The organism is Brevundimonas bullata, assembly GCF_014207965.1.
GTDB classification, from domain to species: Bacteria; Pseudomonadota; Alphaproteobacteria; order Caulobacterales; family Caulobacteraceae; genus Brevundimonas; species Brevundimonas bullata_A.
In genome coordinates, this window is sequence record NZ_JACHLM010000005.1 from 284,217 (window position 1) to 325,545 (window position 41,329).

General features: G+C 66.1%; 39 protein-coding genes and 1 pseudogene (1 of these 40 running past the window's edge). 29 read left to right on the forward strand and 11 right to left on the reverse strand.

Annotated features, from left to right (window positions below; translation table 11 throughout):
- The 5 genes from HNP51_RS14875 to HNP51_RS14895 form a co-directional block, all read right to left on the reverse strand.
- Positions 1-268 carry the 5' end (the start) of a ComEC/Rec2 family competence protein gene (locus HNP51_RS14875; protein ID WP_184271687.1) on the reverse strand. It extends 710 nt beyond the left edge of the window, so 268 of the gene's 978 nt are visible here — the first part of the coding sequence; it begins with the start codon at positions 266-268; its stop codon lies beyond the left edge, outside the window.
- A complete protein-coding gene (locus HNP51_RS14880; protein ID WP_184271685.1) occupies positions 265-963 on the reverse strand; it encodes a hypothetical protein in 699 nt (232 codons plus the stop codon). Before HNP51_RS14880 ends, HNP51_RS14875 begins: the two co-directional genes overlap by 4 nt.
- Positions 960-3,053: an ATP-binding protein gene (locus HNP51_RS14885; protein WP_184271682.1), complete on the reverse strand. Its 2,094-nt coding sequence runs from the start codon at positions 3,051-3,053 to the stop codon at positions 960-962. Before HNP51_RS14885 ends, HNP51_RS14880 begins: the two co-directional genes overlap by 4 nt.
- Positions 3,046-4,317, reverse strand: a complete 1,272-nt coding sequence (locus HNP51_RS14890) for an N-6 DNA methylase (protein WP_184271679.1) — start codon at positions 4,315-4,317, stop codon at positions 3,046-3,048. The genes HNP51_RS14885 and HNP51_RS14890 overlap by 8 nt, the downstream gene beginning before the upstream one ends.
- A gap of 332 nt (positions 4,318-4,649) precedes the next feature.
- A complete protein-coding gene (locus tag HNP51_RS14895) occupies positions 4,650-5,471 on the reverse strand; it encodes a hypothetical protein (RefSeq protein WP_184271676.1) in 822 nt (273 codons plus the stop codon).
- Between the two features lie 753 nt (positions 5,472-6,224).
- On the opposite strand from HNP51_RS14895, the gene HNP51_RS14900 reads away from it, so the two are divergent.
- The 8 genes from HNP51_RS14900 to HNP51_RS14935 all read left to right on the forward strand — a co-directional run bounded on the left by HNP51_RS14900 (position 6,225) and on the right by HNP51_RS14935 (position 18,597).
- Entirely contained in the window at positions 6,225-6,599 is a 375-nt protein-coding gene (locus HNP51_RS14900) for a hypothetical protein (protein WP_184271673.1), read from the forward strand.
- 62 nt (positions 6,600-6,661) lie between these two features.
- Positions 6,662-7,228 (forward strand): SOS response-associated peptidase family protein, encoded by a 567-nt coding sequence (locus HNP51_RS14905; protein WP_184271670.1) that lies wholly within the window; start codon positions 6,662-6,664, stop codon positions 7,226-7,228.
- A gap of 286 nt (positions 7,229-7,514) precedes the next feature.
- Complete coding sequence (locus HNP51_RS14910) at positions 7,515-8,450, forward strand: nucleotidyltransferase and HEPN domain-containing protein (protein WP_184271667.1); 936 nt, start codon at positions 7,515-7,517, stop codon at positions 8,448-8,450.
- Positions 8,451-8,636: 186 nt separating this feature from the next.
- Positions 8,637-11,225: a DEAD/DEAH box helicase gene (locus HNP51_RS14915; protein ID WP_184271663.1), complete on the forward strand. Its 2,589-nt coding sequence runs from the start codon at positions 8,637-8,639 to the stop codon at positions 11,223-11,225.
- A gap of 365 nt (positions 11,226-11,590) precedes the next feature.
- Entirely contained in the window at positions 11,591-12,094 is a 504-nt protein-coding gene (locus HNP51_RS14920) for an RNA polymerase sigma factor (protein WP_184271660.1), read from the forward strand.
- A 14-nt stretch (positions 12,095-12,108) separates the two neighbouring features.
- Positions 12,109-13,077, forward strand: a complete 969-nt coding sequence (locus HNP51_RS14925; RefSeq protein ID WP_184271657.1) for a FecR domain-containing protein — start codon at positions 12,109-12,111, stop codon at positions 13,075-13,077.
- A gap of 79 nt (positions 13,078-13,156) precedes the next feature.
- The gene (locus HNP51_RS14930) at positions 13,157-16,090 is read left to right on the forward strand and encodes a TonB-dependent receptor (RefSeq protein ID WP_184271654.1); all 2,934 of its coding nucleotides are present in this window, start codon (positions 13,157-13,159) and stop codon (positions 16,088-16,090) included.
- Positions 16,091-16,098: 8 nt separating this feature from the next.
- Positions 16,099-18,597, forward strand: a complete 2,499-nt coding sequence (locus HNP51_RS14935) for a prolyl oligopeptidase family serine peptidase (protein ID WP_184271651.1) — start codon at positions 16,099-16,101, stop codon at positions 18,595-18,597.
- On the opposite strand, the gene HNP51_RS14940 is transcribed toward HNP51_RS14935, so the two are convergent.
- The 4 genes from HNP51_RS14940 to HNP51_RS14950 all read right to left on the reverse strand — a co-directional run bounded on the left by HNP51_RS14940 (position 18,530) and on the right by HNP51_RS14950 (position 21,749).
- The gene (locus HNP51_RS14940; protein WP_184271648.1) at positions 18,530-20,287 is read right to left on the reverse strand and encodes an asparagine synthase C-terminal domain-containing protein; all 1,758 of its coding nucleotides are present in this window, start codon (positions 20,285-20,287) and stop codon (positions 18,530-18,532) included. The two genes, HNP51_RS14935 and HNP51_RS14940, sit on opposite strands and share 68 nt — an antisense overlap.
- Before the next feature lie 3 nt (positions 20,288-20,290).
- The gene (locus HNP51_RS14945; protein WP_184271645.1) at positions 20,291-20,941 is read right to left on the reverse strand and encodes a lasso peptide biosynthesis B2 protein; all 651 of its coding nucleotides are present in this window, start codon (positions 20,939-20,941) and stop codon (positions 20,291-20,293) included.
- Positions 20,942-21,071: 130 nt separating this feature from the next.
- Entirely contained in the window at positions 21,072-21,194 is a 123-nt protein-coding gene (locus HNP51_RS18665; RefSeq protein ID WP_260398513.1) for a hypothetical protein, read from the reverse strand.
- 93 nt (positions 21,195-21,287) lie between these two features.
- Positions 21,288-21,749: a helix-turn-helix domain-containing protein gene (locus tag HNP51_RS14950; protein ID WP_184271642.1), complete on the reverse strand. Its 462-nt coding sequence runs from the start codon at positions 21,747-21,749 to the stop codon at positions 21,288-21,290.
- Positions 21,750-22,000: 251 nt separating this feature from the next.
- Here HNP51_RS14950 and HNP51_RS14955 point away from each other — a divergent pair, with 251 nt between their 5' ends.
- The 18 genes and pseudogenes from HNP51_RS14955 (at position 22,001) to HNP51_RS15035 (ending at position 36,687) form a co-directional block, all read left to right on the forward strand.
- The gene (locus tag HNP51_RS14955) at positions 22,001-22,636 is read left to right on the forward strand and encodes a GntR family transcriptional regulator (RefSeq protein ID WP_198478709.1); all 636 of its coding nucleotides are present in this window, start codon (positions 22,001-22,003) and stop codon (positions 22,634-22,636) included.
- The gene (locus HNP51_RS14960; protein ID WP_184271639.1) at positions 22,626-24,509 is read left to right on the forward strand and encodes a type IV secretory system conjugative DNA transfer family protein; all 1,884 of its coding nucleotides are present in this window, start codon (positions 22,626-22,628) and stop codon (positions 24,507-24,509) included. Before HNP51_RS14955 ends, HNP51_RS14960 begins: the two co-directional genes overlap by 11 nt.
- Positions 24,502-24,942: a hypothetical protein gene (locus HNP51_RS14965; RefSeq protein ID WP_221415929.1), complete on the forward strand. Its 441-nt coding sequence runs from the start codon at positions 24,502-24,504 to the stop codon at positions 24,940-24,942. Before HNP51_RS14960 ends, HNP51_RS14965 begins: the two co-directional genes overlap by 8 nt.
- A complete protein-coding gene (gene trbB / locus HNP51_RS14970) occupies positions 24,932-25,891 on the forward strand; it encodes a P-type conjugative transfer ATPase TrbB (RefSeq protein ID WP_184271636.1) in 960 nt (319 codons plus the stop codon). Before HNP51_RS14965 ends, trbB begins: the two co-directional genes overlap by 11 nt.
- Positions 25,892-26,295: 404 nt before the next feature.
- Positions 26,296-26,616, forward strand: a complete 321-nt coding sequence (locus HNP51_RS14975) for a TrbC/VirB2 family protein (RefSeq protein WP_040345376.1) — start codon at positions 26,296-26,298, stop codon at positions 26,614-26,616.
- Positions 26,616-26,888 (forward strand): VirB3 family type IV secretion system protein, encoded by a 273-nt coding sequence (locus HNP51_RS14980; RefSeq protein WP_184271633.1) that lies wholly within the window; start codon positions 26,616-26,618, stop codon positions 26,886-26,888. The genes HNP51_RS14975 and HNP51_RS14980 overlap by 1 nt, the downstream gene beginning before the upstream one ends.
- A 1-nt stretch (position 26,889) precedes the next feature.
- On the forward strand, positions 26,890-29,313 hold the full coding sequence (gene trbE / locus HNP51_RS14985) for a conjugal transfer protein TrbE (RefSeq protein ID WP_184271630.1): 2,424 nt from the start codon (positions 26,890-26,892) through the stop codon (positions 29,311-29,313).
- Complete coding sequence (locus HNP51_RS14990; RefSeq protein WP_184271627.1) at positions 29,264-30,004, forward strand: conjugal transfer protein TrbJ; 741 nt, start codon at positions 29,264-29,266, stop codon at positions 30,002-30,004. The genes trbE and HNP51_RS14990 overlap by 50 nt, the downstream gene beginning before the upstream one ends.
- A 4-nt stretch (positions 30,005-30,008) precedes the next feature.
- Complete coding sequence (gene trbL / locus HNP51_RS14995; protein ID WP_260398512.1) at positions 30,009-31,397, forward strand: P-type conjugative transfer protein TrbL; 1,389 nt, start codon at positions 30,009-30,011, stop codon at positions 31,395-31,397.
- 2 nt (positions 31,398-31,399) lie between these two features.
- Positions 31,400-32,083 (forward strand): conjugal transfer protein TrbF, encoded by a 684-nt coding sequence (trbF, locus tag HNP51_RS15000; protein ID WP_184271624.1) that lies wholly within the window; start codon positions 31,400-31,402, stop codon positions 32,081-32,083.
- On the forward strand, positions 32,062-32,934 hold the full coding sequence (locus tag HNP51_RS15005) for a TrbG/VirB9 family P-type conjugative transfer protein (protein ID WP_260398511.1): 873 nt from the start codon (positions 32,062-32,064) through the stop codon (positions 32,932-32,934). Before trbF ends, HNP51_RS15005 begins: the two co-directional genes overlap by 22 nt.
- A complete protein-coding gene (locus tag HNP51_RS18900; protein ID WP_184271622.1) occupies positions 32,931-34,082 on the forward strand; it encodes a TrbI/VirB10 family protein in 1,152 nt (383 codons plus the stop codon). The genes HNP51_RS15005 and HNP51_RS18900 overlap by 4 nt, the downstream gene beginning before the upstream one ends.
- Entirely contained in the window at positions 34,079-34,588 is a 510-nt protein-coding gene (locus tag HNP51_RS15015) for a S26 family signal peptidase (RefSeq protein WP_260398510.1), read from the forward strand. Before HNP51_RS18900 ends, HNP51_RS15015 begins: the two co-directional genes overlap by 4 nt.
- A complete protein-coding gene (locus HNP51_RS15020) occupies positions 34,582-35,181 on the forward strand; it encodes a lytic transglycosylase domain-containing protein (protein WP_184271619.1) in 600 nt (199 codons plus the stop codon). Before HNP51_RS15015 ends, HNP51_RS15020 begins: the two co-directional genes overlap by 7 nt.
- Complete coding sequence (locus HNP51_RS15025) at positions 35,178-35,459, forward strand: hypothetical protein (protein ID WP_260398509.1); 282 nt, start codon at positions 35,178-35,180, stop codon at positions 35,457-35,459. The genes HNP51_RS15020 and HNP51_RS15025 overlap by 4 nt, the downstream gene beginning before the upstream one ends.
- Before the next feature lie 72 nt (positions 35,460-35,531).
- Positions 35,532-35,669 (forward strand): annotated as a pseudogene (locus HNP51_RS18675) (AlpA family transcriptional regulator); the annotation flags it as partial.
- A gap of 32 nt (positions 35,670-35,701) precedes the next feature.
- On the forward strand, positions 35,702-35,857 hold the full coding sequence (locus HNP51_RS18680) for a hypothetical protein (protein ID WP_260398544.1): 156 nt from the start codon (positions 35,702-35,704) through the stop codon (positions 35,855-35,857).
- A gap of 548 nt (positions 35,858-36,405) precedes the next feature.
- Positions 36,406-36,687, forward strand: coding sequence for a toxin-antitoxin system, antitoxin component (locus HNP51_RS15035; RefSeq protein ID WP_184271613.1), 282 nt, complete (start codon positions 36,406-36,408; stop codon positions 36,685-36,687).
- Positions 36,688-36,844: 157 nt separating this feature from the next.
- Here HNP51_RS15035 and HNP51_RS15040 read toward each other — a convergent pair whose 3' ends face one another.
- Positions 36,845-37,195, reverse strand: a complete 351-nt coding sequence (locus HNP51_RS15040) for a DUF2200 domain-containing protein (RefSeq protein ID WP_184271610.1) — start codon at positions 37,193-37,195, stop codon at positions 36,845-36,847.
- Positions 37,196-37,539: 344 nt separating this feature from the next.
- Between HNP51_RS15040 and HNP51_RS15045 the strand changes: the two genes are divergently transcribed.
- The 3 genes from HNP51_RS15045 to HNP51_RS15055 all read left to right on the forward strand — a co-directional run bounded on the left by HNP51_RS15045 (position 37,540) and on the right by HNP51_RS15055 (position 40,627).
- A complete protein-coding gene (locus tag HNP51_RS15045; RefSeq protein WP_184271607.1) occupies positions 37,540-38,748 on the forward strand; it encodes an NAD(P)/FAD-dependent oxidoreductase in 1,209 nt (402 codons plus the stop codon).
- Between the two features lie 44 nt (positions 38,749-38,792).
- Positions 38,793-39,653, forward strand: coding sequence for an NAD(P)H-binding protein (locus HNP51_RS15050; protein WP_184271604.1), 861 nt, complete (start codon positions 38,793-38,795; stop codon positions 39,651-39,653).
- Positions 39,654-39,793: 140 nt separating this feature from the next.
- Entirely contained in the window at positions 39,794-40,627 is an 834-nt protein-coding gene (locus tag HNP51_RS15055) for an IclR family transcriptional regulator (RefSeq protein WP_184271601.1), read from the forward strand.
- 12 nt (positions 40,628-40,639) lie between these two features.
- Here the strand turns inward: HNP51_RS15055 and HNP51_RS15060 are convergent, their stop codons facing one another.
- Positions 40,640-41,053: a VOC family protein gene (locus HNP51_RS15060; RefSeq protein WP_184271598.1), complete on the reverse strand. Its 414-nt coding sequence runs from the start codon at positions 41,051-41,053 to the stop codon at positions 40,640-40,642.
- Between the last annotated feature and the right edge of the window lie 276 nt (positions 41,054-41,329).

A 41,329-nucleotide genomic window follows, 5' to 3' on the forward strand; every position in this document is an offset into this window, starting at 1 on the left:
GCCATAGACGGGAACGTCGGTTTGCATCGACGTTTAGATAAAGAGTGTTCACTCGGACGGTCTTGCTGGTGAGAAGACCGACGATCCCAGCCAAATGATCTTTGTCGGCATGAGAAATGAAGGCAACGTCGACGGTTTCGATCGCCATGTCCCTGAGCGTGTCCAGCAGCAAGCTTCGGGTCGGCGCGTCGACAACGGCGACCTGCCCAGCGCTCCGCAAGATAGCGCTGTTCCCGTGGCCTACATCGAGAACCGTCATCTCCGTCATGCGAGGTCGTGGATGCTCTGAGGATCTACCAACTCGTTGACGTTGGTGAAGAAAAGATCGTCTTCCGACTTGGCACCGATGTTGACGTCGCCGAGCAGATAGCTGCCTGGCGTCAGCTTCGGCAAAATCGAAGGCTGGATACAGGACCTTGGAAGAGTGACCGCGTGGTCCGGCGACCAGTGGGTGACAACGGCGTCGATGTTCTGGGTGGCGGCGTCGATCCAGTCGACGCGAATCAACGTCCGATGCGGACGGCGTTCGTCCACGGGATCTTCGGCGATTTCCCGGAAACAAACGTTGGCGTACGTGCCCAGATAGTCCGGGTCGAACGCGTCGCGGCCCATGATGATCGGAACTACGTGCCGATGAGCCCGAAGCTCTAAACGATCCGTTGATTGATACATGGTCAGCAGCATCGCGGCGGTCTTGGCCTCGACGAGTCTCCGAACCACTTCGAGGCCATGGAAAGACGCCATGTTCTGAGGTTGAAGCTTGTGGTCGCAGATTACAAAATCGGGTGCTTGAGCAGTCACTTCGCCCAGCAGGCGGTCGATGTCCTGGCCGAAATGTCCGATCACCGCGCTCGGCTCGAAATCGCAATCCCGTAGCTGATCCATAAGGTCGTCACGGCCGTCCGCGTCGTCATCAATGACAGTGACACGGCTGCGCGCGGCGAGTTGGGTCAAGGCGTTCATTTGAACAGCTCCCGCATTGGCGGCAGCGCGACCACGAACTCCGCGCCGCCAAAGTCCGTCAAAGCGGTCGCCCGAACCGAACCGCCCAGATCGTGGACCGAATCCCGAACGATGGTCAGCCCAAAGCCGGTGCCCTCTGGCGTCGTGGTCACGCCCGGCAACCAGATGTCGGCGAGCTCTAGACCGTCGATCCCGCCGGCGTTGTCCGTAACGCTCACGGAGACGGTTGATCCATCGTAAGTCGTGGCGATCCGGATTCTCCGGTCGGCTTGCGCGAATTCGTTGCGCTGGAAGGCGTTGATCGAGTTCATAATCAGGTTGAGACAGATGCCGTCTATCAGCGCCTCGCTTCCGTTGATGTCCGTATACTGGTCAGTGAGGTCCAGATCGAGTTTGACCTTGAAATAGATAGCGATAGGCGCGAGCAGATCGACGAGTTCGGCCAGGCACTGGTTGATGTTTGTCTTTCCGGACCGGCGCTTCTTTTTGGCGAGGAGATTCAGGGGGATTGAGACGAAGGAATTGAGCCGGGCCTTCGCTGCGATGATCCTATCGATCCGGCGACCCGCATCGGCCTGCTGATCGTCCGGGATCATTTTCTGGAGGGCTTGCAGCCCGTTATCGATCAGCTTCAGAGGGCGACCGATCTCGTGGGCGAACACAGCTGACGTCATTCCTGCAGTGGCGAGCGAACGATAGAGCTGAAGCTCCTCCCTCAACGCCTTGGTCTCGTGCCCCTTCTCCTTGACGTAGAGGTCGATGGCGTCGTCCACCTTCTTCCGTTCTGTCGTCGGCACCGCCTTAGTGAGAACCGCCTGCAGCCGGGCAGTGGCGCGCTCGGTCTTTTGCTGGACGATCTCCAGTTCCGCTTGCCGACGCTTGTCGCGTTCCCTGACCTGGGTGCGGGAAGCCCAGTCCAAGGCATCCCCGCAGCAGCGTCTCATGTCGAGGAACGCGTTGTTCTCTATGTAGCCGATGCGATCGGTCTTCTGAACAAGTCGGCGGAGGGGATTCGCGACCCGCACCCGGCCGATCGAGGTGTTCGTCGATGGGCGCATTTCGGGGCTGCGCGACCTGCGCAAATTCAAGTCCAACCAGTCGTCGCCAAGACCGCCATACGGCGGCACCCGAATGGCGTCCTCGTAGACATGGACCCCGCCCACGTGTTTCAGCCAATCTTGGACCTCTCGCATCGTCGAAGTGCGGGTCGAGAACGATTTGCCGTCCAGGATGAAAACCCAGAGGTCGAACACGAACGGCGGGGCGTCGTAGAGGTCGCTTGGCGTCGCCTGGTGGAGGGTGTCGCCCTTCCAGTCCAATACGCTAAAATGAGCTTGGCCATCCGCGTCGAGTTGCGCGCGAATGCGATACTCGGCGTCGGCGAAGTAGGACTGCCCGAGCTTGGCCTGGAGATCGGCGTACTCGTCAGCGACCAGTTCTGCTTTGAATCCGGGGTCGGGCGAGACGGCGTCAGAGGTGCTATCGGTACGGATGCCGGCCTCCGGTTTTCCCTCCTCCGAAAATGGATCTGAGAGAAGCAGAAGGCTCCGCACTAGCTTGTTGACAGGACCGCGGCCGATCGGCCCCCGTATCCTTTCGATCGAGATGTCCGTTCCCGGCGGACGGTCGGTTGGGGACTCAGTGATGTCGATTGCGACGTCTTCGATCAGCGTCGCCGCGTCGAACTGATCCCAGTTTAGCACGAGCTCGAACTCGCGGCCCGGATCAGACCGGGGACGGGTCCGCATGGTCACTTGGCGTCCGAGCCGTAGGGCGGCCAGTCTCCCCAACCCTTTGTCGCCGACGGGCACCCGATTGTACTGCGGCGTCAGATTTTTCTGCGTCTTCGACGACCGACCAAGGACGAGCCAACCGTTCCGAACGGCCGACTCTGACATCCCCGTCCCATTGTCCGAAACGAGAATCGATCCACCGTCTGCGGTCGCATCGTGGAGTGTGATCCGGCACTCCGTCGCATCGGCGTCGTATGCATTTTTGACCAGCTCGATCAAACCCTGGTCAATATCAGGTACCAACTCCTCGCCGAGCCGCGCCAGGATATCGGGCGAGAACTTCAGCCGGTCAGACATTGGATGCCCGCCAAGGAAGAGACGCGACTGAAACTGTGGTGAGGTGGCGGCAGCGGATCGCGTGATTGAGATGATCGGTCGTCGCCGATGACTTAAGGACCCGAAGAAGCGCTCGGCAATCGGCTAGGGTCCCGGATTTCGGGCGTGCTACGATCAAATGGTTCTCGACGGCGACATCTTGGTTTCCGACGATGATCGACCCCACCGCCCGCGATCTATCGCTGGGGCTGGAGGTCCGCCGAATAACGACGAATGGCGGTTTGAAGACGGTGCCATCGAAACGTCTTCGGCCAACCGCCTCAAAGCGTTCCGCCCAGGCGGGCGTGGTCTTCGCACACAGGAAAGGGCGAGTAACGCCAACCTCATCATGCCGATGTGGCACAACCGTTCCGACCCGGACAATGAACCTGTCTCCGACCGTATCGGCACACGGCGCTTGCATGTTTCGCCACAGCGCCGTTTTGACGCCGGGTTGAAGGAGTGTCCAGAACACGTCGACGTCGGTCCAAGCGTCGAAGCGGCCCATAGGCTCGAAAGGGCCGGTCAGACCGGCATCCGAGACGAAGTCTCGGAACCGCCCGTACCGGCTGCCGCAGCGAAGCACTTCTGGCAGAATGGCTGCGATTGGCGCAGCGGGCTTTCGATGCGCGATAAGCGTCGCGAGGAAGATCGCAGCAGCATTGATCTGCCCCTTCGCCCATGGCTGCTCCGTTTCCGACTGAACTTGGCCAAAGGGGGGATTGAACAGGAAGGCATCGGCCGCGGCCAGGCGATCCGTGTCCTTCAAGGCGTCGCCGACTGCGATCAACGGAAACAGGCCGTCGAGGTCGTTGGTGGCCTCGGAGAAGCGGCCACGCGCCCGTGCCAGAAACAGGAGCCGGACCTTCGTCATCCGGACGAGATCTGATCGTGTGTCCATACCAGCCAAGCGGCAGCCCCAGAAGTCCAGGGTCTCCACTAGCGTCCTTCGAATGGGAAGGCCGCTCGCGTAGGCCAGAAGCAGGTCTCCCAGGCCGCAGGTCGGGTCCATGACAACAGCATCGGACGACACCTTGAGACGAATCGCGGCGGCTAGCTTGTCGGCGATTTCCGGCCCCGAGAAGAACGTCCCCGCCCGGCGACGTTCGTCGAGATCGATCGATTGCCGAAAGGCCTTGTAGGGTGCGCCATTTAGGAGCGGATGTTGGTCGAGCGTCTCCACCCCCTCGTGAACCTCGAGGAGGCCCGCAGACACCGCAGCGTCGATGTATGTCTCAAACGCCATGGGTGCTTACGGGAATCCACTTCATCGGAGCGCTGTCGATGGCCGGAAGCTCTCGGTAATTGTCTTCGCCGAATCCTCGCTCGCGCAAGTTCGCTATACCAGCCGCAACAGGCCACCTACAAGATGATGATGAAGCGCTACGATGGTGCGCGTACAGCGAGCGAAGCCTGCGTCGGGACACTTGAGGCGACCATCCGGTCGGATCCGATTTAGCATACCGGACGACTTGGGAACCATGCAAATGGTCGCTCTCCGCCATGTCCCAAGGATCTGCATCTGGCGCACCAGCGACATCGACGGATCGCCGATCCTGGCGCTTTGCAGCCAAATGGTCAGCGTCGCTGGATCGAGCGGGGAACGTCGTATCGCTCGCCGTCGAATGAAAGGCGGATCGTGCGGGGGGCGAGGGCTTGGTCGGTCGTGCCGCACTCACCGCTCTTGGCTTCCTTGGAAGTGCTGTGGGTGATGCGTTCCAGGATCGAAATATCTTGCCCGCGCCGGCCCGGGATCATTTGAAGGATTCGCTCGATCATGATGGTTTCGCCGGCGCAGGACAGATCCCATTCCCCTTGGCTGCGTCGGACGATCAGATCGTCCAGGACCGGCGAGAGGGCTCCGCCCCGGGGCTCGTAAAGGGACAGTGTGGTTTCCATGAACGGGTTGGGGCGTGAACTGCCGGCCCATTCGCGCCTCACGCCGAACGCGAGTCGATCTGGCGTGAGCCGATAGGCTGCGGTGTCGAACGAGATGCCCGATATTCTGACAGCGTCATCGTCCATTGCGTGGGGGATGCGGAGCCGGTGCCGGGTCTTACTGGTGGCCTCATCGACAACGAGCACATCGAGATCGCCCAAAGTGGAGTCTACTCTCACCTGGGCGATGAGCGGCACAGCCAGCAGCACCAATCCTGGTTGGCCGCGCCAGCGCCGACAAACGATGGCGTGAGGGTCGGTGGATGACGGGGAGGGAAGCGTAAGCGTTCGGTTTCCTGCTCGAACGCTCCGCTCGCCCTGCGCGACGGCGCCGGGGTAGGCCTGGCGTACGATCGCGTCGACGTTCCCGCACTCCTGATCCTGAGCCTGAGCCTTGGCCAGCGCTGGCGCGGTCAGCGCCAGCGCAAATACAGCCAAACTCCAACTGCGAGCCGCGCGCATGGTCTTTCCCTTCGCAGCCTTTGATCGCCACCGACTTATGGTCTGATATTGACACATATCCAGCGTCTGTTTCGTCGCGATAGACTCTGGTCGATGAGATGTCTTTCCGAAAGCCGGCTGACAACGTGGTCGCGGCGGCGGCGGCGGCGGCTTGCAGCTTGCGGGTCAGCCGCCTAGCGCGGGGTGACACGGAGCCCCGCCAGCGCTCGTCGTCCTTCAACGTATGAGGATGCCGTTCAGGGGTAGGTCCACCAGATGAGCGACGCGTGCCGCCGGCGCGCTGTCACTCTCGACCGCAATGGCGATCGCGCTCACCACGCAGACAACGTCGTCGAAGCTCGCATCCATTCACTGACTGGCTTCATGTTACCTCTGCGAGCGGTGCGCGCTGCCACCCCTCATTATGGTGCCTATCAAGCCGGCGGTTCAGGTCTTTTTCAAAGGTTAGAACAAAAAGAGAACAAGCCTCTTGAGGTCGATGGGCCGGCGCCTTAGAGCAGCGGCGGGTCGGTCGGCTGGTCTGGAGCTGAACCATGGAAGCGATTGTGAGGCGGCCAACATTGGCTGAGCCAACGTGCGAGGACCGCGCGCTCGGTCAGCTGATGGCCATATGGCATCATGGGGAGTCCGCGCGGGCGGATCCTGTTCTGCTGAACATGCAGGCGCGGATCGCAGCTGAATTGGCTAGAATATCGCCGGAAGCCGCCGCCCACGGACGGGCCCTGTTCGAACGTCTGACGGGAGCGTGACCCGATGGTGTCGCTGCCTCAGTATCTGAAGTCGCCAGAGGAGTGGACCGCCGAGCGCGTGACGGCGCGCGATGTCGTGCCCTATCGCGACGTTACGCTCTTCATCTGGTGCGACGGCTGCCGGAGGGGGCGGGAACTCAACGTCTGGACCATTGGGGCGCGCTTGGCCGATGATCCACTGCGGGAAGTGAGGTTCCGGTGTAGGGCCTGCGGCGTCTATCCATCCGGGATGGAGGTCAGCCGCCGCACAAGTTCGGCTCCTGACAAACTGCTGATGATTCCCCTCAAGCCTCGCTTCTGGGACGACGGCCATCGCGAGGATCAGGCCGCCGCGCTTCGGCGCGCCGAGTCCAGACGAAAGGCCAAGGGCGGGGCATGATTGAGCGACCGGAACCCGAGGCCCATCGGTGGCCTTGAGCGAAGGATCAGGAGGAACCGGCCATGTGCAATAGCTATCGCCTACACGTGCCGGCCAACCAACTGGCGGCGCCGTTTCGCGATGCGGGGCGGCCGGTCATTTTTCCGGAGGGCCAGCCCAATCTGGAGCAGACCGACTATCGCATCGGCGACCGGGCGCCCATCGTCACCCTGGGCGCCGACGGGCTGCAGTTGGCGATGACGACCTGGGCGTGGAAGGGGCCGGGCGGCAAGCCGGTGTTCAACTTCCGATCAGACGGACGGTCCTTCGCGAACTCGACCCGGTGCCTCATCCCCTCCGACGGCTTCTATGAATTCACCGAGCCCAAGATCCACGGCAAGAAGACGAAGTGGCTCTTCACCATGGCGGGTGCGCCATGGTTCTGGATCGCGGGGGTGGTTCGAGATGGCGCCTTCGCCATGCTGACGACTGAACCTGATCCGGATATTGCGCCCTATCACGACCGGCAGATCGTCCTGCTGTCGCCAAACGCGGGCCTGCATTGGCTTGATCTGTCTGCTGCCGAAGACCTGATCTTGCAGCCCAGCGCGCCTGGCGCCTTGGACGTGCAACGGGTGTGGCCGGAATAGGGAGAAGCGCGGTTCGCCCCTTCATGCGTGACTTGCCTCGGGTGACGGGACCGGCGACAGTCGCTGCGTCCCCGGCTGGCCGCCGCTATGTACAGGCGAAAGCTAAAGGCGTCGGCGCGCGAGCTCTCGTGTTCTCAACTGTCCGGCGGACACCCTCCCTCATTGTGGCGCTTGGCGGGGCGGCGAGGTAGGCTTTTGCAGAAGTGATTTGGGGCGTGGATGCGAACGGAAGCGGCAGGGATGATGATCGAACCGACGATGCTGCGGTTGCAGGGCGGGCGCCGCCATGCGGGCTGATCTCGACCATCTGCCAGCCAAGCAGCAGCGGGAGCTGGAACGCGTCCGCACGACCCTGCTGACCGAGTTTGACGCCGCGATCCACAGCGGGGGCGGGGGCACCCAGTCCTGGCGGCGTGACGGTCGGGTGTTGAAGATCATCCTATTCGGATCCTACGCCCGCACCGACTGGGTCGATGAACCCGACAACGGCTATCTGTCCGATTTCGATCTGCTGGTGATCGTCAGCCATGAGAAACTGACCGACATCGCCGACTACTGGTATGTCGCCGAGGACAAGATCCTGCGCGATCCCGCCGTGGGGCGGACGGTCAACATCATCGTCCACACCATGGCCGAGGTGAACCAGGCCCTGACCCGGGGCGAGTATTTCTGGACCGACATCCTGCGCGACGGCGTGGTCCTGTATCAATTGCCGGGGAATCCGTTCGCCCAGCCGCAGCCCATGACGGCGAAGGACGCGCACGAGACCGCGCAGCGGTATTATGATGAGAAGCTGGGCGATATCGACGTGTGGATTAAGGAGGCCCGCCAGCATTTGGCGGATGCTGCCACTAGTCGGCATGCTCGAAAGCACGCGGCGTTTCGCCTTCATCAAGCGACTGAGTCCGCTTACATTTGCTTTCTGCTAGTCAGCACCTTCTATTTTCCGCGATCGCACAACATCAAGTTCCTCCGGTCGTTGGCGGAGGACACCGACAAGCGCCTGACCGCCGCCTGGCCGAGGGAGCAGCGCGCCGACCGTCGTCGCTTCGAACTGTTGAAACGCGCCTATGTAGAGGCGCGTTATTCCGACCAATACGATGTCGACGCGGAAGACTTGGCGCTGCAGCTTGAATCCGTATTCCGGCTCCGAAACCTAGTCGCCGCCATCAGCGAAGAGCGGATCGCAGAACTCGCCCAGAAATCAGCGGCAGGACGCTGACTTATGTCTCGCGTTGAGACCTGAAGTCAGCATGGGGGGCTGCTACTTTTCGTCCGAAAGCAGATTTGAGCTGAAGGCTACCTGACCATTTCCGTCTCTGCTTGGCTCAGCTTAGCGTTGATAAGTGGGCACGGGCCGCTATGGTCAAGCTTCTTGATTTCATGATCTTACGCATCGAGGACTTACGTGGCCTTTAAGAAGCCGACCGCCCCAGTCAGCGTCCCGGAAAGCCCGGAAAGACTGTTTAGGGACCTGCCGCGCCGCAAGCACGCAAGTGTCCTTGATCACCAGGGGCAAATTCTGCGGAGCTATACGCAAACCGCCCTTAACAAGCCCGATGTCGCTCTCCAGCTACCTACAGGCAGCGGAAAAACACTCGTTGGCTTATTGCTGGCTGAGTGGAGGCGGCGCAAATTTGGTGAGCGTATCGTCTATTTGTGTCCGACTCGACAGTTAGTGAACCAAGTGGTGGACGAGGCGAACTTAAAATACGGCCTGAGCGTCGAGGCCTTTGTCGGAGCCAAGTCGGAATTCACGGTGGCTGCTAAGGCAGCTTACCACAATGCCGAACGGGTGGCGGTAACCACCTATAGCGCCCTTTTTAATACCAACCCTTTCTTCGACACGCCTGAAGTTATCATCGTCGATGATGCTCATGCGGCGGAAAACTACATCGCAAGTCAATGGACCTTGCAGATCAGCCGAAGCGACGGGAATCAGAAGGAGCTATTTCGTGCCGTCGCTGGCGCGCTCAAGAGCGCCATCGACGATCTGAGTTATGAACGCCTAACGTCAAATGCTCAGTCGATCAATGATATGACATGGGTAGACAAGGTTCCTACGGCTGCTTTGGGAGCTATCGCGGCCGAACTCCGAGGTGTGATTGAAGCCAACATTGGTGACGGCAAGGCCTCCTATCGGTGGCGCATGCTGCGGAACCATCTGGCTGCGTGCCAAATTTATCTGTCTGCATCGGAGATACTGATCCGGCCGCTGATTCCGCCGACTTGGGCGCATGCGCCCTTTGCCGGTGCTAAGCAGCGAATCTTCATGTCGGCTACTCTGGGCGGAGGCGGCGACCTCGAACGCCTCACAGGCCGGTCTAGTATCACTCGCCTTCCAGTTCCGGAGGGGTGGGATCGGCAGGGAATTGGGCGTCGGTTCTTCATTTTCCCCGAAAAATCGTTGGACGAGGCGGACGTGTTGTCGTTGCGGCGCACCCTGATGCGTGAAGCGGGACGCAGTTTGGTTCTAACGCCTAGCGATCGCGCCGCCGAGGCGGTGAAGGCAGACTGCGAGGGCACGTTGAAGTTTCCGGTCTTCTCGGGAAGTGATCTCGAAGATCGGAAGAGCGAGTTCACTGGAGCCGCCAAGGCCGTGGCGGTAGTGGCCAATCGATATGACGGTATCGATCTGCCGGACGACGATTGCCGTTTGCTTTTCGTTGAAGGGCTGCCACGCGCCGCCAACCTTCAAGAGCGATTTTTGATGGCTCGCATGGGGGCGAACCTGCTGTTCAATGAACGTGTCCAGACGCGCGTCCTTCAAGCGGTTGGTCGGTGTACGCGTGGATTGAACGACTATTCTGCGGTGGTTGTGACTGGCGAGAACCTTCCCGCCTACCTGACGGATCGCAACCGGCGCAGCCATTTCCATCCAGAACTGCAGGCTGAGCTCGATTTCGGAATCCAACAGTCCACAGAGGTCGCCAATCAGGACATCCTCGACAATTTCCGGATATTCTTGGAGCACGAGGCCGACTGGGAGGAGGCAAACGCTGGCATTTTGGAAACTCGGGACCGCGTGACGCAAGCGGACTTTCCGGCAATGGACGAACTAGCCGAGGCGGCACGACAAGAAATCGCTTGGCAAAAGGCCATGTGGAACAGCGACTACGCCAAGGCATTCGAATCTGCCCGCGAGGTCTTGGGAAAGCTGACCCATGCCGATCTGCGCGGTTATCGGGCGCTTTGGCATTATCTTGCAGGCAGTAGCGCTACCTTAGCCGCTGTGAACGGGGACGCGACGTTTGAGGATGCGGCTCGCAGCCAGTTCCGGTACGCGAAGGAGGCTTCGTCTGGGATCCCTTGGCTTATTGGCCTGTCGCGCGGTGCTGCTGCTCCCACGCCCGAGGAGAGGGAGCAGGCGACCGTGATGGCGCAAGTCGAACGACTTGAGGTCTATTTACAGGGGCTGGGTACAATCCATAATCGGGACTTCACGGCCCGTGAGACCACCATTCGCGAAGGGTTGGCAACAGGAGCTGACTTTGAATTCGCTCAGGTCTTGTTGGGGGAGCATCTTGGTTTCGAGGCTGGTAACCGCGAAGATGATGCGTCGCCCGACCCTTGGTGGCGCGCCGGCGAGGTGGCCATCGTGTTCGAAGACCACGCTAATGCCGGGCCTGATGCTGTGATCGACGCGACCAAGGCTCGGCAGGCGGCTTCGCATCCTGACTGGCTTCGAGAACACGTGCCGGGCGTAGTGGGGGGCACCATCCACTCGGTCTTGGTGACGCCAGCCAAGAAGGCAAAGTCCGGCGCCGCGCCGCATCTGGGCCGGGTGGCGTATTGGAATGTCGATGAGTTTCGAGACTGGGCTTATGCGGCATTGGATGGTGTCAGAGACCTGCGGCGTACATTCACGGAGCCGGGGCGGTTGGATTGGCGTGCAGACGCTGCTCAGGCGCTCGAAAGTTTGAAAGCCGATGCACCAGGGCTGGCGGCGTGGCTCGCTAGTCGCCCCGCACGCGATCATTTGACGATTGTAAAATAGCACAGTGCGGTCAGCCTGGGCGTTGACAGCGCAGAAACCTTGGAGGCCAGGGCGCCGTCATTTTGATGCGGGAGGGCAGGTGGTACGCGAGCGTGGCCAGCTTTGTTTGGATCTCAGACCGACATTATGCGGCTTGCCAAGCGAAACCGGGTGAATCAGACTTGGGGTGCGTCTGATTTGACGCCGAGGCGTGAGAACCTCGCTTGAGCAGATCCTGAAAATCCCACTTCGCGCTCCGTGGCAGCGGCGTGGCCGGCGTGCATGTCCAGGCTCCTCGCGGGCTAAAGACGTTGGCGCATGTGTTTGAGCATGTTCTCAACACCCGGTGCTTCGGCCGGGCTCGCCTCTGAACCGGAGGCGAGCCCGTGTCGGATGGATTGGAAAAGCTGCAGCCTGACGCGCCGATGACGCTGGACGTCCTGCATGGGCGCTACGCCGCATGGTTCCGGGCGAGGCTTGTTCGTCGCTATGGGGCCCAGGACGCCGAGGACTTGCTGCAAGAGGCCTGGCTGCGGTTGGCGCCCTATCAGGGATTGGCGGGCGTGCGCCATCCCAGGGCCCTGCTGCTGAAGATCGCCTCCAACCTCGCCGCCGACAAGTTCGGGCGTCGCCGGCGCAGAGACCTGCATGCGGGTGAGACAGTTGCGGCGCAGGGATGGAATATCGAGCTGCCGAGCCAGACCGACGAGATGTTCGCCAAGCAGGTGGTGATGGGATTGCCGCAACCTCTGCGGGACGTTTTTGTGCTATCGAGGATCAAGGGTCTGTCAAACGGGCAGATCGCCGAACAACTCGGGATCAGTCCGAAAACGGTGGAATGGCGCATGACCAAGGCCCTGGCTCACTGCACAGCCCAGTTTCGACGCTAGAGATGGTGCGCGCCATGCCCAACCCGAAGGTGCGGGTTGAACCTGCCGAAACCGAGGCCGCAGCCTGGCATAACCGCCTGGGTGAACCGCGTGTCAGCGGGGAGACCATCGAAGCCTTCTTCGCCTGGCGGGAGAAGCCCGAGAACGCCGACGCCTATCGTCGCGTCGAGAAGGCCTGGGCTCAAACGGGCGGCCTGGAGAATGATCCCGACATTCTGGGAGCGGTGGAAGCCGCCATGACGCGAAAGGGCGACGGCGGGAAGAAGGAACGGGACCGGCGGCGGTTGTTCGGCCTGATCGCGGTCTGCGCCTCCGTGGTGTTGGGGGTGACCGCCTGGACCCTCCTGCAGGATCGCAATGTCTATGAGACGTCGGTCGGGGAGACGCGGGTGGTGCAGCTGGCCGACGGGTCGTCTGTGCGCCTGGACACCGCATCCCGAATGCAGGTGCGCTTCGACGGCGATCGTCGTCTGATCGATCTGGAGCAGGGGCAGGCTCTCTTCACCGTGGCGCATGATGCAAGCCGGCCCTTTGTCGTGGCCGCTGGAACGGCCCAGGTGACGGCTGTGGGGACCGTGTTCGATGTCCGTCGGGAGAACGGGGAGGTGAGGGTGACCCTCGTCTCCGGCGCCGTGGACGTCGTGGGCGACAAGCGCGCACCGCAGCGCCTGGTCGCGGGACATCAGGCAAGGGTGACCGCCGAAAGGGTCGGCGCCAGGGCTGTTGATGTCGCGGCCGAGACCAGCTGGACCGAGGGACGCATCATGTTCCGGGACGCGCCGCTGAAACAGGCCGTGGCCGAGGTGAACCGCTATCTGACCGACAAGATCGAGCTGGATGCGCCGGGTCTGGAGTCGGAATCCGTCAGCGGGGTGTTCCGGACAGGGGATCGGGACGCCTTTGTTTCCGCCGCCACGGCCGCCCTCGATCTCAAGGCGTCAGCAGGAAAGGGCGGGGGCGTTCGTCTGACGGCTGAGAAATAAATCGGGGCGGGCTCCGGGGTAAGAGGGGGGCTCAGCAGTCCCTTCCCTGACGCCATCTTGCGTCGAGGGGAGCCTGAATATGAATCGCGTAAGCCTCTTGTCCTGCAGTGCGCTGGTCGCCTGCGTCGCGGTGGTCGGCACGTCCGCCTGCGCCCAGGATATTCGTGAGTATAATGTCCCGGCCGGCGCGCTGGGAGATGCACTGCAGCAGTATGCGACCCAGTCTGATCAGCAGCTTTTCTATTCGGGCTCCCTGGTCGCGGGCTTGCAGACGCAGGGCCTGCGCGGGCGCTTTTCGTCATCCGATGCGCTGAACCGCCTGGTCTCAGGCACGGGCCTGGCTTGGTCCCGCACGGACGCCGGCGTCATCGTGTTGCGCAAGGAGGGCAGGGCGAAGAACGCCGAGGGGGCGACGGTGGTCGATGACGTCATAGTCACCGGGACCCTGCTGAAGTCGTCAGGCGACCTCGCCTCGCCGGTGGTGATCCTCGACCGTGATGCCCTGGATCGACGGGGTTTCGGGACGGTGGCCGAGACGCTGACCAGCCTGCCGCAGAACTATGCGGGCTCGGCGACGCCTCTGGTCCAGGCGGCGGGCTCGGACGTCGGGGCGTCCAACGACGTCTACGCCACGGGAATCAATTTGCGAGGTCTCGGACCGGCTTCGACCCTGGTCCTCGTCAACGGGCGTCGGATGGCGGGAACAGGGTCGCGGGCGGAGTTCGCCGATGTTTCCGCCCTGCCGTCCGCGGCCGTGCAGCGCGTGGACGTACTGCTGGACGGCGCCTCGGCGCTCTACGGTTCGGATGCGATCGCAGGCGTGGTCAATGTGATCATGAGGCGGTCGTTCGACGGCCAGGAGACCCGGATGCGGGCGTCTGTCGCCCAGGGCGGCGGCGAGGACCTGATCTTTTCGCATCTGGCCGGACGGACCTGGTCGAACGGAGCGGCCTACCTCTCCTACGAGTATCAGACCGTTAACGGCCTCAGCAGCCTGGACCGACCCTATACGGTCGACGGCGATCTGCGGCCGTTTGGAGGAACGGATCATCGGAGGTTCTATAGCGGACCCGGCAACATCGTGGCCTTTGTCGGCGGGGCCTATGTCACGCAGTTTGCCATCCGGCCCAACGCCAGCGGGACCGCCCAGGGACCAGCAGACTTCGCCGCGGGTGCGGAGAACCGCGAGGCGAACAGTCTGGGGGTTGATCTGCTGCCCTCCCTGGAGCGGCACAGCGCCTATGGCCGTTTTAGCCAGTCACTGGGCGACCGCCTCGAGATCACCGGGGACGTGCGCTATAATCGCAGAGACCACGATGTCGCGACGGCCGCGAGTGGCGGCGTCGTCACCGTCACGAACGCCAACCCCTGGTTCGTCTCGCCGACGGGAGCCTCTTCCCACACCATCGCCTATTCTTTCGCTCGCGACCTGGGCACGGCCCGGAGCCGCGGCCGCTCCGAAAGCCTGGGGTTCACGCTTGGCGGGCGCTTCGACCTGACATCGACCTGGTCGGTTGAGGCCTATGTGGCGGGGGCGGAAGAGCGTGGCGATTTCGGTAATTCGAACCGCATCAACAGCCGTTTCCTGGCCGAGGCCCTCGGCAATATCCCGGATGATCCGGCGACGCCCTACAGGGCGGCGGTCGATGGCTACTACAATATCTTCGGGGACGGTAACGCCAATTCGCGCGAGGTCCTGGACTTCATCGGCAGCGGGGGAAGTCGGGTCCGCAACCGAAGTCGAGCGAGTTCGGCGAACCTCCTGGCTCAGGGGCCGATCCTTCGAATTCCGGGCGGAGAGGTGGCGATCGCGCTCGGCGCCCAATTCCGCAAGGAGAGTTTCGAGACCGGGGGCGAGAGCTTCATCTCCGGCGTGACGCCCATCCTCAGGGCGACGCCTCGCCGCGAGCGGTCGATCGTCGCGGCCTTTGTCGAGGCGCGCATCCCCCTGGTCGGGGCCGACAACGCCCGGCCGGGCCTGCGGAGCCTGGACCTGTCGCTGGCCGGCCGGATCGAGGACTATGATGACTTTGGAACGACAACCAATCCCAAGGTCGGCCTGGTCTGGTCTCCGGTGAAAAACCTCGGGCTGCGGGCGTCCTGGGGGACGTCCTTCCGGGCTGGAGCCTTGCCCCAGCTTTTCGACCCCATGGGGGTATCTCCCCTGTTTCTCAGCGGCGAGAACGGTGCGAACATCCTCACCCTTCAACTGAATGGCGGCAACGCTGACCTTAAACCCGAGACTGCGGAGACCCTCACTCTCGGCTTTGACTACCGGGCGTCCGCAGGCGCGACATTCAGCTTCAATTATTTCGACACGCGGTTCACTGACAGGATCGGCCGACCCTTGACCGAGAACGCTCGCGCCGCGCTGACCGACCCTGCGGCCCGGCCATTCGTCACCTTCGTCAACCCGTCCTCCAATCCCGCCGATCTGGCGCTGATCGATAGCTATTCTGCACTGCCTGGCTTTTCGGGCCTCTATCCGACCAATAGCTATGGTGCGATTGTCGACGGGCGCTGGGTGAACACCGGCGCGGTTCGCGTGCGAGGTCTGGACGCGTCCGGCCGCTACAGCCGCTCGTTCGGGGCGGGGATGCTCTCCCTCGACGCCTCGGCCTCCTGGATTCTGAACTATGAAACCCGCCCGACGCCGACGGCGCCGGTTCGCGAGGTGGCCGGTCTCATCAGCTATCCCGTGGAGTTTCGGGCGCGGAGCGGTGTGACCTGGGTCTGGGCGGATATCGATCTCGCCCTGCACTGGACGCATGTCGCCGCTTACAAGGACCATCTCGGGACGCGCATCGACGCCTTCAATACGCTCGATGCGCGGTTCGGCTGGAGTATAGGCGGAGACGGGCCAGCTTCTGGGCTGCGCCTGGCCTTGGGGGTGGAGAATCTCCTCGACGAGGATCCGCCCTTCTATGACGCGCCAACCGGCTTTGGCTTCGATGCGGGGCAGGCGAGCCTGCTTGGACGCGCGGTCTCCCTGCAACTGATCAAGCGCTGGTGACATCCGCCATGCTGAAGATTGCAAACCGCCTTGCGGCGGCCATGGCGGCTGTCTGGCTTTCAACAGGCCCCGTACAGGCCAGCAGCAGCGACGACGACCGTCCGGTCGCTGTCGAGGACATCGTCTCCCTGGAGGCCTTTGGTCGGGCGGAGGTTTCGCCTGACGGGCGCTGGCTGGTCTACGAGAAACGCGGCGCCTATGACACCGCCGCCCGATTTGACCTGGCCTGGCGTTCGGCCTGGACCATCATGGACCTCTGGATCGTCGACCTCGCGGCTCCGGCGGAGGAACCCCGTCGTCTACTGCCCGGCGAGGGGCTTGGCCTGCAGCGCATGGCCTGGTCGCCCTCGGGCGAGCATCTCCTCATCACGCGGTTGCAAGGGCCGTCCTATGAATACGGGATCGTCGATCCGGCGCTGGGGGCGGTGGAATGGACCGGACTGGCGGCGGAGATCAACACCAAGGGGGTCGAGGCGGAATGGATATCGGATGAGGCGCTCCTCCTGATGGTTCGACCGGACGGAAGCCTGCCCGCCGCGATGCGGCAGGACGGCGGGGCTCAGCCGAGATTGACGGAGGCCTGGCGAAAGACCGCGCGCGGCGTGGAGCCGTCCCGGACCGTGGTGGAGACGCGGGGCGGCATCGAGACGACGGAGCATCCAAGGCCTCCCCGCCAACTGGTGCGGATCGACCTCGCTGACGGGCGACGCCAGATTCTGATCGAGGGCCGCCTGACGGACTTCGCCGTGTCACCCGACGGACAGCGTGTGGCGGTGGTGCAGGGAGACGGGGCCGTTCCAATCTCCCGCGAAAGGGTTGTCCTGGTCGAAAGCGCAAGCCGGGAGCGATTGAGCCTGATCGACCTGGCGAGCGGACAGGCTGTGCAGCCGGCACCGGGGCTGGATGTTGCGCCCCATCTTCTGCGCTGGTCGCCGGATTCGAAGGAGGTGCTCGTCTGGGCGCGCCGGGACGAGGCGGGGTGGAACCAGGGAGGGCTGATCCGGGCCTCGATGGAAGGAAGCCGCGTGATCGACATAGGCGCTTTCACCACGGGGACGGACGCGGAGGTCCTGTGGGGCGTCAAGGCGGACTGGCTGGGAGGGGCTCCTGTCATCCTAGCGCGCGGCGCCAAGGGCGGGCGACTAGACTGGCGTCTCATCATGGAGGGGAAGGCCCCTCGGACGCTTACGGCCGAACTCGACGCGGCCCCCGCGCGGATCGCGAACGCAGGCGAGGGGGCTCTCTATGTCTTCGCCGACGGCGGCTACTGGTCGATGACGGCGGATGGCCTGCGCCGTCTCACGCCGATGGAGACGACGCTACGCGAGGCGACGAGCTTCGATCCCGACCGTTCCCGGCGACAGTCGGGGAATGAGGCACCGCGTCGGGAATGGACCTTCGCTCTCAACGCCGAGGGCGAGAGCTTGCTCGTGTCGGCTGACGGGGGGCTGCGCCGGATCAGCAGGGGCGACGGCGGAGGCGCGGATATCCGCCCATTGACGACATCGCCGGAGGTCTCCCTGGTGCTGCTGCGCAAAGGGCTCACGGAAACCCTCAGGCTGCGGACCGGGGAAGGGGAACGCGACCTGGACGTCGTCAACGTGGCCATGGCTGACGTGGCCCTGACCCTTCCCGTGCCGGTGGCCCATCTGGACGTCGAGGGGAAGGCGACGACGAGCTGGCTCTTCCTGCCCCCCGGAGCGGTCCCGGTGCGAGGGCTTGTGGTCAAGGTCTATCCCGGCGCCGTCGACCGCCTCGTCTGGGCCGATCCCATGGTCCTGACCTACGGCTTGCGCTCCCAGGTTCTCGCCGGGGCGGGGTACGCGGTGCTCAGCCCGTCGATGCCGATGGGAACGCCGGCAACCCGAGGCGACCTCTATGCGCGCAGCGTCGATCTCGCCGTCGACGCCGCGCTCGCGGCTCATCCGGACCTTCCGGGGGACCGCATGGCTGTGCTCGGCCACAGCTTCGGCGGATACGCCGCGCTCGAGATTGCAGCTCGCTCGACACGCTACAGAGCCTATGTCGCCTCCTCCTCCTTCAGCGACATGTTCGGTCTCTGGGGAGAATTCGAGCCTGCCAGCCGGATCCAGCCCGAGGAGGGCATGAAGATGCGGGCCAATCAGGGCGCGGCGGAGACCGGGCAGCACGGCCTGGGGGCACCGCCCTGGAAGGCGGTTTCGACCTATCAGGCGGTGAGCCCCTACCTGGTGGCGAACCGCATCAGGGCGCCGGTGCTCCTGCTCACCGCCGATATGGACTTCGTACCGACCAGCCAGGCCGAGCGGATGTTCAGCACGCTGCACCGGATCGGAGGAACCAGCCGCCTGGTCACCTATTGGGGCGAGAACCATCATGTGTGGAGCCCCGCCAATATCCGTGACCGCTATGCGCAGATATTCGCCTGGCTGGACGAGACCCTCGGCGCGCCGGACCGGCTCAGCGCGCGGGGCCCAGACGATCTTCCCACCGCCGAACCCATCCCTCGAACGCCGCCAGGACGATGATCGAGGAATAGCCGCCGTGCCACAGAAGGGCTTCGCGGGTGAGCGCCCGGTCCGCTTCGGCGGGGTCCACCAGGCCGAGCTCGACTAGACGACCTTGCATCAACCAGGGTCGCAGAAAAGGAAGGTTGTCGCGGACAAGCCGGCCGTAGGCCTTGGTCATGTCGCCCTTTGAACGGCGCTCGATGATCTCCATGGGCAGCCGATCTCGAAAGGCGTGACGGGCGAGGCCGCGCTCGCGGCCGCCGTAGGTCAGGACGGGGGCGGGAAGGGCGAGGCAGGCCTCGATCACAGGCTGGGCGCATAGAGGGCTTCGAACATCAACAGTGCGCGTCAGGGCCGACGGGTGATGGCGGGAGACGCTGTCGACAAGACCTGCGATCTGCAGGGCCTTGGCGGGACCGAAATCGTCCCAGCCCTTCAACCACGGGTGACGGGTCAAGGGAGCAGACGAAGGGCGGAGGATCGAAAGGGAGCGGCGGGGCAGCGGATGCTCCGCACGGTCCCGCCTTCTGGCCTCGTAGACAAAGGTCCACACCGAAGCCTCATTGGCGGCGGCGAGCTCCCGGGCGTCTTTCGACAGCAGGGCGCGCCATCCTTGGGCGCGCCAACGATCGATGAAGACATCCGCGGTGGCGTTCTGAAGCAGGATGGTGTCGCCGCCCCGGCCCGTTATCAGGCTCTCGGCGCCGACTGCGTCGAGCCGATACGCCCATTCCAGGTTATGCGCGCGATCGAGGGCGTTGAGGCCGGGTCGGAAATCCCCGGAGATGTCGTCGAAACCCGACGCCGTCATTACCTCTTGAGCGTGAGGCGCGCTGACGGGATCGATCCCGAGTTTGGCGCTGAGGGCGTCCACATAGTTTCGCTCATCTGATTCCGGCGTGGATCCGAAGGTGTTGAGCCAAAGTCTGACGGCGCCGGTGTCATGTCGCACGAGGCTGGCGGCGACGATTGCGGAGTCCAGCCCTCCGGAGACTTCGGCGGCGAGCGGCGTCGACAGCGCAGCCAAGCCCGTCACGGCCTCGTCGACGGCGGTCCTGAGATAGTGCGAAGCCTCCTCCGGAGCAGGCCAGGGTCCCAGGCTCTGTCTCGCGATCTGGCTGGGCGTCCAGATTTCCACAGGAGGCGAGGACAGGGGAAGGGGTTGGATCGTCCCTGGCGAAAGCGCCACGGGGCCTTCGATGAGCAGGCTGCCGGACCCGGTAAGGGGATTCCGTAGAGCCTGTTCGAGACGGTCGAGGCTGATGCGCCAGGTCGGCCGCAATCTGCGCAGCAGCCAGTCGAAGGCTGCCGAGGCCACGATCAGCAGGCCGCTCTGACACCAGGCCACGCACTCCATTGCGCCGGAAGGATCGCGAAGCAGGGCGAGTGGTCGTTGGCGAGATCCGAACTGGACGCCTATGAAGCGTCCCCAGAAGCGAGCCGCGAGCTTGCGCTCGTAGCCCCATGGGTCATCGGCAAAGCAGGCCGGCAGCGCAGGGGATCGTCGGTCAAGGACGTCGCCTATGAGCGTCCAGTTCGAAACAGTCATGACCTTGGGGGGATGGGGGCCGCCCACGGCGAGCCAAGCCTCCGTGCCGAGTTCGGAGACTTCCAGACCCGAACGGCCGGCGAGAAGACAGAGTTCGGCAGACAGGGCCTGTCCGTCCTGTTCGTCGGGCGAGGCGCAGACGAGGAGGTAGTCGCCCACGGGTCAGGCCGTCATGATCGGGGTGTAGCGCGCCACGCGCTCGAGGCGATCGCCGATGATGAGGTCGCCGACCTGCAACCAGCAATGGGCCGAGAAGGGCCAGGTGCGCACGCCGAACACCCATTCGGTCGTGATTCCGCGTTGCGCCAGATAATACCTGAGTTGGAATGACCGCTGGAGGCACTCGCCTTCGAACGGAACCCACGGGCGCGCTTGACGTGCAGCCGCCAGTAAGGCGGCGATGACGCTGTCCAAGGGTTGACTGCGCCCTGTCGATCCGGGGCGCGGTAGGTCGAACCGCACCAACTCGAGCAGGGATTTCCGATGGAAAACGGCTGTGGCGGCCGTCAGGCCGAGAAGAGCCCGGAGGGTTTCCGCGCGGGGCGGGCGTGATGGGATGATGACTTCCCGGTTGGGGCGAACCCTGGGGGTGTAGGGCGACGTCGGTGGATTGTCAGTCGCGATACCGGCTTCCACGAGAGCCTTGGCGGCCGTCTGGTCCTGAAGGTGAATACGCCCATCGGATCCTATCTCGAGCCAACTGGCCGCATCGACCAGACAGTCGTAGTGATCGTGCTCCAGATCGAGCACGACGATGTCCTCATCAACCACGGCCAGATGGACATGAGGCACGCACCACAGGTGGTTCGTCATAGTTCCGGTTCCCAATGGGTGAAGCGCTGCCGGTCGGCGCGGCTGGCCCGAGAGCCATCGGCGCGAACCGACGACATGGCGCTCGAGAGAAGGATGCGGGCGGCTGCGACCGCAGCCACCCGCGCCTTAGTCAGCCCATCGGCGGGTGACGGCTGTCGCGAACTTCCTTCTCGGTGAATTCACCGATCAGGCCGTCGCGGGTGAGCGTTTTGGCGCTGCCGAAGGCGAGTCGTTGCAGTTTGAAGGTCTTCATCACTCTCTCCCAGGTTGATCGCCACGGATGTGGCCCGGTGAGTGAGCGCCCGGGTGGACCGGCAATAAAGCTATATCCGACGTATATTCAGCGTCAGCGGCCGGGCTTGGGTCGCTTCGCGGCCAGTTCAGCACGGCCGGCATCAAGCCATTCGCTGGTGGGGTCGCCCGAGCGAACCTGGTCGATCAGACCGTCGAACAGGGCGGCGACGGCGCTGACCAGGCTTCGGGTATCCAGTTCGGAGATGCGGTCGCCGATCGCGCGCTCCAGTTTCTGGACGCCGACGATCACCACGGTCGAGAGCATGTTGTCCGCCGTGTTGAGCGCGTATCGAGGCGTGCCGATCAGGATGGAGAATATGATGGCGTGCGGGTCGCTGGCTGTGGCTTTGGCGAAGCGGTGGATGTGGTCGAGGTTGAGCCGGGTCACGCCCGCCTCGAACCGCTGGTAGGTGCGGATCGACATATGCATCGCGGCCGCGGTCTGCCGAGCGGACATGCCCCGGGCCTTGCGCACCAGCTTGAGCGCTGCGGAGAGCAGTTCGCTGTCACGCATCGGCTCCGACGCAAAGACCACCTTCCACCCCTAGTCCCGATTCCGAACCTGCGGCCGCAGGCGCTACCATTATCTGCTCAACCCAAGGGTAAGCACAGAAATCGCCGTTCTGCGACAAAATGCGGCGCAGAATGACGCGCTTTATGGCGCGTTTCGCGACGTTCTTCGGCCTAGATCCGACTTTTTCGACCCCGGCTATGGCGGCAAGGCGAGGCTTGGCCACTACTTGGGACTGAATGTCGGAGGCGATCATGGCCCGAAGACGCGACCCATTCATGTTGGCTCGGGAGAGCCTGCGGTCACGCGCCGAACAGGGCGTCTATGTCCCTGGAACCCCTGTCGTCATCATGGACGAGGCGCGCAGGCTGAACCTGTCCACTACGCCGGTGCGCGAGGCCCTGGTCTGGCTTTGCGGCTATGGCCTGATCGAGAGATCGCCGACGGGTGGCTTTCTCGCTCCGCGACTGGACCGCGCGATCATCAGGGACAGGTATGCCTTTCGGCTCCAGTGTGTCGTCCAGAGCCTCAGGGGCACGGTCGACGGCGGGAGTTTGGACCAGGAGCTGCGCGGCACAAATGACGCCGGGCCGGACCTTTCGGGGCACATGCTCCGGGCCGTCAAGCGGACGGGGAACGCGGCTCTGGTGGATGCCTACCAGAGGGTGTGCAGCCAGCTCATCCAGTTGCAGGCCGCGGAAGAGCGGCTTTTTGGTGATGTCGTGGACGAGGCAAGCCGTATCGTCTTGCAGTTCGACCAGCCGCGGATCGCCGCTGACGTCAGCCTCGTCGAGGCTTTGGCGACCTACCATCGGCGTAGAATCGAAGCCGCTCCCCTGCTGATGCTCGAGGCCGAAGCCGGGCGGCGGGAGGCTGGCGATGGGGAGTGAACTTCGTCACCGTCTGGCCGGTCTGGCGGTCGGCCTCCTGTTCGGCCTGCAGGCCGCGACCCAGGCCTTCGCCTGGACCTATCGATGGGCTCCTGAGCTGGGGGGCGCGCTGCGTTCGGGGTCCGATTTCGCCCTCTATGCGCCCTGGTCGATCATCCTCTGGCGATACGCCTTCGGTGAGGAGGCCGGCGAGGCCCTGGCGCGCTGTGCACCCCTCATCCTGCTCGGCGGCGCACTTGGGCTAGGGGCTGGCGCGGCGGCGGGCGGGCGCAGCCCTGTGCGCTTGCGAGGATGGGGCGGGCCGCGCGATGCGCGTCGCGCCGGGTTGACGGCCGTCGGGGGCTGTGTGGTGGGCCTGCTTGGCGGCCGGTTGCTCGCCACCACCGACCTGCGTCCCACCCTGGTCACCGGCGGTACGCGGTCCGGCAAGGGCCGGGGCCATGTGATGCCGACCTTGTTGTCCTGGGGATCGAGCGTGCTGGTTCATGATCCCAAGCGCGAGCTCTGGAGGTTAAGTGCTGGATGGCGCTCGCGTTTCAGCCACACCCTCTACTTCGATCCGCGCGATCCGGCATCGGCCTGCTGGAATCCTCTGGCCGAGATTCAGCCCGGCCCGGGTGAACTGGCCCAGGTGCAGAGGCTGGTGGCCATCCTCGCTGATCCAGGGGGTGGGCGCGAGGACGAGGCCATCTGGGACAAGGCGGCGTCCGAAATCCTCGAGGCCGTGATCCTGCACGTCCTCTATACGGCCGCCGACGGCGACAAGACCCTTCTCACGGTGAGGCGGCTGCTGGCCGACCTCGACGGGACCGCCGAGGTGATGACGCGCGCCCTGCACCGGCCTGGCCCCGACGGCGAAGGCGAGACCCATCCCTTCATCGCCGTCGCCGTTCGGGGCTATGCGGCCATGCATGACCGCTTTCGCACCTCGGTGCAGGGGACGGCGCGGTCCTATCTCAAATGGCTGGCGGGCGAGGATATCGAGCGAATCCTGTCGCGTTCGGACTTTGCGCTGGGAGATCTGGTCTGCGCCGACACGCCTGTTTCGCTCTACGTCCAGGTCGCGCCGGCGGATGCGGCCGCCCTGAGGCCCCTGGTGCGGCTCTTCTTCTATGCAGCCTCCCAGACCCTTACGGTCGACGAGTCGCGCGTGGCGGACGGCCGGGCCAAACGGCGCAAGCTCCTGATGCTGATGGACGAGTTCCCGCTGCTAGGGCGGATCAGCTTCTTCGAGAAATCCCTGCGCCTGCTGAGCGGCTATGGCGTGAAGGTGATGTTCGTCGCCCAGTCCCTCAACGACATCGTCGAGACCTACGGCCCCAACAACACCATCCTCGACAACTGCGCCGTCTACACCGCCTTCGCCGCCCTTGACCCCCTGACCCAGGACAAGGTGTCGAAAATGACCGGCGTCGTTCTCGAGACCCGGACCGGACGGAGCGGCCCGGCGGGCTTGGGCGCCGGTCGGAGCTCGGTGTCGCGGTCGCAGACGGAACGACCCCTCCTTGAGCCGGGCGAGGTGCGCGGACTGCCGGACGAGGAGCAGATCGTCTTCGCCGCCGGCGTCCGGCCCCTTCGCGCGCGCAAGCTGCGCTACGACGCGGTGCAGCCCTTTCGCTCGCGGGCGCTGGCTGCGGCGCCGGATCAGGCGGCGCGGCTGGATACGCCCGGGGCGCCTCCGCATCCCTGGTCGGGCCGGCGCGGTTTCGGAGAGGATGCGAGTGCTGTCCTGCCCCTGTTCAAGGAGGCCGCGGCGGCCATGGATGATCGCAAGGCCGCCGCCCAGATGGCCGAGGCCTACAATGAGATGTTCAGAGGGCTCGCGGCCCAGAAGGCGGTGCTCGACCATATGCAGGGAGGGCGGGATGGCTAGGCAGTCCGGAGGAACCTGCCGCGTCCAGGTCTATCTCAGCGACCCCAAGGTGGTGACAGGCCTGAATCGCGAGGCGCGTGCGGGCCGCATGGCGCTGAGCCAGGCGGCCGGTCGCGCGATCGCCCGGGGGCTGCAGACCGCCGCCCGCGGCGACGCGGAGGACCGCCTGGAGGCGCTGGAGCGGGCCTATCGCGACCATATGCGATCCACCGCCCGCGACATGCAGATCGTGCAGGAGCTCCTGGTCGAGATGGCCCGGGCCTTCTTTCAGCGGCTGCCGGACGCAGAGCCGGATGATGATCCGACTGTCCAGGCCTCGGTCGATCGCCGGGTCGACCGGATGCTGAACGACACGGCCGCTCGCATCGTCGCCGGCCGGATGCGGACCAGGGCGACCGCGGCCATGGGCCGGGGCGTGGACCGTGACGTCTGAGCCGGCGGCGACCGGCGAGCGTCGACTTGAGGCGCTCCGGCATGCGCTCGGCGAACCCATTCTGGCGGCGCTCGCGGATCCCCTTGTGGTCGAGGTGATGGCCAATCCCGACGGGCGTCTGATCCTGGACCGGGCGGGAGAAGGACGCGTCGATACGGGGGTGAGGCTGGCGGTGGAGGACCGCGAGCGCGCCATCCGCCTCGTCGCCGATTTCGGGGGCGAGACGACAGGGCGGGTCCAGCCGAGGTTGTCAGGCGTTCTTCCCGGCGGTGGAGAGCGATTCCAGGCCGTCCTGCCGCCGGTGTCGTCCGCGCCCGCCTTCTCGATCCGGAAACGTCCGGCAGTGATCTGGACGCTCGACGACTATGTCCGCGACGGGGTCATGAGCGCCGCCCAGGCGCAGGCGCTCCGCGCCGCCGCGACGGGACGACAGAACATCCTGATCTCGGGCGGTACCGGGTCCGGCAAGACCACCCTGGCCAACGCCATCCTGGCGGAGCCGGCCTTTGCCGGAGACCGCGTCTTCCTGATCGAGGATACCGCCGAACTGCAGTGCGCCGCCTGGGACCTGGTCGCCGTGCTGACGCGCCGGTCTCCGGCGGCGATCGGCGTGGCGGATCTGGTGAGGGACGCCCTGCGCATGCGGCCCGACCGCATCGTCATAGGCGAGATGCGCGACGGGGCGGCCGCCCTGGAAACCCTCAAGAGCTGGAACACCGGCCACCCGGGCGGGCTGTCGACCCTGCACGCCAATTCGGCCGAGGACGTTCTGCGCCGGCTCGAGGACCTGATCGGCGAGGTGGCCGTGCGCATGCCCCGGCGCCTCATCGGCCAGTCTGTCGATCGCATCGTCCATATCAGCCGGACCAAGACGGGGCGGCGGGTGACCGGCGTGCTCGGGGTCGATGGCGACGACGACGGCGCCTATCGCATCGACCGTCTGGCCTGACGCCGCTTCATCTCACGCAAGCCTCTGTCTCCTTGTGCTCCTGGGCGGCTTGTCGCCAGGCCTCAGACGCGCGGGCGGGGGGCCGCCGTATCCACCAGATGGGCTCTGATTTCTCGGGACGAGGTTCGTCGACGCCTGTCTCCTGTGTGGTCGTCGGGCGTCCTGCCGGCGGGATCAGGCAGGGGCGTCGCAAGTCGTGGCAAGTCCTGGCGGCCCTAACCCTCATGAAGGGTCTCGGCTTTTTCCGGCATGAGCGGCGGTGTCGTGCGACTTGTGGATGACTTGCTCAGGACTTGCTTGCAAGTTGTAGAAAACATTGAATAAATATTGTTGACAGGGTGTGGATAAGTTTGCTTGCAATGAGTCGGGACGCGCTGAAACGTCCTGAACCAGGAAGCAAAACCATGAGCGGACTTCTATCACGTCGCCTCGGCGGCGCTGCGATGACCTGCGCCCTGATGGCGGCCGGTCCGGCCCTCGCGGGAGGATCGGGCATGCCTTGGGAGGGGCCGCTGCAGCAGGTGGTGCAGTCCATCACCGGGCCCGTCGTCCAGGCGGTCGCCGTGGTGGCGGTGGTGATCTTCGGGGTGGCCGTGGCCATGAGCGAGAGCGGGTCCAACCTGCGGCGCGGTCTCGGCATCATGTTCGGCCTCTGCATCGCCTTCGCCGCCTCGACCTTCTTCCTCGACTTCTTCGGCTTCGCCGGCGGCGTGGAGGTCGCGTGATGGCCGGTCGGAGCGACCATCCCGAGGGCTGGACCCTGCCGGTGGCCCAGGCCCTGGCCACGCCGGTGCTGATGGCCGGCATGCCGCGGGAATACGCCATCGCCATGGGCACCATCGCCCTCGTCCTGGGTCTTGCGCTCCGCATCTGGTGGCTGGGCCTGCTGTGGTGGGCCTGCGCCCATGCGGTCGGCCTCTGGGCCGCGCGGTCCGACGCCCGCTTCTTCGATGTCCTACGGCGGCACCTGGCGCTGCCGGGTCACCTGGACGCCTGAGATGCGCTTCCTCGACGAACATCGCCGGCGTCCGGCCAGTCTGGCCGACCATCTGCCCTGGGCCGCCCTGGTCGCGGCCGGCGTGGCGCTGAACAAGGACGGGTCCTTCATGACGGGCTTTCGCTTTCGCGGGCCGGATCTGGAATCGTCCACCGAGGAGGAGCTGATGGCGGTGCGCGCCCGGCTCAACAACGCCCTGCGCCGACTGGGCACAGGCTGGTGCCTGCATGTCGAGGCGCGCCGGCGACCGGCGGCGCCCTACCCGGAGAGCGACTTCGACATCGACGCGGCCTGGCTGGTCGACGCCGAGCGTCGCCGACGGTTTGAGGAGGCCGATCCGGCCTTCGAGACCGACTATCGCCTAGCCCTGACCTGGCTGCCGCCGGCCGACGACAGCCGCCGTATGGAGCGCTGGATGTTCGACGGCCTCTCAGCCGGCGCGACCGACTGGCGCCAGGCTCTCGAGCAGTTCCGGCGCGAGGCAGGGGCGACCTTCGACCTCCTGTCCGACGCCCTGCCTGAAATCTTCTGGCTTGATGACGCAGACCTGCTGACCTGGCTCCATGAGACGGTGTCGACCCGGTCGATGACGGTCGAGCCGCCCGATCCGCCCATGTTCCTCGACGCCTGGCTGGCCGACACGGCCATGACGGGAGGCGCGACGCCCCGCCTGGGCGAGCAGTGGCTCAAGGTGGTGTCCGTTCGCGGTTTGCCCGCCGCCACCCGGCCCGGCCTGCTGGACGCGCTCGGCGCCCTGCCGTTCGCCTATCGCTGGACGGCGCGCTGGATCGCCCTCGACAAGGCCGGGGCCGAGCTCGAAATCGTCAAGCTGCGCAAGCGCTGGTTCGCCAAACGCAAGGGCGTCGGCGTCCTGCTCCGCGAGGCGGTCACCAAGGAGGAGACGCCGCTTCTCGATACGGACTCCGTGTCCAAGACGGAGGAGTGCGACGGCGCCCTGGCGGCGCTCGGCGCGGACGCCTGCGCCTTCGGCTACCTGACCCTGACCGTCACCGTGCTCGACGCCAGCCCATCCGGGGTGGCGGCCAAGGCGCGGGCCATCGAGGGCGTGCTCAACGCCCAGGGACTCATCGCCCGGGTCGAGGACCTGAACGCCGTGGAGGCCTGGCTTGGATCCCTGCCGGGCGAGCCCTACGCCGACGTGCGGCGGCCCCTGGTCTCCACGCTCAACCTCGCCGACCTCCTGCCGGTCTCGGCCGTCTGGGCAGGGCCGGCCGGCGACGACGCCCTGGACGGTCCCCCTCTGGCCACGGCGCGCACGACCGGGTCCACGCCGTTCCGGCTGGTCCTTCATGTCGGCGACGTCGGCCACGCCATGGTCGTGGGACCGACGGGTGCAGGCAAGAGCGCCCTCCTGTCCTTTCTCGCCCTGCAGTGGTTCCGCTATCCGGACGCCCGGGTGGTCTTTTTCGACAAGGGGCGGTCAGCGCGGGCGGCGACTCTGGCCGCAGGCGGTTGCTGGCGCGCCCTGGAGCCCGGCGGCGCCGTCGCCTTACAACCGCTGGCGGGGATCGACGACCCGAGCGAGCGGGCCTGGGCGGCGGAGTGGATCGCGGAAGCGCTGCGCTTTGCGGGCGTGGAGCCGCGTCCCGAACTGCGCGAGGAGATCTGGTCGGCGCTGAACGCCCTGGCGGCCGCGCCCCGCGCCCAGCGCACGCTCACGGTCTTCTGCGCCCTGGTGCAGAACCGCGACGTCTCGACGGCGCTTGAGCTGCTGACGCTGAAGGGGCCTCATGGGAGCCTGCTGGACGGCGCCGACAGTGATCTGGCGCCCAGCCGCTTCGACACCTTCGAACTCGAGACCCTGATGGCCACGCCGTCGGTCGTCGGTCCGGCCCTGTCGGCCCTGTTTCATCAGCTCGAGGCCGGCTTCGACGGTCGGCCGACCCTGCTGGTCCTGGATGAAGCCTGGCTTTTTCTGGGGGAGGGCGCCTTCGCCGCCAAGATCAGGGAATGGCTGAAGACCCTGCGCAAGAAGCGGGTCTCGGTGGTCTTCGCCACCCAGAGCCTGGACGACGTCGCGGCCTCGCCGATCGCCGCGACCCTGATCGAGAGCTGCCCCACCCAGATCTTCCTGCCCAATCCCCGGGCGCTGGAGCCGGCGTCCGGCGACCTCTACCGCGCCTTCGGTCTGACACGGCGCCAGCTCGAGCTCATCGCCTTCGCCCCGCCCAAGCGGGCCTACTACTGGCGCCAACCCCACGGCAGGCGGCTGTTCGATCTGCGCCTGACCGGGGTGGCCCTGGCCCTGTGCGGCGCCGGCTCGCCCGAAGACCAGACCCTGATCGACAGGGTCCTCGCCCGGAGCGGCCCCGAGCGGTTCGCCCGTGAATTCCTCAAAGCCAAGGGAGTGCAGCATGTCGACGATGTCTTCGACGCCTTCGCGCCGCCGATTGCAGCGGAATAGGCGCCTGGCCGCAACGGCCGCGGCGATTCTGCTCGTCCTGGGATCAGGGGCGGCCAGCGCCCAGCAGGTGGTCTTCGATCCGAAAAACCATCTGGAGAATGCGCTGCAGACGGCGCGCCAGCTGGAGAGCCTCGCCAATGAGGCCCGCAGTCTGGCGGCCTCGCCCTATAGCCACCTGGCGCAGAACAGCCGGGCCTTGCAGGAGATGGCGGCGCTGGCCCGGAGCGTGGAAGGCCTGGGGGCGACGGCGGCGGCCCTGGAGAAGCAGTTTCAGGACCTCTACGCGGGCGACCTCGACAGCGCCGACCTGGAGGCCCTGATCCGGCAGGGCGAGGGCCGCAGCGACAACGCCCGACGCACGGCCTTCGATCTCGCCCGTCACGCGGCGGAACTGGAGCGGCTGGGGCAGGGCCGGGAGGGGCGGCTCAGCGGCGCCCTGTCCGCCAGCCAGTCCGCGCAGGGACAGACGGCCGCCGTCCAGTCCTCGAACCAGATTCTCGCTGTTCTGGCTGAGGATCTGGCGGCCATGCGCTCGATCATGCTGGCCCAGTCCCGGTTGCTGGCCGAACAGGCCGCTCGTCAGACGGCGGACCGGGCGGCGGGCGACGCCGCGCGGCGCCGGGCCTGGGCCCGGGAGGCGGTCGTGCCGCCGCCGCCGGCCTTCGACCCCTTCTCCCGCGCAAGGGACTGAGACCATGGCCGTCGGCATGGAGACGCCCAACGCGCTGATGACGGTCTTTTCGAACACCGTCACGGCCGGGTTCGCCGCCCTCGAGGGATCGGTCAACAACGTCTTCGGCCTGCTGATCGTCCTCGTGGTCGCCCTGACCGGCATCCAGTGGGCCCTGTCGCCGCAGCGCGAAATCCTCGCCGCAGGCTTCGGCAAGGTCCTGCTGGTTGGCGCCTTCGCCTGGCTGATCAATGACTGGCAGGCCCTGTCCGAGACGATCTACGCAGGCTTCATCGAGCTCGGCCTGACGGCGGGCGGCGGCGACCTGAGCCGCGAAGACTTTCTCAATCCGGGCGCCGTCCTGGCCCAGGGCTGGGCTATCGTGAAGGCCCTGGGCGACACCCCGGCCCCGGTCGCCAATCCGCTCGACGTGGTCGGCAACCTGGCCGACGCCCTGATCCTCGGCCTGGCCATGATCGGCATCATGCTGGCCTTCGCCGTGCTGGCGCTGCAGATCATCGTGACCCTGCTGGAGTTCAAGATCGTCACCCTCGGCGGCTTCGTCCTCCTGCCCTTCGGCATCTGGAGCCGCACCGCCTTTCTGGCCGAGAGGCCGCTCGGCTATGTGGTGTCCGCGGGCCTCAAGGTGCTGGCCCTCGCCATTGTCGTCTCCGGCGCCCGCACCGTCTTCGACCAACTCCAGCCGTCAGCCAATCCCGACATCTATGAAGCCCTCAGCATCCTGGTGGCCTCCATCCTCCTGGCCATGCTGGCCCTCTTCATTCCCAGCCTCGCCTCGGCCCTGGTGACTGGCGGGCCGGCTCTCGGCGCGGGCGCCGCCATGGCCGGGGGGCTGGCCGTCGGCGGCGCGGGCCTCCTGACAGGAGCCGGCCTGGTCGGCGCCGGCGCAATGGCGGGCGGCGGCGCTGCACGTCTTGCGGGACCCTCGCGCGCGGCGGCCGGAGCCGCCAGCAGCGGAGGCCGGGGGCCCGGCGGTTCGGGGCCTTGGCCGCCACGGCCAGCTGGCGGCGGCCCCCAGGGCGACGGCGGCGACGGTGGTGGCGGCGGCGCGTCGAAGCGGTCTGTGGACGACCGCGCCGCAGGAGCGGATTCCCCTGACGTCGGAAAGGCGGAGGCGGCGGGACGCGACGCGCCCGAGAGCCACAGCGCCGAAACCGTAGCCGCCCCGAACAGTGAGGGGCCCATGGCCGCGCGTCGCGCGCGCGAGACCGAGGCGGCGAGGAAGGACTTCCACCGCGCCCTCCAGGGCGGAGGACGCCGAAGCCCGCAAGGGCAGGGCGGCCGATCACGGGCCCTTCAGGCCTTCTTTGTCGCTAACGCCGGCCGCGGCCTGGCCCCCTCCAGTGAAATCAGCGGCGTGCTGTCTCCCAATCTCCGCACCGAGGAGCCTTGACCATGCATCCCTTCTTCCGCCCGCGCAGGGCCTTGACCTCGGCCCCCGAGGCCACGCCCTACCAGAGGGCCGGCCAGGTCTGGGACGATCGCATGGGGCTGTCCCTGGCCCACGCCCGTAACTGGCGCCGGATCGCTGTCGCCAACCTCGTCCTGGCCGTCTTCCTCGGCGCCGGCTGGTGGGTCCAGGCCGAGCGGGCCGTGGTCAAACCCTTCGTGGTGGAGGTGTCCGACTGGGGCGAGACCCAGAAGATCACGGCCATCGGCGGTCGCTATGAGCCGAACGACGCCCAGGTCGGCCACGCCTTGGCCGGATGGATCCGCGACGTCCGCTCCAAGAGCATCGATCCCATCGTCCTGCGCCAGAACTGGCTGCGGGCCTACGACCTGCTGACGCCGAAGGCGGCGTCCTTCCTCAACGCCTGGGCCCAGACCCGCGATCCTTTTGCCGAGGTCGGGCGCGAGGCCGTCAACGTCGAGGTCCTCAACGTCGTGCGGCGATCGGGGCGGACCTTTGATCTGCAATGGCGCGAGACCCGGTTCGTCAACGGCCAGTCGGCCGGTAGCGAGCGTTGGAGGGCGCTGATCACCACCGGCGTCCAGGCCCCGCGCAATGAGGCGGAGCTGATGAAAAACCCTCTCGGACTGAAAATTGAGGACGTGTCATGGACCCCCGACGCTTCATGATCCCCCTGGGCGCGGTGCTGCTCGTCGCCTGGTCTCCCTTACCCGACCCCGGCGATCCGGCGGCGGAGACAGCCCGTCCCTATGTTGAGGCGGCGGCCGCGCCGCCGGTGCGAACAGGGCGACGCGCCATAGCCGACGCCAATGTCGAGGCGCGCGCGGCCTCGCGCTCCGACCGGTTCGAGGGCGGGGTCCAGGTCTTCGCCTGGTCGCCGGGGCGGGTCTATGAGGTCTGGACCTCGCCCCTGCGGGTCACGACCCTGATGCTGGGCGAGGGTGAGGCCCTGACCGCAAAGGCGGCTGGAGACACCGTTCGCTGGCAGGTGGCCGAGGCCCGTTCCGGCGATGGAACGGCAGGCCGAACCCACGTCCTGCTCAAACCTTTGCAGCGCGGGCTGGAGACCAACCTCGTGCTGACGACCGACCGGCGCGTCTATCTGATCGCCTTGAAGAGCGGGGCGCCCGAGGCCTTTAATCCGGCGATCGCCTGGGATACGCCGCCGGCCTTGGCCTCGCCTGTCTCGATCGAGCCGATGCCGGAGGCGGGGCCGGTAAGCCCGCAAGGGCCGCTGAACGCCCGCTACGCGATCGAGGGGCGGAGAACCGCCTGGACCCCGACGGCCGTCTTCGACGACGGGAGGCGCACCTTCATCGCCTTCGGGCCGGGACTGGAGGCCGTCGAGGCGCCGGCCCTGTTCGTGATCGGGCCGGACGGACAGGCCCAGTATGTGAACTACAGGCAGTCCCGCGGCCTGTTCATCGCGGACAGGGTGTTTGATCGGGCTGAGCTGAGGATCGGGGAACGTCGTCCTCAGGTCGTGCGCATCCGCCGGCTCGAAGGAGAGAGGCCGTGACTGGCGTCCCGCCGCGCGGCGAGCCGCAGGGCGCCCCGAAAGCGTCGGCGCCGGATCTGGACGGTCGCGCGCAGCGTCCGCCCGTGGTCCGCCTGCGCGGGGCGATGGTCAAGCTGGTCGCCGGGAGCGCCGGCCTGGTGCTCGCCGGGGCGCTGACCTGGGCCTTCGTGGTGCAGCCCGAGTTGCGTGAGGCGTCGCGCGCCCGTGCTGCGGAAGGCCGCGATGAGGATGTGCGGCGTGCCGTGCGGCCGGCCGAGCAGGTGACGGACCAGCCGGCCACCTATGACCGCCTGCCGCCGCCGAGGGGCGAAGCGGCAGCCGCGCCGGCGCCGACCGATGCTCATGGGCGTGAAGGGCGGGAGCCCGCAACGCGCGGCTATCGCGCATCGACGCTGAAACGGGCCGCGGGCCCCGATGCGCGGGATCTGGCCGTCCGGAGCGGCCTGATGTTCGAAACGGGCGGCGCGGATCGTCCTGCGCCCGCAGCCGTGCCTTTGCAGACGGTATCGACGGGCAGCGGTGATGTAGGGGCGCCCGGAAGCGAGGTCTACAACCGGCACGGCCTGACGGCCCCGGTCTCACCCTTCGAATTGAAGGCCGGGACCCTCATGCCGGCGGTCTTGCTGACGGGGGTGGATACCTCGCGGCCGGGGCCGGTGATCGCCGCCCTGACCCAGAATCTCTACGACACGGTGGCCGGCCGGCACCTGCTGGCGCCCCAGGGCTCCCGGCTCATCGGGCGTCATGAGGGCGATAGCGCCTATGGCGAGAGGCGCGCCTTTATCGTGTGGGAACGGCTGATCCTGCCCAATGGCAAGAGCCTGGTGTTGGAGGCCGAGCCGGGCGTGGACGCGCGCGGCGCCGTCGGGGTGCAGGGACGGGTCGACCGGCGGCTCGGCGCCCTGGTGATCGGGACCCTGTTCGCGGGGGCTGTCACCACCCTGGGCCAGATGGCGCGCGACGAGGGCGGTCGCGGCGGAGGCTCCTTCCTCGGAGACGCAGGCGACGCTGCGGCGATCGAAGGGGCCCGGGTCGGCGGACGTCTGATCGACCGGGAACTGGAGGTACGGCCCGTGGTGCGCGTGCAGGCGGGCGAGCGCGTCCAGGTGATGATCACCCGCGACTTGATCCTGGAGCCCTACAGATGATCCGGACCTTCACGCTCCGCGGCTGGGCGGCGCTTGTTTTGGCGGCGTTCGCGCCGCCCCTGACGCCGGTCCTCGCCGGAGCCATGCCGACCCTGGCCCTCGTCAACGAGACAAGCAGCCTGCCTCGCGGGCTCTATCTGCGGCGCTTTGGTGCAGACATCCGCCGGGACGCGACGGCGGCGGCGGCCCAGCCGAAAGCCGCCCGCGCCTATCTCGAGAGCCTTGGCGCGTCTGCAGACCTGCTCCTGCTGAAGCGCGTGGCGGCGGTCGGCGGCGACCAGGTCTGTGCGAAGGCGGGCAGGGTGGTCACGCCTGCGGGCGAAGCGGTCGTTCTGGCGCAGGACCGGCGCGGCGCCGTTTTGAAGGCCTGGACGGACTGTCGCCGTCTGGAGGCAGGCGAGGTCTTCCTGCTGGGGGATTCGGCCGAGAGCTTCGACAGCCGCTATTTCGGTCCGGTGGACCGAAGCGAGATCAGAGGCGTCTTCACGGCGGTGGGGACATGGTGAGGCGCGACGCACTGATCCTTTCGGCCCTTCTCGCAGGGGCGCCCGGCGTCGTGCAGGCGCAGGGCGTGGACTGGCGTGCGGCGGGCGGCGACATGTTCGGGGCGGCGTCCACGCCGGGGATGTCACCGGCGACCGAGGAAGTCGTTCGTCTGCCTGATCTCGATCCGCCGTTCCGCGAAGCCGTTGCGGCGGCGGCCGAGCGGCACGGACTGGACCCCAAGCTTCTTCACGCCCTGGTTTTAATCGAGAGCGCCTACAGGCCTGACGCCGTTTCCCCGGCAGGCGCGGCGGGCCTGACGCAGCTGATGCCGGCGACAGCCCGGGAGCTCGGCGTCGAGAACCGGTTTGATCCGGTCGAGAACCTGCGCGGCGGGGCGGATTACCTGGCGCGCCAGCTCAGGCGTTTTCAGGACGTCAGACTGGCCCTGGCCGCTTACAATTCCGGACCGGCGAGAGTGGCTTCCCTGGGCCGTATTCCTCGCATCAGGGAAACGGAGCAATATGTTGAATCTGTTGTAGAATGCTTCCTTGCCCTGAGCGCCGGGCGGGTGGTTTCAAGCGCCCGGCAGTGCCGGCGGGAGGGGCCGCCATGATCTCGGATGCTTCGGACCAGGCGACCATGGCGGCGCCGGGCGATGATGATCTGCTGACCCGTGCGGAAGCCTCGGCCTTCCTGGCGCTTCTGGGCGTCCGACTCAAGCCCGCCACCCTCGCGCGTCTCTGGTCGACGGGGTCCAACGGCCCCCCCTGCCGCCACGTGCGCGCGAGGCCCTACTATCCGCGCGGCCTGCTCCGGGAATGGGCGAAGGCCCAGATCACCGAGGTGAGGACCGGCGCGCCTGCGGCGGCGAGGAGACGCGGCCGTGCGTGAAGCCGCCGCCATCGATCCCACGGCGCTGAACCCGGAGACATGGGCCGAACGGGACGGTCAGGACGCGGCGCCATGAGTTTTCAGGTGGATGGAGAAGCCATTGAGTCAGGCGGACCGGAAGACCGGCTGCTGCCTTGGCGGCGCGTCCGGGACATCGCGGGCATCAGCCGGTCCACAGCCTGGCGCATGCAGCGGGTTGGAGATTTTCCAACGCCGGTGACCCTTTCGCCAGGACGGGTGGGATGGTGGGAGAGCGAACTGACGGCCTGGAAGGGGGCGAGGAGGAAGACAGGGGCGCTGAGACCGCCTTCGACGCCACGGCTGCCTGGCATGCCTCGCCGGGGGTCTGGCCGCTCGGTGACGGCGACGGCGACGGCGACGTCGACTGGTGCCTGTGACCGACAGGAGGAGTCGGAGATTTTGAAGAAGGCGCTTGCGAGCCAGCCTGCACGAAAGCGGCGTGCGCGCCCTGTCCATGTCGATCAGATCGACTTCGGCTTCTAGGCGATAAAGCTTTGCCGTAAGATGTGGAAGTGGAGGCGACCGACCTCGCCTTCACAGACAGTTCGGACCGTCTCTCGCCGAGCGGGCCGAACTGTCATCTCATGCCGCCGACGGCAGGGGCGCATCTGCATCGCAAGCCTGATTGCGGGGGCGTCACCAGCGATGCCGCTCCTCGTGAAGGGCGCAGCAGGACGAGCATGGCCAGTAGGGGAACCTTGGCGGCATTGCAGAGTTGAGGGGCTTCCTCTGCTTCGGCGAGGAGCGACCCGGCCGTTCCCGCCCACTGCCCCCCTTTGCGGCGGAGGTCGGGTCGCTATCCTGTCGAGCAAAGGCGGGGAGGCGCCGCGCCGTCTTCTCGCCAGGGGCGGCGTCCGGTATGGACCGCCGCTTGTTTTCGGCAGGCCGATCGTAGCGACGCCGGGAGAAATGGGAACGGGCCGACATGGCGAAGTATGAGCCTCTTGCTCGCTACCTGCGGCGTCAGAAGGCGGCGGAAGTCGAGCTGAGCTTTCGCGATATCGAACGTATCGTGGGCGGGCTTCTGCCGAAGGCGTCAAGCGACCCGAAATGGTGGCGCGCCGAGGATGCGCCTTCGGCCCTGCCGCAGCAGCGGGCGTTCGCCCAGGCGGGATACGTCCCCGAGTCTCAGTTGAAGGCCGAACGCGTTCGTTTCGTGCGCGCTTCTACACGGAACCCGACGGCGCCGGACGCGCGGGCTGACTGAGATCGCCGACGGAAACCTGGTGAATGGCGGTCGCAGTCAAGCTTTCTGTGCGCCATCTCCGCCATGAAGCCCATCGTCGCTGTTCTTGGCGTCGTCGCTCAAGGTCGCGAACTGGATCCTGAATATCAGGGACGCGATGGGCTCGCGTCCAGCGACCCTAGTGTCGAAGGATCTTCTCCATGGGTCGGCCCTTGGCGAGTTCGTCGATCAGCTTGTCGAGATAGCGGATCTCTCGCATCAGGGGATCGTCCAGGTCTTCGATGCGGACGCCGCAGACCTTGCCCGTGATCGTCGCGCGCGCCGGGTTCGGGCGGGGCGCCTGGGCGAAGAAACGCTGAAAATCCGCCTGGCTTGCGACCTGGGCCGCAAGCTCGGCCTGGCTATATCCGGTCAGCCAGCCAATGATCTGATCGACCTCGGCACTGGTGCGTCCCTTCTTTTCCGCCTTGGCGATATAGAGCGGGTAGACGCTGGCGAAGCGGGTCGTGAAAATCCGGTGGCTGGTCATGATGTCGGTGTCCGCGCGACGGGTCGTAACCCTAGCATTGTTCTCGACGGGCATGAATCCGGCCGTGTCGGCTCGGGAGCGCCGGCGTGGCGGTCGCTCAAGCCCGCTTTCCCGGCGGAGATCGGCGTCGCTGCCGTACGCGAACGCCTTGGGCTTCGAGCCGGGGAGGCGGGTTCCGACGGCGACGCCGGCCTGGAAGCCGAGGCGACGTGAAAACCATCCTGGCGCACGCCCAGCACTTCTGGGCTAGACGATTTGAAATTCTCAAATCACAATAAAATTCTTCATGTAGATAGCCTTCGGCGTTCGGGGTTCTGGAGGTCGGCTAGAGGGACGGGATCAAAGTGAGCGCAATCATCATCGGGGCAGGGCACGCCGGGGGAAGCGTCGCGGCCATGCTGCGCCAGAACGGCTATGCCGATCCCATCACCCTGATCGGCGAAGAGCCGCATCCGCCCTACCAGCGTCCGCCCCTGTCCAAGGGGTGGTTGAAGGGCGAGCTTGCCGAGGACGGGCTGCTGTTGCGGCCTCGCGACTGGTATGCGGAGGCCGGTATTGATCTGCGAACCTCTACGCGTGTGGTCGAGATCGACCGCGCCGCCAAAACCCTGACCCTCTCTTCGGACGAAACCCTCGCCTATGACACCCTGGTGCTCGCCACGGGCGCACGGGCGCGTCGTCTGGTCCTTCCGGGGAGCGATTTGAACGGCTTTCTTGAGCTCAGAACGATCGACGACGCCGAGAGGATCAAGGCCTATTTCAAGCCCGGTTTCCGTCTGGCCGTCATCGGCGGCGGCTATGTCGGTCTTGAGGTTGCAGCGTCGGCGCGCAAACTCGGCGCCGACGTCGATGTCCTGGAGCGCGAGGACCGCCTTCTGGCCCGCGTCGCCGGTCCGGTCCTGTCCGACTTCTTTCGTGCGGAACACGAGGCGCAGGGCGTGCGGTTCCACTTCGGGGTCGAGATCGAGGGCTTCGAGGGGCTGGACGGCCATGTCTCGGGCGTCCGGCTGGCGAACGGCGGGATGCTGCATTGCGACGCGGTCCTGGTGGGGATCGGGGCGATTCCCAATGACGATCTGGCGCGGGAGGCCGGGCTGATCTGCGACAACGGCGTCGTCGTCGATGCTCAGGCGCGCACCTCGGATCGGGACATCTTCGCCGTCGGCGATCTCACGCACAGGCCGATGCCGCTCTATGGACGGAGCCTTCGTCTCGAAAGCGTGCCCAATGCGCTCGAGCAGGCGCGCCAGGCTGCGGCGGCGATCAGCGGCCAGCCCGAACCCAAGCCGGACACCCCCTGGTTCTGGTCCGATCAGTACGACCTCAAGCTGCAGATCGCCGGCCTGCCGTTCGACGTGGATCAGGTCGTTACGCGCGGAGATCCGGCGGGTCGCAAGTTTGCGGTCTTCCACCTCTGCGGAGGGCGGGTCCAGGCGGTCGAGGCGGTCAACGCCCCGCCGGAATTCATGGCCGGGCGACAATGGCTGGCGTCGCGGCGCGAGGTCGATCCGGTGCGCCTCGCGGACGTGACCATTCCCATGAAGGAGGTCTGACGCCGCAGGCGGTCGGACAGGATCGGAACCGGGGAGAACGAGCGATGAAGATCGGCGTGAGCGGGGCGAGCGGAAAGCTTGGGGCCGGAGTGGTGGCGCATCTGGGCCTTCGCCCGGGCGTGGAAGTCGTGGGGATCACGCGCACGCCGAAGACGACGGCGGGCCATGAGGCCCGTTTCGGCGACTATGACCAGCCTGAAAGTCTGGACGCCGCCTACGCCGGCCTGGATCGCCTGTTGATCATCCCGACAGTCGCCTTGGCGCCGGGACAGCGCGCCCGGCAGAACCTGGCGGCCATTGATGCGGCCCGTCGGGCCGGCGTGCCCCATGTGGTCTTCATGTCGTCGGCCGGCGCGAGGGCGCGGCCGGAGCCCGACGTTTGGGCATCCTACTTCGCCGCGGAACAACATCTGATGCGCACGGCGCCGCGCTGGAGCATCCTGCGCATGAACTACTACGCCGAGTCCTTCGCGGACGAGGCGAAGGCCGCCCTGGCCCAGGGCGCGCTGGTCGGACTGGGCGAGAACCGGGTCGCCTTCGTCTCCCGCGCAGACCTCGCCGCCGCGGCCGCCGGGCTCCTGGCCGGGGAGGGACATGAGGGGGCGGTCTATACCGGAACAGGACCGCGGACCTGGACGGGCGCAGAGCGCATCGATCTGGTCGCGCGGCTGACCGGAAAGGCGCTGAACCATGTGATCATGCCCGTCGAGGACCTGCGGGCGCGATTTCTGGCTGCGGGGCTGCCGCCCCATGTCGTCGAGGTGGTCCTTTCCATCCGTCAGGGGTTCGTCGCCGGGGGATTCGACATCGTCACGGGCGATATCGAAAACCTGTCGGGGCGGGCGCCGCAATCGCTCGAAGCGATCCTGACGACGGCCTTTGCGGACCAGGGGGCGTCCGCCTGAGCCGAAGGGCCTGGCGGCGACTGATCCGGTCAGCGGGGCGCGGGGCGGACGGGGCGGTTTCCCCGTTTCGCTTCAAGCTCAATGCCTGCTAATCAGAGGCCGTGATCGCGGCCGGGGCCGCAAGATTCAACGGGGTGCGCATGGCGCGATCAGCCGCAGGAAAAAGCAAGCACGACGACGTCGAGGGACAGGCCGACGCCGCAGCCGCGACCAACGACGTCTCCGAGAAGATGGTCTTCGTCAAACCGGCGGCCAATGCGATCCGGATCCTGAAATTCCTGGTCGAGGCGGGCGGCCCCACCCGGTCGGTGACCATTTCGCGCAGCCTGGGGCTGAACGCCAGCACCTGCTTCAACATCCTGCGCACCCTGGTGATGGAAGAGGTCGTGGAGTTCGATCCCGTCGCCAAGACCTATTCGGTCGGCGTGGGCCTCACCACCCTGGTCGGGAGCCTGTTGACCGAGGGGCAGCGCATCGCGGCGGCGACGCCCCAGATGCGGGACCTGGCGGACCGGTACAATATCACCGTGACGCTGTGGAAGCGGCTGGGCGTCGACAAGATCGTCCTGATCAAGGGCGTGCCCAGTCCCGCCAATGTGCGTATTGAAATGGCCGAGGGCCAGCGTCTGCCGGTCCTGATGGCCGCGACCGGCCGCGTCATGGCCCCCTATCTCGGCTGGAGCCGGAAAGAGCTGAAGTCGGCCTTCAACGCCCTGCGCTGGCAGACGCCGCTGACGTTCGAAGCCTACTGGGACGAAGTCGAAGCCGCCAAGGCGAGGGGATGGGCCGTCGACCGGGGCTATTTCACGCGCGGCGTCCAGACCCTGGCCGCGCCGGTCTTCGATCGGGCCGGCGAGGTCGCCTTCACCATCGTCGGCGTCATGCTGCAGGGGCAGTATGAGGGCGAGGCGCTCGAGGAGATCGGCGTCGCCCTTCGTGACGCCGGCCACAGGCTGACGTCAGCCCTGACCTGAGCCGTCCCGGCGTCACCGCGGGCCGAGACCGGCGTGGTCCTTCCAGTCGGCCGGCGGAAGCTCGTCGGCGGCGAAGTCCAGTTCCACCTCGACGCCGTTGGGATCGAACAGGAACATCTGCCACAGGCTGAAGGGCCGCGGCGTGCGGATCACGCGATAGGGCAGGGCGGCGGCCGTCGCCCGCTCGGCCGCCGCGATGAAGTTCTCGGCGAAGAAGGCCATGTGATCGAGCGCGCCGCGCCGCGTGTCCGGCATGCGTTCGGTCTCGACCAGGTGGAGCACGGGGCGGTCGTCGGCGTAGAGCCAGGCTCCCCCCACGCCGAAGTCCGGCCGCGGGCCGGGGACCAGTCCCAGCATCCCGTAGAAGTCCACGCTCTCGTTCAGGCGATCGGTGACGATGGTGTAATGGTCCATGCGGCGGATCATGGCGTCTCCTTGAGCGATATCCGATGGGCGCGGGCGCCGGCGCGTCCGGCGGCGTACGTCATATTTTCTAGACACTTTTGCGATTTTTGTTCTAGAAAAGAATTCTGAATGGCGCGAGTCCATGTGACGGCGTCCGAATTCGAGGCGGCGCCAAGCCGTCCGTGGAAACGAGGAAGAGCCCCATGACTGTCGATGACCTGATCCTTGTGAGCGTGGACGATCACGTGATTGAGCCTCCGGGGGCGTTCACGCCGCACTGGCCGGCGCACCTGAAGG

What these genes read in the sequence shown, in the direction of transcription:
- HNP51_RS14890 (WP_184271679.1), bottom strand. Translation starts at nt 4,317, where the DNA reads ATGGCGTTTGAGACATACATCGACGCTGCGGTGTCTGCGGGCCTCCTC.
- HNP51_RS15050 (WP_184271604.1), top strand. Translation starts at nt 38,793, where the DNA reads ATGAAGATCGGCGTGAGCGGGGCGAGCGGAAAGCTTGGGGCCGGAGTG.
- HNP51_RS14925 (WP_184271657.1), top strand. Translation starts at nt 12,109, where the DNA reads ATGCCCAACCCGAAGGTGCGGGTTGAACCTGCCGAAACCGAGGCCGCA.
- HNP51_RS15055 (WP_184271601.1), top strand. Translation starts at nt 39,794, where the DNA reads ATGGCGCGATCAGCCGCAGGAAAAAGCAAGCACGACGACGTCGAGGGA.
- HNP51_RS14955 (WP_198478709.1), top strand. Translation starts at nt 22,001, where the DNA reads ATGGCCCGAAGACGCGACCCATTCATGTTGGCTCGGGAGAGCCTGCGG.
- HNP51_RS14930 (WP_184271654.1), top strand. Translation starts at nt 13,157, where the DNA reads ATGAATCGCGTAAGCCTCTTGTCCTGCAGTGCGCTGGTCGCCTGCGTC.
- HNP51_RS14910 (WP_184271667.1), top strand. Translation starts at nt 7,515, where the DNA reads ATGCGGGCTGATCTCGACCATCTGCCAGCCAAGCAGCAGCGGGAGCTG.
- HNP51_RS14935 (WP_184271651.1), top strand. Translation starts at nt 16,099, where the DNA reads ATGCTGAAGATTGCAAACCGCCTTGCGGCGGCCATGGCGGCTGTCTGG.
- HNP51_RS18665 (WP_260398513.1), bottom strand. Translation starts at nt 21,194, where the DNA reads ATGAAGACCTTCAAACTGCAACGACTCGCCTTCGGCAGCGCCAAAACG.
- HNP51_RS15020 (WP_184271619.1), top strand. Translation starts at nt 34,582, where the DNA reads ATGGTGAGGCGCGACGCACTGATCCTTTCGGCCCTTCTCGCAGGGGCG.
- HNP51_RS14900 (WP_184271673.1), top strand. Translation starts at nt 6,225, where the DNA reads ATGGTGTCGCTGCCTCAGTATCTGAAGTCGCCAGAGGAGTGGACCGCC.
- HNP51_RS15035 (WP_184271613.1), top strand. Translation starts at nt 36,406, where the DNA reads ATGGCGAAGTATGAGCCTCTTGCTCGCTACCTGCGGCGTCAGAAGGCG.
- HNP51_RS14950 (WP_184271642.1), bottom strand. Translation starts at nt 21,749, where the DNA reads ATGCGTGACAGCGAACTGCTCTCCGCAGCGCTCAAGCTGGTGCGCAAG.
- HNP51_RS14980 (WP_184271633.1), top strand. Translation starts at nt 26,616, where the DNA reads ATGGCCGGTCGGAGCGACCATCCCGAGGGCTGGACCCTGCCGGTGGCC.
- HNP51_RS14990 (WP_184271627.1), top strand. Translation starts at nt 29,264, where the DNA reads ATGTCGACGATGTCTTCGACGCCTTCGCGCCGCCGATTGCAGCGGAAT.
- HNP51_RS14975 (WP_040345376.1), top strand. Translation starts at nt 26,296, where the DNA reads ATGAGCGGACTTCTATCACGTCGCCTCGGCGGCGCTGCGATGACCTGC.
- HNP51_RS14960 (WP_184271639.1), top strand. Translation starts at nt 22,626, where the DNA reads ATGGGGAGTGAACTTCGTCACCGTCTGGCCGGTCTGGCGGTCGGCCTC.
- HNP51_RS18680 (WP_260398544.1), top strand. Translation starts at nt 35,702, where the DNA reads ATGGTGGGAGAGCGAACTGACGGCCTGGAAGGGGGCGAGGAGGAAGAC.
- HNP51_RS14945 (WP_184271645.1), bottom strand. Translation starts at nt 20,941, where the DNA reads ATGACGAACCACCTGTGGTGCGTGCCTCATGTCCATCTGGCCGTGGTT.
- HNP51_RS14885 (WP_184271682.1), bottom strand. Translation starts at nt 3,053, where the DNA reads ATGTCTGACCGGCTGAAGTTCTCGCCCGATATCCTGGCGCGGCTCGGC.
- trbL (WP_260398512.1), top strand. Translation starts at nt 30,009, where the DNA reads ATGGCCGTCGGCATGGAGACGCCCAACGCGCTGATGACGGTCTTTTCG.
- HNP51_RS15005 (WP_260398511.1), top strand. Translation starts at nt 32,062, where the DNA reads ATGGACCCCCGACGCTTCATGATCCCCCTGGGCGCGGTGCTGCTCGTC.
- HNP51_RS14895 (WP_184271676.1), bottom strand. Translation starts at nt 5,471, where the DNA reads ATGCGCGCGGCTCGCAGTTGGAGTTTGGCTGTATTTGCGCTGGCGCTG.
- HNP51_RS15060 (WP_184271598.1), bottom strand. Translation starts at nt 41,053, where the DNA reads ATGATCCGCCGCATGGACCATTACACCATCGTCACCGATCGCCTGAAC.
- HNP51_RS15040 (WP_184271610.1), bottom strand. Translation starts at nt 37,195, where the DNA reads ATGACCAGCCACCGGATTTTCACGACCCGCTTCGCCAGCGTCTACCCG.
- HNP51_RS14965 (WP_221415929.1), top strand. Translation starts at nt 24,502, where the DNA reads ATGGCTAGGCAGTCCGGAGGAACCTGCCGCGTCCAGGTCTATCTCAGC.
- trbE (WP_184271630.1), top strand. Translation starts at nt 26,890, where the DNA reads ATGCGCTTCCTCGACGAACATCGCCGGCGTCCGGCCAGTCTGGCCGAC.
- HNP51_RS15015 (WP_260398510.1), top strand. Translation starts at nt 34,079, where the DNA reads ATGATCCGGACCTTCACGCTCCGCGGCTGGGCGGCGCTTGTTTTGGCG.
- trbF (WP_184271624.1), top strand. Translation starts at nt 31,400, where the DNA reads ATGCATCCCTTCTTCCGCCCGCGCAGGGCCTTGACCTCGGCCCCCGAG.
- HNP51_RS15025 (WP_260398509.1), top strand. Translation starts at nt 35,178, where the DNA reads ATGATCTCGGATGCTTCGGACCAGGCGACCATGGCGGCGCCGGGCGAT.
- HNP51_RS14880 (WP_184271685.1), bottom strand. Translation starts at nt 963, where the DNA reads ATGAACGCCTTGACCCAACTCGCCGCGCGCAGCCGTGTCACTGTCATT.
- HNP51_RS14905 (WP_184271670.1), top strand. Translation starts at nt 6,662, where the DNA reads ATGTGCAATAGCTATCGCCTACACGTGCCGGCCAACCAACTGGCGGCG.